At 60.8% G+C, this 57,671-nt stretch carries 46 protein-coding genes (1 of these 46 only partly in view); 24 read left to right on the top strand and 22 right to left on the bottom strand.

The features are described 5' to 3' along the window. Positions 1–129: 129 nt before the first annotated feature. Complete coding sequence (locus EDC26_RS12865; protein ID WP_132583213.1) at positions 130–471, bottom strand: DUF1840 domain-containing protein; 342 nt, start codon at positions 469–471, stop codon at positions 130–132. A 98-nt stretch (positions 472–569) separates the two neighbouring features. Here EDC26_RS12865 and EDC26_RS12860 point away from each other — a divergent pair, with 98 nt between their 5' ends. The 4 genes from EDC26_RS12860 (at position 570) to EDC26_RS12845 (ending at position 7,568) form a co-directional block, all read left to right on the top strand. Next, positions 570–4,277: a DUF6531 domain-containing protein gene (locus tag EDC26_RS12860; protein WP_132583211.1), complete on the top strand. Its 3,708-nt coding sequence runs from the start codon at positions 570–572 to the stop codon at positions 4,275–4,277. Between the two features lie 76 nt (positions 4,278–4,353). Further along, positions 4,354–6,033, top strand: coding sequence for an arginine--tRNA ligase (gene argS, locus EDC26_RS12855; RefSeq protein WP_132583209.1), 1,680 nt, complete (start codon positions 4,354–4,356; stop codon positions 6,031–6,033). Between the two features lie 9 nt (positions 6,034–6,042). Beyond that, on the top strand, positions 6,043–6,807 hold the full coding sequence (locus tag EDC26_RS12850; RefSeq protein WP_132583207.1) for an SPOR domain-containing protein: 765 nt from the start codon (positions 6,043–6,045) through the stop codon (positions 6,805–6,807). Positions 6,808–6,932: 125 nt separating this feature from the next. After that, positions 6,933–7,568 carry a thiol:disulfide interchange protein DsbA/DsbL gene (locus EDC26_RS12845; protein ID WP_132583205.1) on the top strand — a complete coding sequence of 212 codons (636 nt, stop codon included), beginning with the start codon at positions 6,933–6,935 and terminating at the stop codon, positions 7,566–7,568. A 155-nt stretch (positions 7,569–7,723) separates the two neighbouring features. Here EDC26_RS12845 and metC read toward each other — a convergent pair whose 3' ends face one another. Next, on the bottom strand, positions 7,724–8,923 hold the full coding sequence (gene metC / locus EDC26_RS12840) for a cystathionine beta-lyase (protein ID WP_132583203.1): 1,200 nt from the start codon (positions 8,921–8,923) through the stop codon (positions 7,724–7,726). 90 nt (positions 8,924–9,013) lie between these two features. On the opposite strand from metC, the gene EDC26_RS12835 reads away from it, so the two are divergent. Next, entirely contained in the window at positions 9,014–9,640 is a 627-nt protein-coding gene (locus tag EDC26_RS12835; protein WP_132583201.1) for a LysE family translocator, read from the top strand. Here EDC26_RS12835 and EDC26_RS12830 read toward each other — a convergent pair. Beyond that, a complete protein-coding gene (locus EDC26_RS12830; RefSeq protein ID WP_132583199.1) occupies positions 9,626–10,714 on the bottom strand; it encodes an MBL fold metallo-hydrolase in 1,089 nt (362 codons plus the stop codon). The genes EDC26_RS12835 and EDC26_RS12830 overlap by 15 nt on opposite strands. A gap of 100 nt (positions 10,715–10,814) precedes the next feature. On the opposite strand from EDC26_RS12830, the gene EDC26_RS12825 reads away from it, so the two are divergent. From EDC26_RS12825 to EDC26_RS12785, 9 genes are all read left to right on the top strand, one after another. Then, complete coding sequence (locus tag EDC26_RS12825; protein ID WP_132583197.1) at positions 10,815–11,219, top strand: MerR family transcriptional regulator; 405 nt, start codon at positions 10,815–10,817, stop codon at positions 11,217–11,219. A gap of 147 nt (positions 11,220–11,366) precedes the next feature. Next, positions 11,367–12,545, top strand: coding sequence for an isovaleryl-CoA dehydrogenase (locus EDC26_RS12820; RefSeq protein WP_132583195.1), 1,179 nt, complete (start codon positions 11,367–11,369; stop codon positions 12,543–12,545). A 2-nt stretch (positions 12,546–12,547) separates the two neighbouring features. Further along, positions 12,548–14,458 carry a bifunctional isocitrate dehydrogenase kinase/phosphatase gene (aceK, locus tag EDC26_RS12815; RefSeq protein WP_132583193.1) on the top strand — a complete coding sequence of 637 codons (1,911 nt, stop codon included), beginning with the start codon at positions 12,548–12,550 and terminating at the stop codon, positions 14,456–14,458. 18 nt (positions 14,459–14,476) lie between these two features. Further along, positions 14,477–15,658 (top strand): acetyl-CoA C-acetyltransferase, encoded by a 1,182-nt coding sequence (locus tag EDC26_RS12810; protein WP_132583191.1) that lies wholly within the window; start codon positions 14,477–14,479, stop codon positions 15,656–15,658. Between the two features lie 62 nt (positions 15,659–15,720). Further along, positions 15,721–17,328, top strand: coding sequence for a carboxyl transferase domain-containing protein (locus EDC26_RS12805; protein ID WP_132583189.1), 1,608 nt, complete (start codon positions 15,721–15,723; stop codon positions 17,326–17,328). Positions 17,329–17,343: 15 nt separating this feature from the next. Continuing rightward, positions 17,344–19,371: an acetyl/propionyl/methylcrotonyl-CoA carboxylase subunit alpha gene (locus EDC26_RS12800; protein WP_132583187.1), complete on the top strand. Its 2,028-nt coding sequence runs from the start codon at positions 17,344–17,346 to the stop codon at positions 19,369–19,371. A gap of 277 nt (positions 19,372–19,648) precedes the next feature. After that, a complete protein-coding gene (locus EDC26_RS12795) occupies positions 19,649–20,032 on the top strand; it encodes a DUF2946 domain-containing protein (RefSeq protein ID WP_132583185.1) in 384 nt (127 codons plus the stop codon). Positions 20,033–20,179: 147 nt separating this feature from the next. After that, entirely contained in the window at positions 20,180–22,465 is a 2,286-nt protein-coding gene (locus tag EDC26_RS12790) for a TonB-dependent receptor (RefSeq protein WP_132583183.1), read from the top strand. Between the two features lie 45 nt (positions 22,466–22,510). Next, the gene (locus EDC26_RS12785; protein ID WP_132583181.1) at positions 22,511–23,929 is read left to right on the top strand and encodes a PepSY-associated TM helix domain-containing protein; all 1,419 of its coding nucleotides are present in this window, start codon (positions 22,511–22,513) and stop codon (positions 23,927–23,929) included. On the opposite strand, the gene EDC26_RS12780 is transcribed toward EDC26_RS12785, so the two are convergent. After that, positions 23,926–25,071: a DSD1 family PLP-dependent enzyme gene (locus EDC26_RS12780; RefSeq protein WP_132583179.1), complete on the bottom strand. Its 1,146-nt coding sequence runs from the start codon at positions 25,069–25,071 to the stop codon at positions 23,926–23,928. The two genes, EDC26_RS12785 and EDC26_RS12780, sit on opposite strands and share 4 nt — an antisense overlap. Positions 25,072–25,306: 235 nt before the next feature. On the opposite strand from EDC26_RS12780, the gene EDC26_RS12775 reads away from it, so the two are divergent. Both EDC26_RS12775 and gluQRS read left to right on the top strand, forming a co-directional pair. Then, positions 25,307–25,768: a Smg family protein gene (locus tag EDC26_RS12775; RefSeq protein ID WP_132583177.1), complete on the top strand. Its 462-nt coding sequence runs from the start codon at positions 25,307–25,309 to the stop codon at positions 25,766–25,768. A 36-nt stretch (positions 25,769–25,804) separates the two neighbouring features. Further along, complete coding sequence (gluQRS, locus tag EDC26_RS12770; RefSeq protein ID WP_132583175.1) at positions 25,805–26,818, top strand: tRNA glutamyl-Q(34) synthetase GluQRS; 1,014 nt, start codon at positions 25,805–25,807, stop codon at positions 26,816–26,818. A 67-nt stretch (positions 26,819–26,885) separates the two neighbouring features. Here the strand turns inward: gluQRS and EDC26_RS12765 are convergent, their stop codons facing one another. Next, positions 26,886–29,192: a GDYXXLXY domain-containing protein gene (locus tag EDC26_RS12765; protein ID WP_165931026.1), complete on the bottom strand. Its 2,307-nt coding sequence runs from the start codon at positions 29,190–29,192 to the stop codon at positions 26,886–26,888. Between the two features lie 62 nt (positions 29,193–29,254). Between EDC26_RS12765 and EDC26_RS12760 the strand changes: the two genes are divergently transcribed. After that, positions 29,255–32,038, top strand: a complete 2,784-nt coding sequence (locus tag EDC26_RS12760; protein WP_132583171.1) for a DNA topoisomerase III — start codon at positions 29,255–29,257, stop codon at positions 32,036–32,038. 134 nt (positions 32,039–32,172) lie between these two features. Here EDC26_RS12760 and ilvB read toward each other — a convergent pair whose 3' ends face one another. Beyond that, positions 32,173–33,921: a biosynthetic-type acetolactate synthase large subunit gene (ilvB, locus tag EDC26_RS12755; RefSeq protein ID WP_132583169.1), complete on the bottom strand. Its 1,749-nt coding sequence runs from the start codon at positions 33,919–33,921 to the stop codon at positions 32,173–32,175. A 209-nt stretch (positions 33,922–34,130) separates the two neighbouring features. Here ilvB and EDC26_RS12750 point away from each other — a divergent pair, with 209 nt between their 5' ends. Continuing rightward, on the top strand, positions 34,131–34,706 hold the full coding sequence (locus tag EDC26_RS12750) for an SET domain-containing protein (RefSeq protein ID WP_132583167.1): 576 nt from the start codon (positions 34,131–34,133) through the stop codon (positions 34,704–34,706). A gap of 107 nt (positions 34,707–34,813) precedes the next feature. Here the strand turns inward: EDC26_RS12750 and EDC26_RS12745 are convergent, their stop codons facing one another. From EDC26_RS12745 to EDC26_RS12720, 6 genes are all read right to left on the bottom strand, one after another. Then, positions 34,814–35,590, bottom strand: a complete 777-nt coding sequence (locus EDC26_RS12745; RefSeq protein WP_132583165.1) for an SDR family NAD(P)-dependent oxidoreductase — start codon at positions 35,588–35,590, stop codon at positions 34,814–34,816. 42 nt (positions 35,591–35,632) lie between these two features. Further along, positions 35,633–36,028: a PCC domain-containing protein gene (locus EDC26_RS12740; RefSeq protein WP_132583163.1), complete on the bottom strand. Its 396-nt coding sequence runs from the start codon at positions 36,026–36,028 to the stop codon at positions 35,633–35,635. Next, complete coding sequence (locus EDC26_RS12735; RefSeq protein WP_132583161.1) at positions 36,015–36,566, bottom strand: PPC domain-containing DNA-binding protein; 552 nt, start codon at positions 36,564–36,566, stop codon at positions 36,015–36,017. Before EDC26_RS12735 ends, EDC26_RS12740 begins: the two co-directional genes overlap by 14 nt. Positions 36,567–36,716: 150 nt before the next feature. Beyond that, positions 36,717–38,345 carry an acyl-CoA synthetase gene (locus EDC26_RS12730; protein ID WP_132583159.1) on the bottom strand — a complete coding sequence of 543 codons (1,629 nt, stop codon included), beginning with the start codon at positions 38,343–38,345 and terminating at the stop codon, positions 36,717–36,719. Further along, a complete protein-coding gene (locus EDC26_RS12725; protein WP_132583157.1) occupies positions 38,342–39,514 on the bottom strand; it encodes an acetyl-CoA acetyltransferase in 1,173 nt (390 codons plus the stop codon). Before EDC26_RS12725 ends, EDC26_RS12730 begins: the two co-directional genes overlap by 4 nt. Positions 39,515–39,570: 56 nt before the next feature. Continuing rightward, positions 39,571–40,371, bottom strand: coding sequence for an IclR family transcriptional regulator (locus EDC26_RS12720; protein WP_132583155.1), 801 nt, complete (start codon positions 40,369–40,371; stop codon positions 39,571–39,573). Between the two features lie 238 nt (positions 40,372–40,609). Between EDC26_RS12720 and EDC26_RS12715 the strand changes: the two genes are divergently transcribed. Genes EDC26_RS12715 through EDC26_RS12705 form a run of 3 tightly spaced genes read left to right on the top strand, consistent with a single transcriptional unit; the run spans position 40,610 to position 44,319 of the window. Next, on the top strand, positions 40,610–41,626 hold the full coding sequence (locus tag EDC26_RS12715) for a TRAP transporter substrate-binding protein (RefSeq protein WP_132583153.1): 1,017 nt from the start codon (positions 40,610–40,612) through the stop codon (positions 41,624–41,626). A 9-nt stretch (positions 41,627–41,635) separates the two neighbouring features. Next, positions 41,636–43,519, top strand: coding sequence for a TRAP transporter large permease (locus tag EDC26_RS12710; RefSeq protein WP_132583151.1), 1,884 nt, complete (start codon positions 41,636–41,638; stop codon positions 43,517–43,519). Beyond that, positions 43,516–44,319 carry an SDR family NAD(P)-dependent oxidoreductase gene (locus EDC26_RS12705; protein ID WP_132583149.1) on the top strand — a complete coding sequence of 268 codons (804 nt, stop codon included), beginning with the start codon at positions 43,516–43,518 and terminating at the stop codon, positions 44,317–44,319. Before EDC26_RS12710 ends, EDC26_RS12705 begins: the two co-directional genes overlap by 4 nt. Here the strand turns inward: EDC26_RS12705 and EDC26_RS12700 are convergent. From EDC26_RS12700 to uraH, 7 genes are all read right to left on the bottom strand, one after another. Continuing rightward, on the bottom strand, positions 44,312–45,811 hold the full coding sequence (locus EDC26_RS12700) for an AMP nucleosidase (protein ID WP_132583147.1): 1,500 nt from the start codon (positions 45,809–45,811) through the stop codon (positions 44,312–44,314). The two genes, EDC26_RS12705 and EDC26_RS12700, sit on opposite strands and share 8 nt — an antisense overlap. 236 nt (positions 45,812–46,047) lie before the next feature. Then, complete coding sequence (locus EDC26_RS12695; protein ID WP_132583145.1) at positions 46,048–46,815, bottom strand: anti-sigma factor; 768 nt, start codon at positions 46,813–46,815, stop codon at positions 46,048–46,050. Next, positions 46,812–47,366, bottom strand: coding sequence for a sigma-70 family RNA polymerase sigma factor (locus EDC26_RS12690; RefSeq protein WP_132583143.1), 555 nt, complete (start codon positions 47,364–47,366; stop codon positions 46,812–46,814). The genes EDC26_RS12695 and EDC26_RS12690 overlap by 4 nt, the downstream gene beginning before the upstream one ends. A 70-nt stretch (positions 47,367–47,436) precedes the next feature. Then, on the bottom strand, positions 47,437–47,985 hold the full coding sequence (locus tag EDC26_RS12685; RefSeq protein ID WP_132583277.1) for a fasciclin domain-containing protein: 549 nt from the start codon (positions 47,983–47,985) through the stop codon (positions 47,437–47,439). Positions 47,986–48,079: 94 nt separating this feature from the next. Further along, positions 48,080–48,367 carry a 4a-hydroxytetrahydrobiopterin dehydratase gene (locus tag EDC26_RS12680; protein ID WP_132583141.1) on the bottom strand — a complete coding sequence of 96 codons (288 nt, stop codon included), beginning with the start codon at positions 48,365–48,367 and terminating at the stop codon, positions 48,080–48,082. Between the two features lie 165 nt (positions 48,368–48,532). Beyond that, positions 48,533–49,732, bottom strand: coding sequence for a urate hydroxylase PuuD (locus tag EDC26_RS12675; RefSeq protein WP_132583139.1), 1,200 nt, complete (start codon positions 49,730–49,732; stop codon positions 48,533–48,535). Positions 49,733–49,821: 89 nt separating this feature from the next. After that, positions 49,822–50,175, bottom strand: a complete 354-nt coding sequence (gene uraH / locus EDC26_RS12670) for a hydroxyisourate hydrolase (protein ID WP_132583137.1) — start codon at positions 50,173–50,175, stop codon at positions 49,822–49,824. Positions 50,176–50,292: 117 nt separating this feature from the next. Here uraH and EDC26_RS12665 point away from each other — a divergent pair, with 117 nt between their 5' ends. Genes EDC26_RS12665 through alc form a run of 3 tightly spaced genes read left to right on the top strand, consistent with a single transcriptional unit; the run spans position 50,293 to position 53,042 of the window. Then, a complete protein-coding gene (locus EDC26_RS12665; protein WP_132583135.1) occupies positions 50,293–51,051 on the top strand; it encodes a GntR family transcriptional regulator in 759 nt (252 codons plus the stop codon). A 15-nt stretch (positions 51,052–51,066) separates the two neighbouring features. Next, positions 51,067–51,999: an allantoinase PuuE gene (gene puuE, locus EDC26_RS12660; RefSeq protein WP_207915141.1), complete on the top strand. Its 933-nt coding sequence runs from the start codon at positions 51,067–51,069 to the stop codon at positions 51,997–51,999. After that, the gene (gene alc / locus EDC26_RS12655; RefSeq protein ID WP_132583133.1) at positions 51,996–53,042 is read left to right on the top strand and encodes an allantoicase; all 1,047 of its coding nucleotides are present in this window, start codon (positions 51,996–51,998) and stop codon (positions 53,040–53,042) included. The genes puuE and alc overlap by 4 nt, the downstream gene beginning before the upstream one ends. Here alc and guaD read toward each other — a convergent pair. The 3 genes in view from guaD to xdhB are tightly spaced (at most 17 nt apart) and all read right to left on the bottom strand, a layout consistent with a single transcriptional unit that may run on beyond the window. After that, positions 53,032–54,387, bottom strand: a complete 1,356-nt coding sequence (guaD, locus tag EDC26_RS12650; protein ID WP_425012637.1) for a guanine deaminase — start codon at positions 54,385–54,387, stop codon at positions 53,032–53,034. The genes alc and guaD overlap by 11 nt on opposite strands. Positions 54,388–54,404: 17 nt before the next feature. Continuing rightward, positions 54,405–55,445: a xanthine dehydrogenase accessory protein XdhC gene (xdhC, locus tag EDC26_RS12645; RefSeq protein WP_132583131.1), complete on the bottom strand. Its 1,041-nt coding sequence runs from the start codon at positions 55,443–55,445 to the stop codon at positions 54,405–54,407. Beyond that, positions 55,429–57,671, bottom strand: partial view of a xanthine dehydrogenase molybdopterin binding subunit gene (xdhB, locus tag EDC26_RS12640; protein WP_132583129.1) — the 3' portion only. The gene runs 124 nt beyond the window's last position; the window shows 2,243 of its 2,367 coding nt (coding positions 125–2,367); the start codon falls outside the window, past its right edge; its stop codon occupies positions 55,429–55,431. Before xdhB ends, xdhC begins: the two co-directional genes overlap by 17 nt.

Raw genomic sequence — 57,671 nt, 5'->3', positions numbered from 1 at the left:
TCCGCCTTAACCGCCCACGATGCGGGGCTAGAAGGTTTTAAGCAAGATAGGGTGACACACAAAAAAAGAATGCCACGTGCAGCGAATGCCACCCACAAGGGGTGGCGCTACAGAGCGCCATTGTTTTACTCACCAGTTGGTAGGCGCAGGCTCCCACAACACATCGACGTGCTGGTCACGCGACAACCTCAGCATGGCCAGCAACGGCCATGCACGCCGGCGAAAACTGACGGCTTGCGAAATCGGGTGCGCCTTCGAATCATCGTTATCGTCTGAAAATGCCGAATCCGTATCGCTCGAAATCGCACCCTCAATCCCCGCTATCGCAGCGTCAAGCTGATCACGGGTAATAACGCCACGCGTAGGCAAGGTATCGGTATACGGCTTGCCCGCCGCAATCAGAATGGGAAGCGCATGTTTTTCGAACATCAGAACTTCGGCCGCGGCTTTGGAATGAAAGACAACTAGCATGCTTCGGTTTCCCTCAATAGACACATAGATACACTACCTTATCTTGCACGCCCTGCCAAGCGGCAAAATAAGTGCTTTCCCATTTCGCGAAGCGCATTATGACACGGCACTTGAGGGCGCTGGCATGGCTACTGGCCTTACACGCTGGCACGGCAGTCGCGGCGGACCTAAGCTGCAATCCCTCGCTCCTGGGCCAGCCCTGCGCCCAGGGCGGCCTGGCTACGCTTGCCGTCAACCCCGAACCCAACCTGAATCTTGGCGCAGGCAACCCCATTCATCTGGTCACCGGCAACAAATACCAGCAAGAACTCGACCTGCCCGCCGCCCCGCACGCCCCCGAACTGGAACTGCGTCGGCATTACAACTCGCTCGACCGCCGCCACTCGGTGCTGGGCCCCGGCTGGGCCTTGTCTTACGACACCCGCCTATTTCACGCCGGCGGGCGCCTGCAAATCGTGCAGGCGGACGGCAGCCGCATCAGCTTTGCGCGCACGGGCGAACATGCCGGGCACGCCGGCCGTATCGACGCACACGAACAGCAGTGGATATGGACATGGCCCAACGGCCAGAAAAACCGCTACGACCGGCACGGCCGGCTCATTCGCATCGACTTTGCAGGGGGGCAGGCCCTGGCCATCCAGCGCCAAAGCACCCCCGGCCCCGAGTTTGGCGCCATTTCGCGGCTATCGTCCCACTCGGGCCCCACGATCGACTTCTCCTACCAGATCATCGGCGGGCGGGCCTACCTAAGCCGCGTCGATACCCCGCTTGGGGCATTCCGCTATACCTACCAACCTGTAACCACGCCATCCGGCGAAGCGACCGGCCCCTGGCGCCTGAACCAGGTGATACGGCCCGACGGCATGCGGCGCCGTTACCTGTACGAGCCCTTAATGCAAGCGGGCAACCCCTATCATTTAACCGGCATCGAAACCGTATCGGCCAACGGCGAACACCAAAAACGCAGCAATACCTGGGCGTACGACATAAGCGGCCGCGCCACGCTGTCGATCCTGGGCGGCCCGCAAGAACAGGCCGGCCGGCTCACGCTACGCTACCTGAAAACCCCCAGCCTGCGATCTGAAGGCTCCACGGTAGTAACCAACGCGGCGGGCGAGAAAACAACTTTTCATACGGCACTCAAGGGCGGGCGCCACGTCCTGACCCGGGTCAGCGGCGCTCCATGCCCGGGCTGCGCGGCGCCGGGCAGCCTGGCCCGCTACGACGACCAAGGGCGTCTGACGCATATCAATGGCATCGGCCTCTCCCGAAGCGCAGCGGGCGCTATCGAAAGCATCAGCGACCCATCAGGGGGATGGCCCGGCCTGATATTGCATTATCAGGCGCAGGCTACCCGAAGCTCATGGAGCAGCACCCTGACCGGCACCGAACGCACACAGTTCGACGCACGGCTACGCCCCGCGGAACGCAGCTTCGCCAATGGCGACCGCTGGCGCTATCGCTACGACGCGGCCGGGCGACCCGTGCAACTCATTGAACAAAACGCCCGCGAAAAGCGGGAAACCGTGCTTGGCTGGCGCGGGCCGCTGCTCGCGCGCATCCGTCATCCGCACGAAAACGAAACCCGCCGCTACGATGCCAAAAATCGCCTGATCCAGCGCCGCATCGAGCGCCCCCGCGCCTCCCTGGGCAACGACGCCCTACGCTACACCGAGCAGTTCCGCTACGATAACGACAACCGCCTGATCAGGCATCGGTTGCCCGAAGGCGGCGCCCTGCACTACCAATGGGACAAGCACGGGCGATTGCGGGCAATCACCTGGCACGACGCGCAAGGCCGCGCCCACGCTGTCATCCAAAGCACAGCGTCTCAGGCGGGTTACCAGTACGGCAACGGCCTGCAGTTGCAAACGCGGCTCTCCAACCGGCAGGCAAGCGACCTGATCCTGCACCACGAAGGCAAGCTGGTATGGGCCCAGCATCAGGACTATGGCCCGCACGGCCTGGTACAGCAAGAACGGCATCGTGTGCCCTCGCAAAACCATGTCGAGACCTGGAATTACGCCTACGACCGCCAGTCGCGCCTCATAGGCGCGCAACAACCGCAGGCCGGATCCACCCAATGGTACGCGTGGCACAACGACGGCGCACTGGCAGCGCGCCGGCTGGCAGCGCACACCGTCAAGCCTATCGTCGAACGCGACGCAAGCGGGCTGCCCACACGCTATCAGGAATACGCACTGGAATACGGCCCCAACCGCCGCCTCACAAACGCGAGCCGCCCAGGCCACGCGCCGGACGCCTATCGCCACAATGCCTTCGGCCAGCGCATTGCCAAAATATCGGCCGGAGTACGCACCGACTATTTCTATCTGAACAACCAGTTGGTGGCTGAATCGCAAGCCCCGCAGGCGGAGGCGCCAGGCCCGCAGCCTACGGCCCAACCGAACATTACCCGCCGCTATATTTATGCCGGGCTTACGCCGGTGGGCTTTATCGATTACCCGGCGGCAAACACGGGGCAGGCAACATCGCCGGGGACACTGTATTCAGTGCACTCCGACCTGCTGGGTGCGCCGCGAATAGTCACCGATGCACAACGCAAAATACGCTGGCTCGCCACCTACAGCCCAATGGGGGCGGCGACGCAAATCGCCGGCGACCTGACGCTCGACTTGCGGCTGCCTGGCCAGATCGCGGATCGCAGCACCGGATGGCACGACAATCATTTGCGCACTTACCTGCCCGACCTGGGCCAATACCTGGAACCCGATCCGCTGGGCCCCATCCCCGCAAACCAGGCGCTGGGCTATGCCAATCAACAAGCCAAACGTTACATCGATCCGCTGGGCCTGCTGTTATTTGCCTTCGACGGCACCCGCAACAGTCCCGTGTCACAAACCAATATCTGGAAAATGAGCCAATGGTATCAGGACGGCCCGGTTTTCTACCAGAATGGTCCGGGCAACTCCTCCCATCTCGACTGGGACGCCGTCACCGCGTACTCCGCACCGGCGATCATCGACGCACAATGGCAGTCGCTGCTTGACGCCCTGGATGGCGCCGGCCGCGACGTCATTCCCATCGACATCCTCGGGTACTCGCGCGGCGCGGCCCTGGCGCGGCATTTCGGAAACCTGCTCAATCAGCATATTGATCAAGGTTTTTTCTCGTACACAGATGGCACTCGCGGCTTGGTGACCGCCTGCGTCGACCTCAGGTTCATGGGTTTATTCGATACGGTCGCCCAGTTTGGCCTAGCCGGCATCGACAATACCCAATACGACCTGAGCATCGCCTCAGCCTGGGGCTGGGTGGCTCATGCCGTGGCCCTCCAGGAGCGGCGCTGGCTGTATCCGCTGGTCTCAGCCGCGGGCGGCCCCGGAGGCAATACCGTCGAGGCGCCGTTTATCGGGGCCCACGCCGACATAGGCGGCGGCGTGGACGTCGACGACGCGGGCCAGCCCAATTCGCGCGGCGACCTGTCCGACGTGGCGCTTAACTGGATGCTGTGGCAGGCGCGAGCCGCCTCCCTGCGTTTCGACACCGCACCCTTGTCCGATCGGGAAGTCACCGCGCCGATCCTGCACGACCAGCGCTCGGCGCTGGCCCGATCAGTGCAGGACGGCGACCGGCGCGTCGACGGCCAGGACGGCTCGGCCCGCTGGCCCAACCAGGACGATCATCCTCAATTGGGCAGTTTGCAACGCAACACAACGGAAGAGCTCATACAACGCATTGCCAACTGGCGCATCACACTAACGGCTGAGGTTGGCACCGTGGACATGCGGGGCTATGCGCAATGGCTGCGAAACGAACTGGGCTGGCAGCCCCTTCCCGTTTAGGCACGCCATACAAGGCAGTGCAAGGCAAATCACGCTATCATTTACGTCTTTCCAGCTTTGCCAAAAACGACGCCTTATGCTCCCAGAGCAACAAAAACAACTTATTTCATTGATTCAGGCCGCCGTAGCCCGGCTGGTCCCCGGGGCATCGCCCAAGATTCTGCTCGAGCGCCCCAAAGTGGCCGCCCATGGCGACATCGCCAGCAATGTGGCCATGCAAATCGCCAAACCTGCCAAGCGCAATCCGCGCGAACTCGCGCAACAAATCGTCGATGCACTGGCCGGCAATGCACAGGCCCTCGTCGCTTCGGCCGAAGTTGCCGGCCCGGGCTTTATCAATTTCCGCCTGAGCCACGCCGCGCGCCAGGCCGTTATTGGCCAGATTTCCGCGCAAGGCGACCAGTACGGAACGCTTGCGCCTTCAGGCGAAAAGGTTCTTGTCGAATTCGTCTCGGCCAACCCCACCGGCCCCTTGCACGTCGGGCACGCCCGCCAGGCGGCCCTGGGCGATTCGCTTTGCCGGCTGTTTGCCGCGCGGGGCTTTGACGTCACCCGCGAGTTCTATTACAACGACGCCGGCAATCAAATCGAAAACCTGGCCATCAGCGTCCAGGCGCGGGCGCGGGGCATAAGCCCGGAATCGGACCAATTCCCGGCCGAAGGCTATAAGGGCGACTACATCGTCGACATCGCCCACGACTTCCTGGCCCGCGCCACAGTGCAGGCGGCCGACGGCAAATCGGTGACGGCCAGCGGCAACATCGACAGTCTCGACGACATACGCCACTTTGCCGTGGCATACCTGCGCCGCGAACAGGATCTGGACCTGCAGGCGTTCAGCCTGCAATTCGACAACTACTATCTCGAGAGTTCGCTCTATACCAGCGGCAGGGTCGAAGGCACGGTGCGGGCGCTCATCGCTGCCGGCCACACTTATGAACACGAAGGCGCGCTGTGGCTGCGCACCACCGATCTGGGCACGGGCGACGACAAGGACCGCGTGATGCGCAAGTCCGAAGGCGGCTATACCTATTTTGTGCCAGACGTGGCCTACCACGTCGCCAAATGGGAGCGCGGCTTTCACCATGCGATCAATATTCAGGGCAGCGACCATCATGGCACGGTCGCGCGCGTACGGGCCGGCCTGCAGGGCCTGAATCTGGGCATCCCCAAAGATTATCCCGCCTATATATTGCATAAGATGGTCAGGGTCGTGCGCAACGGCGCCGAAGTAAAAATCTCCAAACGGGCCGGCAGCTACGTCACCATGCGCGACCTGATCGACTGGGTCGGGCAGGACGCTGTCCGGTTCTTCCTCATACAGCGCCGCGCCGACTCCGAATTCATTTTCGATATCGACCTGGCATTGTCCAAGAACGAAGAAAATCCGGTTTACTATATTCAGTATGCACACGCGCGCATCTGCTCGATCCTGAAGTCCTCCGCCAACCTGCTGACGCAAGCGGCCGGCGCCGACCCCAGCGTGCTTACGGCTCCCAGCGAATTCGCCTTGATGCAGCGCCTGGCCGAATACCCCGACACGGTGGCCCTGGCCACTCAGGAACTGGCGCCGCATCACATTGCTTTTTGGTTGCGTGATTGTGCCGCCGATTTCCACGCCTGGTACAACGCCGAACGGGTACTGGTCGACGACGACGCGCTCAAACTGGCGCGCTTGCGCCTGGCCCAGGCAACTCGCCAAGTGATCGCAAGCGGCCTGGCGCTACTTGGGGTGTCCGCCCCCGAAAGGATGTAATCCGGTCTTATGGCACGAAATAATCGCAACTCATCGGGCTCCAAATCGGGCGGCAGCACCCTGTTCGCGGTGCTTACCGGCCTTATCATCGGCCTTGCCCTGGCCGCGGTCGTCGCGGTTTTCGTGGCCCGCGCACCAATGCCCTTTGTCGATCATGCAAGCCGCGATCCGGCAAAAACCTTGCTGCCCGAGGTCAAGGATGCTCCCGACCCCAATCTGGGCCTGTATGGCAAGGACGGGGCCGCAGGCGTTGCCCCAACCGGACCGGTCAACACCGCGCCCGCGCCGGCATCCGGGCAGGCATCGGCCACAAACGCTCAAACGCCGCCCGCAGCCGGCAAAGCCGCCGAGTCTCCAAAGGGCGACAATCTCAGCAAGCTGATCGCGACCCTGACCGACGACAGCAAGGCGCCCGCCAAGCCCGCCGCCGCACCGGCGGCAACGGGCAGCCACGCAACGCCGCACGATACCAAGCCGGCGCCCGAAGCAAAGCCGGCGCCCAAAGCCGCCGCGGCAACAAAAACACCTGCCCCAGCCAATACGCAGACCATTTATTTCTTACAGGCCGGTGCCTTCCGCTCCAATAAAGACGCCGAGGCGATCAAGGCGCAAATCCTGCTTATGGGCCTGCCGGCTGAAGTACAAAAAGCCCAGGTTAATGGTTCGACCATCAATCGCGTTCGGGTGGGCCCTTTTAAAGGCATCGATGAGATGAACCGATCGCGCGCGCGGCTGGGTGAAGAAAAAATCGCTTCGTCCGTCATGCGCCAGTAAACGGGGACCGGCGAAATTTACGCGAACTTGTTGCCGCTTCACGCTTGGTCTATCGTTGCACCTACGCTGAACTTGTCGGCGCATTGACTGTCTTATTTTCTTGATTTGTTCTGGACTACGAAACCATGTCGCTAAAAAACCTTTTTCTACGTGCAATAGCCGTCATCACAATAGGCTCGGGCGTGCTCTTCGCCCCCATCAGCCAAGCCGCCGACGCTCAAGGCCAATACGCCACCCTCGACCAGGCGCAGCCCTCGGATACCCCGGGGAAAATCGAAGTGCTGGAATTTTTTGCCTATACCTGCCCGCACTGCGCCGCCATCGAGCCCATGGTCGAGAAATGGGTCAAGACGCTTCCGCCCAACGTCGTTTTCCGTTCGGTTCCGGTGGCGTTCAACGCCAGCATGGCCGATCTGCAAAAGCTGTACTACACGCTCGAAGCCATGGACAGGCTGGATCTGCACCCCGCCGTGTTCAAAGCCATACACGAAGAACATAAGCCCATTTACGATCAAAAGGCTATTACCGACTGGGCCGTCAGCCAAGGCCTGGACCGCGCCAAATTCACAGCGGTCTTTACATCCTTCGGCGTCCAGTCCAAGGTCACGCGAGCCAACGAGCAGGCCAAGAGCTACCAGATCGAAGGCACCCCCAGCATTTCGGTGGATGGCAAATACGTGACCTCGCCGTCCATGACGCAAAGCTACGAGGGCACGATAAAAGAAGCGCAGAAGCTGGTTGAGCTAGTCAACAAGAAATAAGCGACGATACGTCTTTGTAGCGGCAGCCCTTGTGGCTGCCAAAATCGTTGGCAACAGAGACCGTATCTTGCGTCGATGACAGGCACAAGGCCTGTCGCTACAGGCCTGTCGCGACAAATTCATGCAGGCCTTCCGCTACAAATTCACGCAACCATTCAGGCACGCGCAGCGGCCAGCGCTTGCGCCAGATCGACCATGAGGTCGTCGGGCGACTCCAGGCCGATATGCAGGCGCACCAGCGCGTGATCGCTGTGCCGCCAATAGCCGTGCGAAGCCAGTACCTCGGTATTGACCGATTGCACCAGGCTTTCGAAGCCGCCCCAGGAAAATCCGATGCTGAATAACTTCAGCGCATCGACAAAGCGCCGGGCGGCGGGTTTGTCCAGCTTTAACTCCACGGCCATCATGCCGTTTGAACCGGTGCAATCGCGCGCCCAGATCGCGTGGCCCGGATCGGACGCCAGGGCGGGATGGTAAATTCGCCCGACTTCGGCGCGGCCCTGCAGAAATTCGCAGATCCGCAAGGCATGCGCCGCATGCTCGCGCATGCGTATCGGCAAGGTCCGCACTCCCCGCAAGGCCAGCCAGGCGTCATCGGCGCTGATGGAATACCCCATGGCATAGTGAGTATCGTTGATGCGCCGCACGAGGGCCGGATCGCGGGCCATGACCGCCCCCAGCATCAAGTCGGAATGACCACCCACGTATTTGGTGCCGGCCACCACCGACACGTGAGCGCCCAGATCCAGAGGGCGATAAATATAGCCCGAACCCCAGGTATTGTCGGTCACCAGAATCAAGCCATGCGCCTTGGCGAAATCGGCCAGCGCAGGGATGTCAAGCATTTCAAACAGGAGCGAGCCGGGTGATTCGACATAGAGCACACGAGTAGTGGGCTTGAGTTGCTCGGCCAAGGCTTGGGGCGTGGCGCGACAGTAGGTCGTTTCTATGCCCATGCGCTGCAAAACCGTGTTGTCCAGATGACGCACCGGCCCATAGACACAATCGGCCACCAGCATATGGTCGCCGCTATTGACCAGCGCCAGCAATGTCAGCGTTATGGCCGCCAGGCCGGAAGGCGCCAGAAAAGCGCGATCCGCTCCTTCCAGATCGCAAAACACCTGCTCCAGCGCGGCATGCGTATCCATGCCGACCCGGCCATAGGTCACAACGCGCTCACCGCGGGCCTTGCCGGCTTGCGCCTCATCGAGCGCCGCGAGCGAGGCAAAGCGCACGGTGCTGGTGCGCACCGACGGTACGGCAACCGGAGCCGCACCGGTTTTGGGATTAAACTCGGCGATGCCCGTATGCTGCAACAAGGTATCCAAATGCGTGGGGGTAGGAGTATGGGTCATGGTTTGTAGTCTGGTGAATAATGCGAACTGCTAAAGCTAACATACATTTTATAACCCTCCTGCCTGCCCGGCCTTGCGGCTTGCACAATCATGCTGACCATTGATATCGCGCTTTCGTTTTTTGGCATTGCACTGCTTCTGGCCCTGGCGCCGGGCCCCGACAATCTGTTCGTGCTGATGCAGTCGGCCATGTGGGGGCGCACCTCGGGCATGCTGGTGGTGTTGGGCTTGTGCACCGGACTGATCGGCCACACCGTCGCCGTCGCCGTCGGCCTGGCCGCGCTTTTTGCGGCGTCCGAAGCCGCATTCACCGTGCTCAAACTGCTGGGCGCCGCCTACCTGGTGTATCTTGCCTGGGGCGCGTTGCGCACCCGCGGCCACCTGGCCTCGCACCGGAAAATTCCGCGATTATCGAACGGCACGCTATACCGCCGCGGCATCATCATGAACCTGACCAACCCGAAAGTATCGTTGTTCTTTCTGGCCTTCTTACCGCAGTTCACCTCGCCCGCGCGCGGCTCGGTCGCGCTGCAGACCTTGCAGTTGGGCGCACTATTCATCCTGGCGGCCCTGATCGTATTCGGCTGCATTGCCTTCTTCTCAGGCGCTTTCGGCGACCACATACAAAACTCGGCCAGGGCCCAGCGCGTGCTCAATCGATTTGCCGCCGTCGTATTTATAGGCCTGGCGCTAAAGCTCGTGCTAAGCAGCCGCTAGCGAGGGCTTCACGCTGAAGCGAATCACGCCATCGGCGCCGGTCTCACGCGCAAGCTTGCCTTCGAAATACAAGGCATGCAGATGCGCCAAGGCCTCGCCCATTGCAAAAGTCAGCTGATGCGAATCCAGCACGCGCTTGAACATGAACGGCAACACATCGGCGGCGCTTAGGGGCGTGCGGCAGGCGGCAAGCACCTCGGCCAGCCGTTCGGCATGGTGCGCCAGCTGTTGCGCCACCCGTTCATGCAAGCCCTTGAAGGGGCGTCCGTGCGACGGCAGCACCAGCGTATCCTCGGGCAAGCTATCGTAGCGGCGCAACGAGTCGAGATACAAAGGCAGGGGGTTGGCGTCGGGTTCGTAATCGAACACGCTAATGTTGGTGGAGATGCGCGGCAACACCATATCGCCCGAAATCAGCACATTGAGCGTATCGCAGTACAAAGAGGCATGTTCCGGCGCGTGCCCATACCCCACGATCACACGCCAGTCCCGGCCGCCTATCGCGATACGATCACCATCCATGATCCGGTGAAAGCGCGCGGGCACGTCGGGCACCAGGCCGGGGTAATAATTGGCCCGCTCGCGGATTTTTTTCTGGATCTCCGGGTCGGCCAAACCATGGCGCGTGAAATGCTCGACCGCCCCCTGGCCACCCGCGCCGGCGCCATGAGAGTCGCTAAGGGCCGGACGCGACCACAAACGCGCCACGGAATAATCGGTCATCGTCATCCATAAAGGCGCTTGCCAGCGATTGCACAACCAGTAAGCCAGGCCCACATGATCGGGGTGCATATGCGTGACCAGCACGCGCAAAACAGGCAGGCCGCCCAGCGCATTTTCAAACACCTGCTCCCACAGGTCCTTGACCTCGTCGCGCGATACGCCGCAATCCACGATCGTCCACCCCTGGCGGCCGTCGATTTCGTCGCGCAGCAGCCAAAGGTTGATATGGTCGAGCGCGAACGGCAGAGGCATGCGTATCCAGCGCACTCCGTCGGCCACCATGCGGGCCGCACCCGGCGCGGGCAGCTCGTCGCCCCACGGGTAATCAAGCTTCTGTTCGTTTGGGTTCATCAACGTCTCCGTGCGTTACTCATACGTGTTTTAACCATGTGGGCTTATGGTTCAGATTATGGCATCATAGTTTACGTTAACGTAAACGGCCAGTACCATCATGCCCTCTCCTACCTGGACCATCTCCGAACTCGCGCACGAATTTTCAATTACGCCGCGCACCATCCGATTCTACGAAGACCAGGGCATCGTCAGTCCGGGCCGCGAGGGACGCAACCGGGTCTACCAACCACGCGACCGGACACGCCTGAAACTGGCGCTGCGCGGCAAACGCCTGGGCCTACCACTGGCCGAAATCCGCAGCCTGATCGATATGTACGACAGCCCGGGCGATACCACCGCCCAATTACGCCACTATCATGGCCTGCTGACGCGTCACCGACAGGTGCTGGAGCGGCAACGCGCCGATCTGGAAGAAACTCTGGCCGAAATCCGGCAGCAACAAGAAAGCTGCGAAGCACTACTGGCCCAACGCCAGTCCGAGCCGTCTTCGGCACAAAGGTAAACCCTGGGTACTTTACGTTTACGTAAACGTAATATATAGTATTTGTGGTGGCGCCGAGCAAGCCGGCAGCCGAAGCGTGCATAATTTGATTAACGATCCAAAGGTGGCACCCACAAGGGGTGCCGCTACACGATACCGGAGACGAGCATGAATCTTCCTGGCCTGAATTTCGACCTGGGACAAGACCTGGACATGTTGCGCGATGCGGTGCGCACGTTTGCACAAGCCGAGATCGCACCGCGCGCCGAGCACGCTGACCGCAGCGACCAGTTCCCCATGGATCTGTGGCGCAAGTTCGGCGATCTGGGCCTGCTGGGCATGACGGTAGCCGAAGCGTACGGCGGGGCCAACATGGGTTATCTGGCGCACATGATCGTCATGGAAGAAATTTCGCGCGCCAGCGCCTCGATTGCCTTGTCCTACGGCGCCCACTCCAATCTGTGCGTCAACCAGCTGCACCGCAATGGCACCGAAGCGCAAAAGCAAAAGTACCTGCCCAAACTGCTCTCGGGCGAGCACGTCGGCGCGCTGGCCATGAGCGAGCCCGGGGCCGGGTCCGACGTCATCAGCATGAAGCTGCGCGCCGACAAAAAGGGCGACCGCTATGTGCTCAACGGCAGCAAAATGTGGATTACCAACGGCCCGGACGCCGATACGCTGGTGGTCTATGCCAAAACCGACCCGGCGGCCCACCAACGCGGCATTACGGCATTTATCGTGGAAAAGCAGTTCAAGGGTTTTTCGGTGGCGCAAAAGCTCGACAAGCTGGGCATGCGCGGCAGCCATACCGGCGAGCTGGTGTTTGAAGACTGCGAAGTCCCTCAGGAAAACATACTGGGCCAGCTAAATGGCGGGGCGAAGGTATTGATGAGCGGCCTGGACTACGAGCGCGCCGTGCTGGCGGGCGGGCCACTGGGCATCATGCAAGCCGTCATGGATGTGGTCGTGCCCTACATTCACGACCGCAAGCAATTCGGTCAGGCAATCGGCGAATTCCAGCTGATTCAGGGCAAAGTGGCCGATTTATACACCACCCTGCAGGCCAGCCGCGCCTTTTGTTATGCCGTGGGCAAACATCTGGATCGCCTGGGCGGCGGGCATAGCCGGGAAGTGCGCAAGGACTGCGCCGCGGTCATTCTGTACTGTGCCGAAAAGGCCACCTGGATGGCCGGCGAAGGCATCCAGATTCTGGGCGGCAACGGCTATATCAACGACTACCCCACCGGGCGCTTCTGGCGCGACGCCAAGCTGTACGAAATCGGCGCGGGAACCAGCGAAATCCGCCGCATGCTGATCGGCCGGGAACTATTCAACGAAACGATCTGACCATGAAATTCGGGGGCGACCATCAACACATCGAACCGGTGTCGCGCCGTGGGCTGTCCCCGCAAATGGTGGCCAGCACACTGCTGGCAGGGTTCGATCGTCACTACTCGCTGTTTCGCTACAGCGCGCAGCGCGCCAAAGCCTTGTTCGAATCGGGCAACTGGCGCGGCATCCAGCAGCTTTCCCGGGAACGCATCGAGTACTACGACACGCGAGTGCACGAATGCGCCACGACACTCTACGCCACCCTCAAAGGCAGCGATGCAAGCCCGGCGGGCGCCTCGGCGCAGCAAAGCCTGACCAAGGCACAGCTGGATTTCTGGCAATCGGTCAAAACGGAATTCATCGGCCTGCTGCTCGGGCACAAACAACCCGAATGCGCCGAGACCTTTTTCAACTCCGTGTCGTGCCGTATCCTGCATCGCGATTATTTCCACAACGATTTCCTGTTCGTGCGCCCCGCCATCGCGACCGAATACATAGACAGCAAAATCCCCTCTTACCGGGTTTATTACCCCAATACCGACAGCCTGGAGCAAACCATAGTCAGCATGGTGGCCGACTTCGGGCTGGCGGCACCGTTTGCCGACCTGCCCGCCGATGCGCGCAAGCTGGCGCGCATGGCCGTGCACCAGTTGCGGCACGTGCTGGCCAGAGATGGCGGGCGGCGCATCGCACCCGACTGCCAGATCCACGTGCTCAACTCGCTGTTCTTTCGCAACAAGGGCGCCTACATCGTGGGCCGGCTCATCAACCAGAGCGCGATCTTTCCGTTTGCCATCGCCTTGCTGCACTCGCCATCGGGCCAGATCCGGATCGACGCGCTGCTGCATTCCAGCGACGACCTGAGCACACTGTTCAGCTTCACGCGCGCCTATTTCATGGTTGACATGGAAACGCCGGCGGCCTATGTGCACTTTCTGAACACGCTGCTGCCACGCAAATCCAAGGCCGAAATCTACACCACCATCGGCCTGCAGAAGCAAGGCAAGACCCTCTTTTACCGCGATTTCCTGCATCACCTGGCGCATTCGCATGACGCATTCGATGTTGCGCCCGGAATCAAGGGCATGGTGATGACAGTGTTCACCTTGCCGTCTTACCCTTACGTTTTCAAACTGATCCGCGACCGTATCAACAAGGAAGGCATGGATCATGCCACGGTGCGCCGCAAATACCAGATGGTCAAGATCCACGACCGCGTCGGACGCATGGCCGACACTTGGGAATACTCGCAGGTGGCATTGCCGCGCGCACGCTGCTCAGACGCGCTTCTGACCGAACTGCGCAGCCAGGTCGCCAGCCTTTGCGAAGAAACGGCCGACGCGATTATCCTGCGCCACGTCTACATCGAGCGGCGGATGACGCCGCTTAACCTGTACCTGGCGCGCGCTTCGGACGCCGCACTCGATGCCGCAGTCAAGCAATATGGCGACGCCATTCGCGAACTGTCGGCCGCCAATATTTTCCCCGGCGACATGCTCTACAAGAACTTCGGCGTAACGCGCCTGGGCCGCGTCGTGTTCTACGACTACGACGAGATCCAGCGCATGACGGAGATGAATTTCCGCAGCATCCCGCCCGCCCCCAACGAAGAGGCCGAGCTGTCGAGCGAGCCCTGGTACCCGGTGAACGCCAACGACGTATTCCCCGAAGAATTCCGCCACTTTTTGCTGGGCGATCCGCGCGTGCGTCAGGCGTTCCTGAAATATCATGCCGACCTGCTGCAGGCGAGCTGGTGGCAAGCCTGCCGCGATCGTGCTACACAGGGGCGAATAGAAGACATTTTCCCCTACGAATCCAGCCGCAGGCTGGAAACGGAAACCTCTAAATGGCACCCACAAGGGGTGCCGCTACATTCACACACACCCGCTACATTCGCAACACCCTCACATTTGCAACACACCCTCTGACGCTTGAAGGAGCCAATCATGTCTGATCCTATCGTTTTAGTCTCGGTTTCACGCACGCCCATGGGCAGTATGATGGGTAGCCTTTCCGGCCTGGCCGGACACCAATTGGGCTCGATCGCCATCAAGGCGGCAGTCGAACGCGCCGGCATTTCGGGCGACGCCATCGATGAAGTCATCATGGGCAATGTATTGCAGGCCGGGCAAGGCCAGGCGCCGGCGCGGCAGGCCGCATTGGGCGCCGGCCTGCCCCTGGGCGTAGGCTGCACGACCGTGCACAAGGTCTGCGGCTCGGGCATGAAAGCCGCCATGTTCGGCCACGACCTGCTGGTGGCGGGCAGCGTCGACGTCGTGGTGACCGGGGGCATGGAAAGCATGAGCAACGCACCCTACCTGCTGCTGCGCGGACGCCAGGGCTATCGCTATGGCCACTCCACCGTTTACGATCATATGGCCCTGGATGGACTGGAAGATGCCTACAAGCGCGGCACCGCCATGGGCGTATTCGCCGAAGACTGCGCCGCCAAATACACCTTCACGCGCGAACAGCAGGACGCGTTCTCGCTTGAATCGCTGCGCCGCGCACGCAAGGCCACCGAAGACGGCAGCTTCAAATGGGAAATAGCGCCCGTTACCGTTGCCGGACGCAAGGGCGATACCGTCATCGATACCGACGAGGGCCCCACCAAGGCCTTGCCCGAAAAAGTCCCTACCCTCAAACCGGCCTTCAAAAAAGACGGCACCGTCACGGCAGCCAACTCATCTTCCATCTCCGACGGCGCCGCTGCCATGGTGCTGATGCGCGCATCCACCGCCAAAAAGCTTGGCGTAACTCCCCTGGCGCGCATCGTGGCCCATAGCCAGCATTCGCAAGAACCGGGCTGGTTTACCACTGCGCCGGTGGGCGCCATGCAAAAACTCTTTGCCAAAACCGGCTGGAAAGCGGAAGAAATCGATCTGTACGAAATCAACGAGGCGTTTGCCGTGGTCACCATGGCCGCCATGGTCGAGCTCAAACTGTCGCACGACAAAGTCAATATCCATGGCGGCGCGACCGCCCTGGGCCACCCCATCGGCGCCTCGGGCGCGCGCTTGATTACCACCCTGGTGGGTGCTCTGCGCAAAACCGGCGGCAAGCGCGGCGTGGCATCGCTGTGCATAGGCGGAGGCGAAGCCGTCGCCATGGCGATAGAAATGCTGTAAGCCCCGCCCCAAGCGCCTGGCCCGACGCGAGCCAGGCGTTACCTGCTTTTTTAGGAATAGCAATGCCCGTTATCGAATCCCGGATCAACCCCCGATCCCAAGCGTTCGTCGACAATGCCCGCGCCATGCAGGCGACCATCGACGATCTGCTCAAACAACTGGCGCACACCGCCCAAGGCGGCAGCAACGCGGCTCGCGCCAAACATCTGGCGCGCGGCAAGCTCCTGCCTCGCGAGCGGGTCGAACGGCTGCTCGATCCGGGCACGCCCTTTCTGGAGCTCTCGCCGATGGCGGCGCACAACGTCTACGACAATGCCTCGCCAGGCGCGGGGCTCATCACCGGCATCGGCCGCGTTTCGGGCGTGGAATGCGTGATCGTCTGCAACGATGCGACGGTCAAGGGCGGCACCTACTATCCGCTGACAGTCAAAAAACACCTGCGGGCTCAGGAAATCGCCCAGCAAAACAGATTGCCCTGCATCTATCTGGTCGACTCCGGCGGAGCCAATCTGCCCAATCAGGACGAGGTGTTCCCCGACCGCGACCACTTCGGCCGGATCTTCTACAACCAGGCCACCATGTCGGCGCTGGGCATCGCGCAAATCGCCGTGGTCATGGGGTCATGCACCGCGGGCGGCGCGTACGTACCGGCCATGAGCGACGAATCCATCATCGTCAAGAACCAGGGCACGATCTTTCTGGCCGGGCCGCCCCTGGTCAAGGCCGCAACGGGCGAAATCGTCTCGGCCGAAGATCTGGGCGGCGGCGATGTACACACTCGTCTGTCGGGCGTGGCCGACCATCTGGCCGAGGACGACCCGCACGCTTTGCAGCTGGCGCGCAACGCCATCAGCCGGCTCAATCACCACAAGCCGGTGCAACTGCGGCGCAAGGCCTTTGCCGAGCCCCTGTACGACCCGCAGGAACTCAACGGCATCATCCCGTCGGACACGCGCAAACCCTACGATATCCGCGAAGTCATCGCGCGCATCGTCGATGGCTCGGAGCTCGACGAATTCAAGGCCCGCTACGGCACCACACTGATCACCGGTTTTGCGCACATCCACGGCATGCCGGTAGGCATTATTGCCAATAACGGCATCCTGTTTTCCGAGGCTGCACAAAAAGGCACGCACTTCATCGAACTATGCTGCCAGCGCAAGATTCCGCTGGTGTTCCTGCAAAATATTACGGGCTTCATGGTGGGCCGAAAATATGAGAACGAAGGAATCGCCCGCCACGGCGCCAAAATGGTCACGGCTGTCTCCACCGCCGCGGTGCCCAAGTTCACCGTCCTGATCGGCGGCTCGTTTGGCGCCGGCAATTACGGCATGTGCGGCCGGGCCTTTGGCCCCAGACTGCTGTTCATATGGCCCAACGCGCGCATTTCGGTGATGGGCGGCGAGCAGGCCGCCAGTGTGCTGGCCACGGTTCGCCGCGACGGCATCGAAGCCAAAGGCGGCGCCTGGAGTGCGCAGGACGAAGAAGATTTCAAGGCGCCCATCCGCGATCAATACGAAAAGGAAGGGCACCCGTATTACTCCACGGCCCGCTTGTGGGACGACGGCATCATCCAGCCCGCCGATACGCGCCGTGTGCTGGCGCTGGGCCTGTCGGCGGCGCTTAACGCCCCCATCGAAGAGACGCGTTTCGGCCTGTTCAGAATGTAGTTCCAAGGAGTCCATGTGTTTACGACCTTATTGATTGCCAATCGCGGCGAGATCGCCCGCCGTGTCGCCGCGACAGCCCACCGTATGGGAGTGCGCACGGTGGCGGTGTATTCCGATGCCGACGCTCAGGCGCGCCATGTTGCCGCCTGCGACACGGCGGTGCATATTGGCGGCTCCGAACCGCGCGCGAGCTATCTGCGCGTGGACGCAATCCTGGACGCGGCCCGCCAGACCGGCGCGCAAGCCATTCATCCGGGCTATGGCTTCTTGTCCGAAAACGAGGGCTTCGCGCGCGCCTGCGCCGATGCCGGCCTCATTTTCGTGGGACCGCCGGCGGCGGCGATTGCCGCGATGGGCAGCAAATCGGCCGCCAAGACACTGATGGCAAAGGCCGGCGTGCCGCTCGTGCCGGGCTACCACGGCGACAACCAGGATCCGGACTTCCTGCAGTCCGAAGCGGACGCCATGGGCTACCCCGTCCTGATCAAGGCAAGTCTGGGGGGCGGAGGCAAAGGCATGCGCATCGTCGAAGACAGCGCTGCCTTTGCCGAAGCGCTGTCTTCGTGCAAACGCGAAGCAGCGAGCAGCTTCGGCGACGATAAGGTTCTGATCGAACGTTATCTGCAAAAGCCGCGGCACATTGAAATACAGGTGTTTGCCGACAGCCACGGCCATTGCGTGTATTTGTTCGAACGCGATTGCTCGGTGCAGCGCCGCCACCAGAAAGTCATTGAAGAAGCGCCCGCCCCCGGCATGAGCGAGGAACGCCGAAGCGCCATGGGCCAAGCCGCGGTTGCCGCCGCGCGCGCCGTCAATTATGTGGGCGCGGGCACGGTTGAATTCATCGTCGAACCCAGCGGCCACTTCTACTTCATGGAAATGAATACGCGCCTGCAGGTTGAACATCCCGTCACCGAAATGATCACCGGGCTCGATCTGGTCGAGTGGCAGTTGCGTGTGGCCGCAGGCGAACCCCTGCCCATGACGCAAGAAGAACTCCGCCTTACGGGGCACGCCATCGAAGCGCGCATCTATGCCGAAAGCCCCGAGAAGGGCTTCCTGCCTTCGATCGGCACGCTTAGCGCCCTGAACTTTCCGCCCCATGTCACCTTCGAAAACGGCGATGTGCGGATCGACGGCGGCGTGCGCGCCGGCGACACCATCAGCCCTTTTTACGATCCCATGATCGCCAAGCTGATCGTGCGCGGCGCCGACCGCGACCAGGCTCGCGCACGCATGATCCAGACCCTGGGCGAGATTCAATGCGTGGGCGTGGGCACCAATATCGCCTTCCTGCGCCGCCTGATGAGCGACCCGGCGTTTGCCGCGGCCGACCTGGATACCGGCCTGATCGAACGACAGCACGACTCGCTCTTTCCCACGGCGGAAAACGCGCCCGACAGCACTCTGGCGCTCGCTGCCGCTGCCTTGCTGGCCGACCAGGGCATGAACACATCGATTTCACGCGCCGGCGTGGCGCAGGCCGACCCCTTCGCGCAAACCGATGGCTGGCGCATCGCGGGGCTCTACAAGCGGCCGCTCACCCTCATCGACAATGGCCAATCGCGCGAAATACAGATCAGCCGCGACGGCCAGCACTGGTTCTGCCGCTGCGATGGCGACAGCCGCGCACAGGCATTCCAATGGCAGGCCGACTCCCTCGCGCCCAGGCAGTACCGCCTGCGCATCGGGCTCGACGGCCGCGACACCACCGGGGTCGTGATTTTGCGCGGCGACCTGGCTCATGTGTTTGTCAATGGCGGCGTACGCGTGCTGCAAACCTACGACATGGTGACCCATGCGCGGGTGCAAAGCAGCGCCCATCAGGGTGGCCTGACGGCGCCCATGCCCGGAAAAATCATCGCCATCCACGTCAAGGCGGGCGACACAGTCAAAAGCGGCGACGCATTGCTGGTGATGGAAGCCATGAAAATGGAGCACACCATTCACGCGCCCGGCGACGGCACTGTTGATGAGCTGTTCTTCGCCGTGGGCGATCAAGTCACCGACGGTGTGGAATTGATCGCCATCACGCAGGCGTAAACGGGCGCCAATCGCGGGCCTTGTGATTCACGGCACGGGACGTTTGGGTATTTGAAAACGCCGTCTATTGAGGCTGGGGCGGGGCCGGCACGGTATGCCCGGAACTTACTTGCCCCCAGACTTCACTCGACCCCTCGCCCTGCGGCGTCTTAAGAAGAAAATACCCCACCCAAAACGGTTCAAAAAAATAGCAACCGAAACGCGTTCAGTTCCGTAAACACGTCAGCCGAAAATGTCCTAGAATGACGCACCACTAAAATAGAAACAATTCTCGTTCATGCCGTTTTGTTCGCACCGCAAGCTGACTGCCTGGCTCGGGCTGATAGCCATCTGGCTAGGTCTGCTCATGCCCATCGCGTCGCAAAGCATGCAAAGGCAGGAACAGGCCCTGAAGCTTTCATTCTGCTTTCCCGAAGGCAAGCAGAATATCCACCTGATCACGCCCGACCAAAGCCAAAGCGCTCACCACGCCCATGACTGGAAGGCCTGCGGCTATTGCGGCCTGCTGGCCCTGCATCTGCCGCTGGCCCACGCCGCGGCTCCGATCCTCGACACCCCCGACCGGCACATCGCCTCCTCGCCGCCGGCAAGCCTGGTAGTCGATCTGCCGCTGGCGCATACACCGGCGTTTCCACGCGCCCCACCCCCACTGTTTTCCTGATAGCAAGCCTTTGCTCCATACCCTGGCCTCGCGGCTCATGGGTATGGTTTGTCGTCATGCGCACGACACCGGCCGCATAGCTCCATTTTCAAATCGATCCTGCGCGATCCGATGAAAGCGGGGTAAGGCCGATTATGGAAAACAATCATGAATCGCACCACTCGCCGTCTGGCGCCCTGGGCCTTGCTGGGCCTATTGCAGCCGCCATGCAGTTTCGCCGCCGCACCCGCGGGCGAAACGACGCTCGCCCCCATAACCATTACCGGCCAGGCCACGGCCCCTTCAGGACTGGACGCTCAATTACCCGCGAGCGTCCAGTCGGTGACCGCCGCCGATCTGCGGCAAATCAACGTGGTCAATACCGAAGACGCCATCAAATACCTGCCCAACTTCGCCGTACGCAAACGCTATATCGGCGATGCAAACTCCCTGATCTCGGTACGCGGCACCAATAATTCGCAAAGCGCCCGCGGCCTGGTCTATGCCGACGATATGCTGCTGAGCAATTTCCTGGGCAATTCCTACAACTTTGCCCCCAAATGGTCCATGGTATTCCCGGACAACATCGAACGGATCGATACCTTTTATGGCCCGTTCTCGGCCCTGTACCCCGGCAACTCCATGGGCGCGACGGTCGCCATCACCACCAAAATGCCAAAAAAGCTCGAGGCCACCGCCACGACGCAGGTCTTCTCGCAGCATTTCAACCAACTTGGCGTGAACGACAATTTCAATGGCTCGCAATCGAGCGCCACGCTGGGCGACAAGATCGGCAAGGCTTCGTTTCTGATCGGCGCCGACCATATGGAAAACACCAGCCAGCCACTGCAATTTGCGACGCCGGCGGCGGCCAAAGGCGGCATACAAAGCGGCGATATTCCGGTTACGGGGGCCCAACGCTACATAGATCAATACGGCAATCCCGGCGTGATCCTGGGCACCAGCGGCGAAGGCATCGTCCATGTGGTGCAGGATCAGTTCAAGTTCAAGCTCGCTTACGACATTACCCCCACCCTGCAGGCAGGCGCGTCCCTGAGCTATTGGAACCGCCGCTATGCCAATGACAATCAAAGCTTTCTGCGCAATGCCCAGGGGCAAACCGTCTACTCGGGCCGGGTCACTATCGACGGCACTCCCTACGCCATAAGCCCCGCCACTTTCGCCAACAGCAGCGGCCACACCGAAAGCGCCTTGTACGGGCTGTCGCTCAAGTCGCACCAGCAGCACGGCTGGAACTTTGCCGTCAATGCGTCGACCTTCGACATCCTGAGCGATGTGCAAAGGACGGCCGCCGCGGGCGGCGTCTATACCGGCCCCGGCACCATCGAATCGACCCGCGGCAGCGGGTGGAGCGCCCTGGATGCCAAGCTGACCTATACCCCCGCAAGCAACGCGCCCGGGGCGCACTGGATCACGGCGGGCTATCACTTCGACCGCTACCAGCTCGACGATCGGGTCTTCAATACCGACGATTGGCGGGCCGGCGGCATGCAGACGCCCAACAACGCCTTTCTGGGCAGCACGGCCACCCAGGCCATCTACCTGCAGGACGCCTGGAAATTTGCGTCGAAATGGACACTGACCACAGGCCTGCGGGCCGAGTCGTGGAAAGCCTACGGCGGCGCGCGCAGCACGGCGGACGCGAGCGTGGGATACGGCAACCGCAGCGAAACGCATTATTCACCCAAAGCCTCGCTGGCGTATGCCGCCACCGACGACCTGACGCTGCACGCTTCGGCGGGCCGGGCCTATCGCTTTCCCACCGTCAGTGAGTTGTTTCAGGGCAGCCTCTCGGGGTTGTCGATCGTCAACAACGATCCCAATCTGAAGCCCGAAAGCACTTTCAGCAAAGAGCTGGCCGCCGACTGGTATACAAATACCGGCCTGTTTCATGTGGCCGTGTTCCAGGACGATGTCAAAGACACGCTGTATTCCCAAACCGATACGACCGTCATCCCCAATATCACCAATATCCAGAACATCGACCGCATACGCAATCGAGGCATCGAGGTCAGCTATCAGGGTGAAAACGTAGCCATCGCCGGTCTGGACCTGGGCGCAAGCGTAGGCTACACCCGCTCCAAAATACTTGAGAATCCGCGCAGTCCGCAAACCGAAGGCAATAATTTTCCGCGTGTCCCCTTGTGGCGCATCAATATGGTCGCCACCTATCACGTCAACAAACAGGCGTCCGTCACGCTGGCCGCACGCTATTCCGGCCGTCAGTACAACACCTTGACCAATGCCGACATCAATCCGGATACCTATGGCGGGAGCAGCAGCTTCATGGTGATCGACGCGAAGCTGCGCTATCAGATCTCGGATCGGATCGAGGCCAGTCTGGGAGTCAACAATCTATTCGACAAGCGCGCCTATATCTACCACCCCTATCCAGGCCGAACCCTCTTCGCCGAGCTCAAGTTCAAGCTCTGAACCCCACGTCCTCAGAGCCCTTGCCCGCACAGGAAACCAAACGACATGAATACCCCCACTTTCACGACCCACGCCACGACGGCCCAACGCCACGCACAGCAACGCTACCAGATGCTCTGGCGCTGGCATTTTTATGCCGGCCTGTTTGTCATGCCGCTATTGCTGCTGCTGTCCATTACGGGCACGCTTTACGTGTTCCAGCCTCAAATCGAAGCCCTGCTGTATCCCAACCGGCTGTTTGTCGCCGTACCCGCCCAAGATGCCGCGCGGCTGTCCTACAGCGATTTGGCCCAGGCCGCGCAGGCGGCTCTGCCGGCCCAGTCCAGCCTGTTGCGCGTCAATGTCGACAACACGGCCGATCGCAGCGCCGAACTGGTTTACAAGTTGCCATCGGGGCGCAAGACCAGTATCTACCTGAACCCTTATAACGGCCAGGTGCTGGGCCGCCTGGATGTCGACCGGCGCTTCATGAAAGTGGTCCGCAACCTGCACCGCGACCTCATGCTGGGCCGATGGGGCGGCATCCTGATGGAGCTGGCGGCAACCTGGACACTGGTCATGCTGGCCACGGGGATCGCACTTTGGTGGCCCGATAAATCCAGCCAGGCCGTCAGATCCAAAGGCAGGCTGCGGCCCCGCGCAGAGCTCCAGGGGCGCCTCTGGTGGCGCGACCTGCACACCGTCATCGGTATCTGGTTTGCCGCCGGGGCCTTCTTTTTTGTGTTGAGCGGCATGCCCTGGTCGGGTGTCTGGGGCGCAAACGTCAAGGCGCTGGCCACTTCGATGAGCTTTGGCTATCCCGCGAGCGGAGTTCGCACCGGACACGTACATAGCGCGCGGCCCGGGCAAACCAAACTGGCCGACGAGCCTTTCACGCAAACCCCCTGGGCCACGGGCGACACGGCTGTGCCGCAATCCTCCCACGCCGGACACGGCCGCGCATCCCTGGATCAGATCATCGCCGCGATCCGGCAGGCCGGGCTGGCGGGTGGCTACGAACTGGCGGTGCCGCAAACCATGGACGGCGTATTCACGGCTTCGTACTACCCCGCCGACCCGCAGGGCCAGCGTACGCTTCATCTTGATCCATACACCGGCGAAGTGGTTGCACAAACCCGCTATGCGCAATACGGCTTCCTGGCCAAGGCCATTTCGCTGGGTACGGCGTTGCACATGGGTCAACTGGCGGGGCGCATCAACCAGATTGTGTGCGCCGTCATCGCACTGGCGCTGGGCGCGCTATCGTTGACCGGGCTGATCATGTGGTGGAGCCGGCGCCCGCGCGGCACACTGGCCGCACCCGCCCGTACCGCTTCGGCCGGCAGAACCCTGGGCTGGAAACTGGGACTCGGGGCATTGGGGCTAGTATTCCCGCTCATGGGCCTGACCCTGATACTGGTCGCGCTGCTGGACTGGTGGGTTTTCGCCCCCAAGCGCGGGCGCCGCGTGGCCTCGGCCGCTTAACGGCTCAGCCCCCGGGCGCTAATGGGCCACACCGCCTCAACCTGCTGGCCGCGCACCACCACGATCGAGTCATGCAAATTGAAGGTGGGATCGCAATGCCCCGGAATCAGGCGCACCTGAGCGCCCAAGGCGGGGCGGCTCTTCGCATTTGCGGCCTGCAAAATGGTGTGTTCGTCGTTGATGGCCAGGCAACTCCAGCCGCTTGACGCATCGGCCGGCTGGGGCAACCCGCTTTCGGCGCTGGTTGACTTCAAGCCCATGTCGACGATCGCCCGTTCGGCCGTGGGGGTACTCATCACTGTGCCCAGCAAAAACAGGCTGTGCTTGAACGACAGCGCATGACCCCAATCATTGCTGGCGTAATCACCGTCCATGAAGGGGTATGAGCCGGCCTGGATTTCGGTAAAGACCTTGCTCCCCACATCGAAAGCCGCGGAGCCGGTGCCTCCGCCCGTGACGATCGGACACGGAATCGCGGCTTGTTCAAACGCACTCAGGAACGCGCGGATCACCTGCAGCGTCTTGTCGCAGGATTTTTTGCGCTGGTCCAGCGAGCGCTTGTGCTGCAAGCCGCCGTGATAGGCTTGCAGACCAACGAATTCGACATTGGGCAGTTGCTGGGCAAGCCGTGCCAGCGCGAGCGCCTCATCGGGGGTTTGCACCCCGCAACGCTTCTGTCCGACATCGATTTCCACCAGAACCGCTATCGAAGCAGACTGTACCCCCATGGCGCCCGACAACGCGTGAAGGGCCTGTGCATGATCGACGCAGACACTGACCCTGGCCTGCCGGGCCAGGCGCGCCAACAGCGCCAGCTTGGCCGCACCCACCACCTCATTGCTGATGTGAATATCGCGCACACCGGCGGCCACGAACGGCACGGCTTCGCTAACCTTCTGGCAGCATATGCCCTGCGCGCCCAGAGCGATCTGGCGCAAAGCGATTTCGGGGCATTTGTGAGCCTTGGCATGCGGACGCAAGGCCACGCCGTTGCGCTCAGCCAGAACCTGCATGGTGCGCAAATTTTCTTCGAACGCGTCCAGATCCAGTATCAGGCTGGGCGTATCGATGTCGGCCACTACGCCGCCCACGCGCGCCGCCGGCGGCAAGGGCACGCCCTCTGCCCGCTTCTGCTCTTCCATAAATCGCACTCCCGTGTGTTATAGAGTAGCGGCCTGTGGCGCCCGCCCCGATATTTTCTTGTGAAATGCAAGATTTAACATCTTTTGAGGCAAATGGATAGCGCACCGGTGTATTTTTCAGGCCGGGTGTCGGGGCGGGTTGCTCAGGATGCCAAATCAGCGTACAGTCGATTCTGACTTTACCGGTTAACCCTTAATTTATTTGCTGACTCTGTATAGGGCAACCTGAATCGCCATGTTCGATATATTGGTTTATTTATTCGAAAATTACTACACTCCCCAGGCGTGTCCGGAAGCCGACATTCTGGCGCACAAACTGGCGGCGGTAGGCTTTGAACACGACGACATCGATGAAGCGCTCGGCTGGCTGTACGGCCTGGCTCAAACCACCGAGCAGTGCGTCGAGCTTGCGCGCAGCCCGCAAAACGACAGCCTGCGCGTCTATACCGAATACGAGTACCAAACCCTGGGAACCGAAGCCATCGGCTTCATCAGCTTCCTGGACAACTCCGACGTATTGCCCGCCGTGCTGCGCGAAATCGTTATCGACCGCGCCCAGGCAGCGAACGAATCGCCCATCTCGCTCGAAAAGATAAAGATCATTGCCCTCATGGTGCTCTGGAGCCAAGAGGCCGAGATCGACCATCTGGTTCTCGAAGAGCTGCTCACCGACGACCAGTCGCGGCTATCCCACTAAAGCCCGCGCAGGGCGCCCGACCCGGGCTCCAAGACCATGCACAGTTATACCGGCCGCTTCGCTCCCAGCCCCAGCGGCCCGCTGCATGCGGGGTCGCTGGTGGCCGCCATGGCCAGCTATCTGGATGCACGCGCTCACCAGGGCCGGTGGCTGCTGCGCATCGAAGATATCGACACGCCCCGCGTTGTGCCGGGGGCCGACCGTCTCATCATGGGACAACTTCAAGCCTTGGGGATGCAGTGGGATGAGGCCGTCGTCTGGCAGTCGCACCGCCATGCGGCCTATCAGGCGGCCTTTGACGCTTTGGCCACGCAGGGCCTCGTTTACGGCTGTGCCTGCACGCGCAAGGAGTTGTTTGCGGGGATTTATCGGGGGGGTGGCGGCGAGGAGATGGAGCCAATGGCATCGATGGCACCCACAAGGGGTGCCGCTACGGGTGCCGCCACGGGTACCGCGACAAAAGACATGCCCGTGAATCATGTAGCGGCACCCCTTGTGGGTGCCAATGCAGGCGTCGATACGGATGCTGCATTGGCACCATATCCAGGCACTTGCCGCAACGGCCTGCCTCCCGGCCGCACAGCGCGCGCCTGGCGTTTTCGCGTATCCACCGGAATCGAACGGTTCGACGATCGGTGGCTGGGCGCCCAGCAACAGGACGTGGAGCGCGAGGTGGGCGATTTCATTCTGAAACGCGCCGACGGATTGTGGGCCTACCAATTGGCCGTGGTCGTCGATGATACCGAGCAGGGCGTCAGCGATATCGTTCGAGGCACCGACCTGTTAAGTTCTACCCCGCGCCAACAGATGCTGGCCCGCCATCTGGGCCGGGCCTTCCCGCGGGTCATGCATGTGCCGCTCGTGATCGACACGCAAGGCCGCAAGCTATCCAAACAGAACCATGCCCCCGCCCTGGACTGTACACGCCCGCTGGCCATGCTGAATGCCGCCTGGCAACAACTGGGCTTTGAGGCCGTGGCTGTGCCCGATAAGCAGGCGTTCTGGGCGGCGGCGCAAGGGCGGTGGGCGGCGCGCTTTTCTATTGCGTGATTCCATTTTTATTGTGGTGATGGCACCCACAAGGGGTGCCGCTACGGGGTGCCACGAAGGCAACAATCTACAAAGGTTTGAGGTCAGCGTCCAGTAAATGGGTCAACAGTCCAACACCGTTGGCGGCCACACGGAACTCTCCGTATTTGGCATGCTCGTATCGCCGCCTCTGGCCTTCCGGAAAAAAGTACGCGTTGGTGACAATGCGCACACCGGCATCGCGCAAGCGGAATTCAAGCAATATCCCTTTGCCGCGGCCAGCCGCAAGCTGTACGGCCTGCAACTGATCGACTCCTTGTGCATCGGGCTGCAAAACCAAATAGCCGCCACCCGCGCGGCGAATCTGCCGCCCCTCGTCAGAGGCGTCAATCAAACGCAGCAGTGGGCGAGCCACGGCGAAGTCAAGCGCCATATAGTCGCCCTGAATCAGGGAACGGGGATCGGCGGGCGTCAGTGCCAGCACCACGCGCTGCCCCGAGCGCAGTATTTGCTCACGCAGGTAAATGCCGCCATTGACCGCCAGAAGAACGACCAGAAGGCCACCCAGTACACCCACCTGGCGCCATGTCGGCGGCCTCGCCAGGGATGGAGCGGTGCGCGCCGGCGGGCGGCGCGAGCGCAACAACACCCATAGCCCTATCGACAAGGCGCCGCTGGCGGCCAGCCACATCGCCTTGTCCGCCAGGCCGATATCCAGGAAATAATAAAATCGCCACAAACTCGCCAACAGGCCAAGCACGCCAAACCCCAGCAGGCTGCGCCGCCCCAGCGCAAACCCTACGATCATCCACACCAGAGCCACCCCGATGCCCGCAAAAGGGGTCACACAAGCCAGGCCTTGCGCGGTCAGGGCCAACGCCCACGCCAAAGGCGACCAGATATCGCGCCTCCTGTCCTGCGCGGCGGCATAAAAAGCCCCCAGGGCGGCTGCGAACAGCAGGAAAAGACGCCAATACACAGGGATATAGGCAGCCTGGGTTGACCACTGGGTTGACAATGGGCCGACCATATCCAGATCGAGCACCCGATACCAGTGGGGCCAGGTCAGGATCAGGTCGGCCCATAACACCAGAATTGCCGCAAAAAATCGAAGGATAGAGTTGGCACCCAGGCTATACACCACGATTCCCATCGCCAGTACCACCAGCGCGAGCATTCCCGATGACAACGATCCGTACCAGCCCAGGCTGCCCAGCAACAGCCCTGCCGCGGCCAGGGCCGCCGCAGCCTCGTGTACGGCTCCCGCCGGGCGGGCCCGCAATATCAGCAGGCCCGCGCCGCACAACACGACTCCGGCCAGCGCAAACTGGCCCATATCCAGATCCAGGCCGATGGCCAGCAGGGCAATGATCAAACCCGCAATCACCCACATGACGACTATCCGGAATGCGCCAATAAACCAGGGTTCGCGCACAACATCACCCTCCGAGGGCGGCTGATCTCCCGGGCTTTTGACCGCAAGCTGGGCGCGCAATCGACGTAACAGGAGGGTGCCCAATACCATCAACACGACGACCATCGCTGACAATCCCGGCACGCTATAGGGCAAAACCGTTAGTACATCGATGGCCACCATCATGAATGCGGCCAGACCGGCCAGACTGACCATGGCCGGGTCGCGGCGCCTACAGGTATAGATCCTGTAAAGCACGCCGGCGGCTCCCAGGCCAAGCAAGATCAGCCACTGCAAGCGATACTTGCCGGCCGAACCGGGGAAATCGAAATACATCAGTTGCGCAACGATCAGCCAACCCAGCAACGTTGCGCACAGCACTCGCGGGCCAATACGCCAGCGGTCATCAAATTGCTCGATCCACCATTCCCAGCACCACAGTAGTACACCATTCAACACCGCCAGGCTCAGGCAGGTTTGCAAATAAATATCGATGCCCGCAAACCACGCGACCCCCGTCAAACCGGCATGCAAAACCACGCCCGCATTCAGGATCAAAGCCCAGAGCAGGCCCAAAAATACCGTTCGCACTACAATCAGCCATGGAAGCACAAGAACAGACCACCACGCGAACAGCTCCCAGGCATCGGCGCCTGTCTGATATATTTGACCTACAAGCGCCAATAAAGCGCCCACTAGCACACCGCCCAAGCCCATTAAATGGGCCGGAACGGAAAAATTCTGGTCTTTATGCTTGAGGGACCGCCGCTCGATCAGCCACGCTATCAGCACGATCACCGCCAAACATGCTTGCGCGCCGGCTAACTTCTGAAAAGCCGTCGCGTGCGGCCAATTGGCCGCAACCCAGCAAATTGCGGCGCTCGCGAGCCATAATGAGCCGAGCGAAAACGCCGTTTTTCGGAAGAATTCCGCCCAATTTGGGGCAAAGGATTGGATTTTTTGATGACCCTGGACTTGCATAGTGCGATTCTCCGCTCGTATCATCCGCGCTACGACCGCCGAAATGAAGTCACTGGAAATTCATGAACAAAACGCTGATTATTGCCGAAAAGCCGTCGGTTGCCCTAGATATATCCCGCGCCCTGGGAGGATTTACCCGGGACGGCGACTATTTTGAAAGCGAGCAATTCGTACTCTCCTCCAGTGTGGGCCATCTGCTGAGCCTGGTCGCGCCCAATGATCCGGTGCGCGGCAAATGGAGTTTTGCCCATCTGCCGGTGATTCCGCCCCAGTTCGAGCTTGGGCCGACCGATAAAAGATCGGCCGAACGGCTCAAGCTGCTGGTCAGGCTGCTCAAGCGCAAAGACGTGCACGCCGTCATCAACGCCTGCGACGCAGGGCGTGAGGGTGAGCTGATTTTCCGCTACATTGTGCAATATTCGGGCGTCAAGAAGCCCATACAGCGTCTGTGGCTGCGTTCCATGACGCAGTCGGCCATTCGTGAAGCCTTCGCCAACTTGCGCGACGACGAGGATTTAAAGCCTCTGGAAGCGGCGGCCCGATCACGCGCCGAGGCCGACTGGCTGGTCGGCATCAATGGTACGCGGGCCATGACCGCCTTCAATAGCAAAGACGGCGGGTTCTTCAAAACCCCTGTGGGTCGCGTCCAAACGCCCACCTTGGCCATTGTCGCCGAGCGCGAAGATCGTATCCGCGCATTCGTGCCGCGCGCCTATTGGGAAGTTCATGCCACTTTTGTTGCGGCGGCGGGGTTTTATACCGGACGCTGGTTCGACCCCAAATTCGCCAAAGACGAAACCGACCCCGAGCAGCGCGATGCGCGGCTATGGTCGCAGACGGCGGCCCGCACTATCGTCGCGGCTTGCCGCGACCAGCCGGGGCGGGTCAGCGAAGAATCCAAACCGTCGACGCAGTTGTCGCCCGCACTGTTTGACCTGACCTCATTGCAGCGAGAAGCCAATTCGCGTTTTGGCTTCTCGGCCAAAACCACGTTGTCGCTCGCTCAAACGCTATACGAACGCCATAAGGCGCTGACCTATCCCCGTACCGATTCGCGCTACCTGCCCGACGATTATCTGCAAACCGTCAGGCAAACCATGCAGGCACTGTCCGAAGGTGGCTCCGCCGCGGCGGCCAGTGTGCGGCCCTTTGCCTCCACCGTATGCAAGAATGAATGGGTCAAACTCAATCGGCGGATCTTCGACAGCAAAAAGGTGTCGGATCACTTCGCCATTATTCCTACACTGCAGATCCCGCGCGACCTGAGCGACGCCGAGGGCAAAATCTACGAACTCATTACCCGGCGCTTTCTGGCGGTGTTTTTCCCGGCGGCCGAGTTTCACCTTACAACACGCATCACCCAAGTCTCGGGGCACCATTTCAAAACCGAGGGCAAGGTGCTCGTCAAGCCGGGCTGGCTGGCCATTTACGGCCGCGAAGCACAAGGCGACGAAGCCAATCTGATCGCTGTCGCTCAAGGCGAAACCGTCAAGACCGACGAAATCGAAGCCAAAGAACTGGTCACCAAACCGCCTGCGCACTATAACGAAGCTACTTTGCTGTCGGCCATGGAAGGGGCGGGCAAGCTGGTCGACGACGAAGCGCTGCGCGAAGCCATGTCCGAGCGCGGACTGGGCACCCCGGCCACGCGGGCCGCCATCATCGAGGGCTTGTTGAACGAAGGCTATTTGCGCCGCGAAGGACGCGACCTGATCGCCAGCGCCAAAACGCGCCAGCTCATGACCCTGCTATCGGGCCTGGGTGTCAACGAACTGACCTCTCCCGAACTGACAGGTGAATGGGAGCACCGCCTTAAGCAAATCGAACACCGCGAGCTCGACCGCGAAGCCTTCATGCGCGAAATCGCGCAAATGACACAGGTTATTGTCAAACGCGCCAAAGAATACGAGCGCGATACCGTGCCCGGCGATTACGCCACGCTTTCCACACCCTGCCCCAAATGCGGCGCCGTCGTTAAAGAAAATTACCGCCGCTACGCCTGCACCAGTTGCGACTTCTCTATCGGCAAGCACCCGGGCGGACGCACCTTCGAAATCGCCGAAGTCGAAGAACTGCTTAGCAAACGCACATTGGGCCCCCTGCCCGGATTCATCAGCAAAATGGGCCGGCCATTCGCCGCTCTTTTGCGGATTACCGACGAATATAAACTCGAGTTCGATTTCGGCCAAAACGACGAAAAGGACAGCGAACCCGTCGACTTTTCGGCTCAAAGCTCATTAGGGGCGTGCCCCAAATGCGGCAACCATGTCTACGAGCATGGAATGAACTACGTGTGCGAGAAGTCGGTGGGACCAGAGAAAAGCTGCGACTTCCGGTCCGGAAAAATGATTCTGCAACAGGAAATTTCCCCAGAGCAGATCCGGAAGTTGCTCACCGAAGGCAAAACAGATTTGCTCGCCGGCTTTGTTTCCAGCCGCACCAACCGTAAATTCAAGGCCTTCCTGGTCAAACAGGACAGCGGCAAAATCGGTTTCGAATTCGAGCCCCGAGCCGAAAAGCCGGGCCGCAAAACAGCGGCCAAGACGGCAACCAAGCCAGCCGCAAAAACGGCCGGCAAGGCCGGGACGAAACGGGCGACGAAAGCGGCTGGCGATACTGTCAGCGACACCGATCAGGCCAAGGCCGGCACAGCAAACGGAAAAAAGGCCGCCACCAAAACAGCGGTGAAGAAAACGGCCGGGAAAGCCACCAAAACAACCCGGAAAACGGCGGCGAAAACGGCTAAGACAGGTGCCCGGAAAACCGCCGGCAAAACCACCGCGAAAAAGACCGTTGCGCAAACGGAGGGCTCCAGCGCCGCGGCGGAGGATGATCCGCCGTTTTGAGTGTAGCGACAGGCCTTGTGCCTGTCATCCATGCAAGATACCGCCTCTTCAATGGCGCACATGCCACCCACAAGGGGTGGCGCTACAGGGCTGGCGCTACATCACGCGCGCCTCAATCCCCAATCACGCACCCCTCAATCTTCCACATACCAGGTGTCTTCCGACAGCATGACCTGCTGATGGCCGCAACCGGCGGGCATCATGGGGAAGCAGTTTTCCTGCGCCAGCACCACCACATCCAGAAAGAAGGGGCCCGGGTAGGCCAGGCATTGCGCCAGGGCGGCGTCCAGCTGCGCCGGGTCCTCGACACGCGCCGCCCCCCAGCCAAAGGCTTTGGCCAGGGCCACGAAATCGGGCAGCGAGGCGTTGTAGCTATGGCTATAGCGGCCTTCATGTATCAATTCCTGCCACTGACGCACCATCCCCATGTGTCCGTTATTGCATAGCACGACCTTGATCGGCGTTTGATGCTGGATGGCGCTGGCCAACTCCTGGATATTCATCAGCACCGAGGCATCGCCGCTTACGCAGACAACCAGTTTGTCGGGATGCGCGATCTGGGCGCCGAAGGCAGCCGGCACGCCATACCCCATGGTTCCCGCGCCGCCCGAGGTCAGCCAGCGATTGGGACGATTGAACTTGATATATTGCGCGGCCCACATCTGATGCTGGCCCACGTCGGTAGAGATGATGGCATCGGTGCCGGTCAAGGCATGGTCGATCCGCTGCATCAGGTGCTGCGGCAAAATATGCTCGGTCGACGGCACGACCTTCAGGCAATCCCGCGCACGCCACACGCCTATGCGCTGCCACCAGGCATCAAGGCGGCCAGCGGGCAGATCGGCCTGCCCCAGCTCTTTGCGCAAGGCGCGCAGCAGCGGATAGCAATCGCCCACCATCGCCACGTCGGCGCGCACCACCTTGTTGATCGAAGCGGGATCAATATCGATGTGGATTTTGCTGGCGTGCGGACAGAAATCCGACAGGCGGCCGGTAATCCGGTCGTCGAAGCGCGCACCCACGCAAACAATCAAATCGGCATGATGCATGGCCAGGTTGGCCTCCAGCGTGCCATGCATGCCCAGCATGCCGACAAAGAGGGGATCGTCGGCCGGGAAGGCGCCCAGTCCCATCAGCGTCAGGGTGCACGGCGCACCCACTTCCTGTACCAGGCTTGCAAAGACCTGGCATGCGTCTATGCCCGAATTCACCAAGCCGCCGCCGCCATAGAATACCGGCCGCCGGGCATTGGCAATCAAGGCCGCCGCCCGTTTGACGGCGGCTTCAGCCACCGGGCTCGCCGCCTCGAGGCCAACAGACGGATTAGCGCTTTCGCTTTGAGTAAAGTCGGCAGGCACTGGGCCAATCTGGATGTCTTTGGGGAAATCGAGCAATACTGGGCCGGGCCGGCCCTGCGTCGTCAAGCGATAGGCCTTGGCGACAATGGCGGCCACGTCTTCGCTGCGCCGGATCTGCGCATTCCATTTCGTGACGGGGCGCGAAATGCCCACGGCGTCGCACTCCTGGAATGCGTCGGTGCCGATTGCGCCGGTGGCTACCTGACCGCTAATGCACAAGACCGGAATGGAATCGCACAAGGCATCGAGCAACCCTGACGTGGTGTTGGCCATGCCGGGCCCGGAGGTGACCAGGACCACGCCGGGACGGCCGGTAGAGCGCGCATAACCCTCGGCCGCATGCATGGCCGCCTGCTCGTGGCGCACCAGCACGTGATGAATGCGGGGCTCGGAATAGAGCGCATCATACAGGGGCAGCACAGCCCCCCCCGGATAACCAAAAATGGTATCGACGCCGTGGTCGATCAGGGTCTGCAACAGAACTTGCGCGCCGGTGCGGCTGAGTGCTTCAGTAGAAATATTCACGAGATGGCCGAATAATCACAAATAAGATACGCTATTGTCGCGTATTATTCACTACCCTGTTATTCCACTTTTAATCAGCCGTGCACGGTGCCCGCTTTACTTGTCCGCTTGGCCGTATCGATGGCAACCACAAGGGCTGCCGCTACACCTGCGCTTCGCTTTCGCGTTCGCGATTGACTGGAAATGGAACAATCCTGTAAAGCCATCTTATGACCGATTCCCCCGTGCCCTGGCACACCGTCAGACAATCCACCCTGCATGGCACCGGCGTCTTCGCCGCGCGAAACATCAAGGCCGGAACCCGCATTATTGAATACGCCGGCAAACGCATCAGCCCTGAACGGGCCGACGCCTTGCATCCGGTCAATCCCGACGATCCCTTCCACACGTTCTTCTTTGCCATCAGCTCGGGCAAAGTCATCGACGGCGGCGACCACGGCAACGACGCGCGCTGGATCAATCACTCCTGCGCCCCCAACTGCGAAGCCCAGGAAAGCGCCAAAGGCAAGCATGTATATATCGTTGCCTTGCGCGATATCGCATCAGGCGACGAGTTGTTCTATGACTACGGCTTGGTCATGGACGAAAAAATCACCCGGAAGCTGCGCCGGGAATATCGCTGCCTGTGCGGTGCCAAAACCTGCCGCGGCACCATGCTGGCGCTGCCGAAAAAAGCCAAATCGAAAGGAGCCGAGGGGAAAAAGCCGGGGTCGAAAAAACCCGACGGGAAAAAGTCTGAAAAGAAGAAGTCTGATGAGAAAAAATCCGGCAAGAAAATGAAATAGGGTGATGCGTGTGGCAGCCACAAGGGCTGCCGCTACAAAAATCGCCCATCGCTTGTAGCGGCAGCCCTTGTGGCTGCCATTCTTTACCTCGTAAAAAAACCCGCCGCCTAAGCCGCGTGATGGCTTATCAGGCCTGAACTATCGTAGCCGCCGTCTACGGCAATGATCTGGCCGGTTACGTAGCTGGATTTCGTACTGTCGAGCAGCCAGTTGGCGGTGCCGCATAGCTCTTCGGGCGCGCCGTAGCGATGCATGGGAACCGCCGCGTTCCACTGCCCGCGCGCCTCCTGGGTGTGCATCGCTTTGACCATCGGCGTATCGATAGGGCCGGGCGCGATCGCATTGACGCGTATGCCGAACTCGGCCAGTTCATTGGCCATGACCCGGGTCATGGTAATGATTGCGCCCTTGGAGGCCCCATAAGCCGTGCGGCCGTAGCTGCCACGCCCTCCCGACACGGAAGAGATGTTCACGATCGCGCCTGTGCCGCGCTGCTTCATTTTGAGCGATACGGCTTTGGCGACGATAAATGAACCGATCACATTGACGTCGAGAATTTTTCGAAAGGCCGTCGCTTCGGTTTGCAAAAAAGGGACCACCGCGGCAATCCCGGCCGAATTGACCAGGCCGGCAACCGGGCCGAACTCGGCTTCGCACCGGTCGATCGCCGCCGCCACCGCCGCTTCGTCGGTCACATTCACCGCCACACCGCGAATCCGCGACGGGTCCGGCGACTGGAATTCCTTTTCAACCGCCGCCACACGCTCCGGCAGCAGATCCATGACCAGCACCTTCCAGCCGTCTGCCAGCAGCCCACCGACCAGAGCCAGGCCAATCCCGGACGCACCGCCCGTCACCACCACCACACCAGATACTTTACTCATCGTTTTTCGCCTATTCATTAACTGAGATTGCGGGTCGCCCGCTTAATATTCAAAAGACTGTTCCACCACCCACTCTTCCATGACCACTTCGATCGTCATGCAGGCAGGGTTGCGGCCCGTGACGAATTCCCCCGCGTGGATGGCTCCAAACGTATCCAGCACCGCCCCCGTGAGGCGGGCCCGCGGATTCCGGCCGGCCTCAGAGGAAATCTCGCCGCTCAGATGAAGGATTTCAACTGCCGGGCCTGGCATATCCTCTTGCTTGCCCGGCCCCACGGCCACGCAGCCATGCGCCAGACTGCCCAGCCCGCCGCGCACCAGCGCGCGTGTCAGGCCCGCATCCATGAACGCCTTTTCCAGACTCTGCACCAGATCTTCGTTCGGATGAATGCGCAGATAGAAAATCCGACCGGTATGTCCTTGTTCAATCAGGTGCATGATGTGCCTCGCGATAAGTGGGCTGGAATACCGTCGTTTTGACTTCCGGGTCGACGCCGATCACAAGATTCAGGAAATCGAGCGCATGCAGGTAGGCCACGCCGTCTTCGCCGATAAGACAGTCCTCGGTCAGAAAATGGCCTCCGATCATGTCGCCGGCCGGCGTCACCACAAAACCGTGGCAATGTATGAAATAGCCGCCTTGCTGGTCGGCTCCGACAGTGGCCCCTGATCCAATCAGCAACGACGGCTCCGACAGCGTGCGGGGCGGCGAATAGGCCGCGAGCGGCTCATCCCCGGTTCCCTCCCGCGTCATGCAATAACGCAAGCTGTCCAGCCTGAGCGTCTTGATGCTTAACGCGGCGGTCTTGATCTTCAGCGCCTTCAATGAATGCACCACCGACGCGTACAGCGTTTCACCGCGGCACAAGGGGATCCGATACGTCTTTTGATCGCGGCCAGCCAGCACATCGCGGCGGACCGGCGAAACCGGCCCTGCATGCTTCAGCAACTGGACGCGTTCTGCTTCGATCGTCATGTCTGTCCTTTCATTCTCCATCGATGGCACCCACAAGGGGTGCCGCTACATGATTCACCGGTTTATAACCACACCTTCCGTATCTGTAGCGCCACCCCTTGTGGGTGGCAAAACCGTTTGCAATCAGACGGCACCGCCCACACGAATCCATCACGGCGCGGACAGCGCGCCGCGGTTCAGCAGCTCCTGATAAACCAGCTTCTTGGTGATCTTGCCATACCCGGATTTGGGCAGCTCGGGCCAGATCACTATCTGCCGGGGCTGCTTGTAGCGCGCGATATTCGCCTGCACCCAGGCCTGGAATGCCGCCGCGTCCCATTGCGCATTTTCCTTCAGCACGCAGACCATCACGCCCACCTCGCCCCACTTCGGATCGGGCACCCCCAACACGCACACTTCCTTGATGGCCTCGTGCGTAAGCACCTTTTCTTCTATCTCGCGCGGATAGATATTGGATCCGCCCGAAATATACATATCGGACTCGCGCCCGGTAATGTAAACATAGCCTTGCTCGTCCATATGCCCCAGGTCGCCGGTGCGAAACCACCCGTCGCGAAAGGCCTTGCGATTGGCCTCGGGGTTGTTGTAATAGCCGGCGAATACGGCCGGGCCGCACACACATATCTCGCCGGATTGATGGGCGTCCAGCAAACGGCCGTCGGCATCCTGAATCGACACCTGCATACCCGTGCGCGCAAATCCGCAAGATCCCGACCGGATCATTTGTTCATCATCGGCGAAGTGCTCGCCCGCCGGCAGTACGGTGATATTGCCCGTCACTTCGCCCAGGCCGTAATACTGAACCAGGACCTGGCCCAGGCAGGCGAGCGCACGCTTCTGATCGGCCCGATACATGGGGGCACCCGCATAAATAATGTGCCGGAGCGTAGAGTGATCGTAACGGTTGACGCTTTCGTGGGCGACCAGCATGTTCAGAATGGTGGGCACCGTAAAAAAATTGCTGATCCGATATTTCTCCACCCAGCGCCACGCGGTTTCGGGCGAGAATTTCGGTTGAACAGAAAGTACGGTCGCAGCCCCGCGCGCCACCTGAGCCAGAAAATGCACCCCGGCGCCATGCGACAAAGGCGCCACCACCAGGCTGGCATCGTCGGCACCCAGGCCAGGCATCAGGTCGCAAATATGATTGGTGATCACAAAGGCCATTTGCCCGTGGGTGAGGACCGCCGCTTTCGGCTTGCCAGTCGTGCCCGAGGTGAAAAAGAACCAGCAGGGATCGTCGTAATCGACCCGCTCGGCGGGCTGCCGCCGCAATGGTTTTTCGGCCAGTTTCGCCGCGACCAGATCATCGATCGATTCCGGCGCAAACGATGCCGTGCCGATCCGCGCAAACAACTTCAAACCCACTATGTCGCGGGCAATGTCGGCATGCTGCGGAAAATCGGCGTGACAGATAAACGCCGAAACGCCCGCGCTTTGCGCCAGATACGAAACATCGCCGGGTGTAATGCGGAAATTGGTCGGCACCCATACCGCACCGATGCGAAAGGTGGCCAGCATGGCTTCGAGCAATTCGCGGCAGTTGGACGAATGGATCAAAATGCGATCGCCCTTTTGCAAACCCTTGTCCTGAAACACCTGCGCCAATGCCTGAACGCGCTGTTCCAGTTCGCCCCAGGTGGTGACGGCTTCGTCGCACACCAGCGCGGGCCGATCCGCCAGCCGGCTCGCCGTCTGGCTGGCAAAGGTGGCCAGATTCATGACCCGTCGCGACATGGGGCGCACACCGCCCACCGGATCGTGTACGTCTTGCGTCATTTAACGCGCTCCAGGATGCTGACATAGTTGGCCACGGCCGCACCGCCCATATTGAACACACCGGCCAGCCGGGCATCGGGAATCTGCATGTCGCCCGCCGTATTGGTCAGTTGCATGCAGGCCATGACATGCATGGACACGCCGGTGGCTCCGACCGGATGCCCTTTCGATTTGAGTCCGCCCGACGGGTTGACCGGCAAGCGCCCGTCTTTGCGAGTGATCCCTTCCTGCACAACCTTGTAGCCCTCGCCCCTGGCCGCCAGGCCCATCGCTTCGTATTCGATGAGCTCCGCAATCGTAAAGCAGTCGTGCGTTTCGACCAGGTCCAGGTCGTCGAGCGAAAGATGAGAGGCCGCAAGCGCCTGGCGCCAGGCACGCGCGGCGCCTTCGAACGCAATCGGGTCACGCCGGCTAAGCGGCAAAATATCATTGACTTGCTGACGCGCCTTGAACCGGATGGCGCGCTGCAAATGGGCGGCGAACTCTTCATCGGCTACGACAATGGCCGCCGCGCCATCGGAAATCAGCGAACAATCGGTGCGCCGCAAGGGCTGCGCCACGTAGGGATTTTTTTCGGAAACATCGTTGCAAAAATCAAAACCCAGATCCTTGCGGATTTGCGCATAAGGGTTGCTTACACCGTTATGATGGTTTTTGGCTGCAATCATGGCAAGCTCGCGGCTTTTGTCGCCATAGCGATCAAAATAGTTTTGCGCAATCTGGCCGAACAAACCCGCAAAGCCCCCCTGGATGCCGGCCTCTTCCTTGCGATAGCTGGCATTCAACAAGATATCGCCAATCTCCGGGTTTGGCCGGCTGGTCATTTTTTCGGCGCCTATCACCAGCGCCACATGTCCGCGCCCTGCCTCGATGAAGTCCATCGCGGCATACAAGGCGGCAGAGCCCGTCGCACAGGCATTTTCAAGCCGGGTCGCCGGTACGTGCGCCAGATCCGGATCGGCCAACGCGACCAGGGCGCCCTGGAAGTCTTGCTTTTGAAAACCGTTGTTCATTACCCCAACATAAATGCCATCGACCTCTTTGGCCGTGATGCCGGCGTGATCCAGCGCTGCGCCCGACACCCGGGCCATCAGAGCCTCGGTGTCGGGTTCAATAAGCTTGCCAAACGGGATGTGCGACCACCCGACGATGACGGCCTTGTTTGTCATGAAAATCTCCTTGTTGCCTACGGCATGAATGATTGATGAAGCGGCACGCCTGAAAACTAGCGGTTTACCGCCAGCGATTGTTCAAGCTTATCGGCTTCTCGTCTAAGCAATTTGTACAGTTCGGCTTCCCGATCGGGCCCCAGCCGGCCCTCGACCGTCGCAATACTCAAAGCGCCAATAACCTCGCCCTGGCCGTTGCGCAACGCCACGCCGATGCCCAGAGAGCCCGCCAGGATCAACCCGGGATTGACCGCATAGCCTTTGGCGCGCGCCTCCTCGACCAGCCGCACCATGAGGGCGCGGCTGAATTTGGGGTAGGTGGCCATAATGTATTCAATATTGTGCTGTATGCAGTAATCCACCTCGGCATCGGAGAGCGCGGCCAGCATGGCCTGGCTGCCCGCCCCCACGCCCAGCGGGTGGCGATCTCCGGCCAGCAGCGCATGCGACTTCAAGGGGTAGTCGCCCTCTTCCCGAAGCACGCAAACGGCATTGGTATCTTGCCGAATCGAGAAAAACGCCGTGTCGCCGGTTTCCTGCGCCAGCCGGGAAACATGCTTGGCGGCCACCTTATGCAAACCGAACCGGGCGGACGCGATCAAACCCAGAGCGTGGCACCCCGCCCCCAGGTAATAGCGCCGGGTTTTGTTGTCTTGTTCGACCAACCCTTCCGCAATCAGTGCGGTCGTAAGCCGGTGCGTGGTGGATTTGATCAACCCGGCCTGTTTGGTCAGCGCAGACAAACCGACCCCTTCGTTGCTGCTGCGGGCAATACAGCGCAACACCTTGATGGCGCGGTGAATGGCCTGGGCGCCCGAAGCCTGCCGCGGCGGGGACGGGCTTTTTGTTTGTTCCATATAGTGGACCTATAAACCGGAGGACTGACTTCTACTTCGATAATTCTACGTAACAGCCAATGATTGTCAACGATTTTTAAAGAAATTTAATTATATGGGTTCCATAACGTAGAATTGAGTTATACAATAACTTGGTTGTTAGTGCTTGCCCGAGTGGCCTGTCACGCCGAAATACCGGAAGATACCGATAACCCCCCATCTATCAACGGACCAGACCAGGGTCCAAGGAGACAAACAAATGAAATTGAATCGCCGTTCGTTCATGCTGACCACCGCCGGCGCAGGCGCCGCCATGATTGCCGCGCCACTTCAAAGCGTACTGGCTGCGACAACCTTCCGCTACAAATACGCCAACAATCTGCCTGTTACACACCCCATGAACGTACGGGCCAAGGAAATGGCCAAGAAAATCGAAGAAGAAACCAAAGGCCGCTTCAAACTGCAAATTTTCCCCAGCAGCCAGCTAGGCTCCGATACCGAAACCCTGAACCAGTTGCGCTCGGGCGCGGTGGAATTCTTTACGCTTTCGGGGCTGATCCTGTCGACCCTGGTGCCGGCGGCCGCCATCAGCGGAATCGGCTTTGCCTTCCCCAATTACGACACGGTCTGGAAAGCAATGGATGGCGATCTGGGCGCCTACATACGCGGAGAAATCGAAAAGAGCGGCCTCGTGGTCATGCAGAACATCTGGGATAACGGCTTTCGCGAAGTCACGACCAGCAACAGGCCCATCAACTCGGCGGCCGATTTCCGCGACCTGAAAATCCGCGTGCCGGTCAGTCCGTTATGGACATCCATGTTCAAGGCCCTGAAATCCGCGCCTACCAGCATTAACTTCAATGAGGTGTATTCAGCGCTGCAAACCAAGGTGGTCGACGCCCAGGAAAATCCCCTGGCCATCATCCAAACCGCCAAACTCTACGAAGTACAAAAATACTGCTCCCTCACCAACCATATGTGGGATGGCTTCTGGTTCCTGGGCAACCACGACGCCTGGAATCGTCTGCCCAAAGACATCCAGGCCATCGTTGCCAAACACATCAACGAAGCCGGCCTTAAAGAGCGCGCCGATGTCGCCGGTTTGAACGACGAGCTGCAGAAAAAGCTTACCGGCGAACACATGGTATTCAATACCCCCAACACGGCCCCCATCCGCGACGAATTGCGCCAGGCCGGCTTCTACGCCGAATGGAAGAAAAAATTCGGTGATTCCGCGTGGGCCATATTAGAGAAATCGGTCGGCACCTTAGCCTAAGGGCCGGCCATGCTGCTGCCCGCATCCGACCCTCAAGTCCCAGGCGTCCATCAGCTTCGAGAAAGTCCAGCCTGGCTCACCAGGCTGGACAACGTTCTCGGATACCTGGTGGAGATCCCCGTTGCCCTACTGGTGGTCGCCGAAGTCGCCATCCTGTTCTCGGGGATTTTCGCGCGGTACATATTAAATACCCCTCTGATCTGGTCCGACGAACTGGCTTCGATACTGTTCTTGTGGTTGGCGATGCTAGGGGCAGCGGTCGCTTTCCGCCACGGCGAACACATGCGCATGACCGCCCTGGTCAACAAGGCGTCGCCTAAAACGCGCGCTTTCCTGGACGTGTTTGCCGTATTGGCCTCGCTCGTATTCGTGCTGCTCGTCTTGCTTCCCAGCGTTCTGGCGACCCGCGACCAAGCCGTCATCACCACCCCGGCCATGAATCTAAGCCTGGCATGGCGCACCGCGGCGCTTCCCGTCGGCTTGCTGTTCATGGGGTGCTTCGCCCTCATCCGGCTCTACAAAGTATCCGACTACCGCATGGCTCTCAAGGCCATGGCGTTGATTTTGATCATCGGCTTGGGCTTGTACCTGCTTAGCCCGATGTTCGAAGAACTAGGCAACTACAACCTGCTCATCTTTTTCGTAGGCCTGGTGGCTCTCGGCGTATTCACCGGCGTACCTATTGCGTTCGCTTTCGGTTTGGCCACTTTCGCCTATCTGGTGCTCGGCACCACCGTTCCGGTGTCGGTTCTGGTCAGCCGCATGAACGAAGGCATGTCCCACCTCATTTTGCTGGCCGTACCGCTATTCGTATTCCTGGGCCTGCTCATCGAAATGACCAGCATGGCGCAGAAAATGGTGTCGTTCCTGGCCAGCCTGCTGGGGCATGTGCGCGGCGGCCTGTCCTACGTGCTGGTGGGGGCCATGTACCTGGTGTCGGGCATTTCCGGCGCCAAGGCAGCCGATATGGCGGCTATCGCGCCGGTGCTGTTCCCCGAAATGAAGAAAAGGGGCGCCGACGAAGGCGAGCTGGTCGCGCTGCTATCGGCGGCAGGCGCACAGACAGAAACCATTCCGCCCAGCCTGGTGCTCATCACCATTGGTTCAGTCACCAGTGTCTCGATTACCGCGCTCTTTACCGGCGGCTTGCTGCCCAGTGCAGTGCTGGGCATCATGCTGTGCCTGGTCGTGTGGTACCGCAATCGCCACGAAGACCTCAGCGGCGTCGTGCGTTCAAACGCCGGGGAAATCTTCAAAGGCTTCATTATTGCGCTTCCGGCCCTGGCCTTGCCTTTCGTCATCCGCGCCGCGGTGGTCGAAGGCGTGGCCACCGCTACCGAAGTTTCAACCATAGGCATTGTTTATTCCTGCCTTATCGGCTTGCTGGTATACCGGCGTTTCGATTTTCGGCGCCTCTACCCGATGCTGATCGACACGGCTTCCCTGTCGGGCGCCATTTTGCTGATTATCGGCGCCGCCACGGGCATGGCCTGGGCGCTGACCCAATCAGGGTTTTCAAGCGACCTGGCCGACTTCATGGCGACCCTCCCGGGCGGCGGCGTGACCTTCCTCTGCGTTTCCATCGTTACCTTCATTTTGCTGGGCAGCGTTCTCGAAGGCATCCCGGCCATCGTGCTGCTGGGACCTTTGCTGTTTCCCATTGCCGAAGAGCTGCACATCAACGACGTGCACTACGCCATGGTAGCCGTGCTGTCGATGGGCATAGGGCTGTTTGCGCCGCCATTCGGCGTGGGTTACTACGCCGCCTGCGCCATCGGCCGCGTAGCCCCAGACAAGGGCATCAAACCCATCATCGGCTATCTGTGTTCGATTGCCGTCGGCCTGATCATTGTGGCGGCCTTCCCTTGGCTATCTACGGGTTTTCTGAAATGAGCGATCAACGACTGGCAAACCGCATTGCGCTGGTATTCGGGGCAGGCTCGATCGGCGAGGGCTGGGGCAACGGCAAGGCCGCCGCGGTCGCCTACTCCCGCGCCGGCGCAAAAGTGGTGGCGGTCGACCTGAACAAAAAAGCGGCCGACGAAACACGCGACATCATTCTGGCCGAAGGCGGCCAATGCGAGGCCTATGCCGCCAACGCGACAAATTCGGAACAGGTGCGCCTCATCGTGGCCGAAACGCTGGCCCTGCACGGCCATCTGGACATACTGCACAACAACGTGGGCATGGCCAAAATGGGCAGCGTCACCGATCTGAGCGAGTCCGACTGGGATCTGGCGCTGGCGGTCAACCTGAAAAGCGCCTTCCTCACCTGCAAGCACGTCCTGCCCATCATGCAGGCGCAGAAAAGCGGTTGCATCGTCAATATTTCCAGCCTGGCCGCCATCCGCTATACCGGCTATCCCTATCCCGCCTACTACGCGGCCAAAGGCGGCCTGAATCAGCTAACGGTTGGCCTGGCGCTGGAATATGCCGCGGCGGGCATACGCGTCAACGCCATCATGCCCGGGTATATCGATACGCCGCTTATCTACAAAGATATTTCGGGGCAATACGCCAGCCGCGAAGAAATGATTGCCGCGCGCAACGCGCTGTGCCCCATGGGGAAAATGGGCAGCGCCTGGGACATCGCCAACGCCGCGGTATTCCTGGCCTCTGACGAGGCCCGCTATATTACCGGCGTCTGCCTGCCGGTCGATGGCGGCGTGCACATGGCCACCGGCCCTACTTGAAAGCCGTTTCAATAAAGCTGCGCAGCTTGCGCGAGTGCAGGCGTTCGCGCGGCATGTCGCGCAGCATTTCAAGTGCGCGAATCCCGATATGCAGATGCTGGGCGACCTGGGTCCGGTAAAAGTCGCTGGCCATGCCGGGCAGCTTGAGCTCGCCATGCAAAGGCTTGTCGGACACGCACAGCAAGGTGCCATAGGGCACGCGAAAGCGAAAGCCGTTGGCGGCGATGGTCGCCGACTCCATGTCCAGCGCAATGGCCCTGGACATGGAAAAGCGCTGCGCCAGCTCACGATGATCGCGTAATTCCCAATTGCGGTTGTCGATGGTCGCCACCGTACCGGTGCGCATGATTTTCTTCAGCTCCCATCCCGACAGGCCGGCCACCTCGGCGACAGCCTGCTCCAGCGCTATCTGGATTTCGGCCAGAGGCGGGACCGGCACCCATAGGGGCAGATCGTCGTCCAGCACATGATCCTGACGCACGTAACCGTGGGCGAGCACATAGTCGCCCAGCCGCTGCGTGGTGCGCAGCCCCGCGCAATGCCCCAGCATCAGCCAGGCCGAAGGGCGCAAGACTGCAATATGATCGGTAATCGTCTTGGCGTTCGATGGCCCCACGCCGATATTGATCAGCGTAATGCCGGTGTGATTCTCGCGCACCAGATGGTAGGAGGGCATTTGCGGCATGCGGGCGGGCGGGCGCCCGCTGCGCTCCGCGTCCGGGCCGCGCGGCGTCGCCATATTGCCCGGCTCGACCAGGGCGGTATAGCCGCCTTCGCCCTGTATCAGCGTCTCGCGCGCCCATTGGCAAAACTCATCGACATAGAACTGATAATTCGTGAACAGGACAAAGTTCTGGAAGTGCTGCGGGTCGGTGGCCGTATAGTGCTTGAGGCGATGCAGGGAGTAATCCACCCTGGGCGCCGTAAACGGGGCCAGCGGCGTGGGTTCGCCGCTGCGGCCCTGCCAGGTGCCGTTAACGATGGCATCGTCGGTGACCTCGAGATCGGGCACATCGAAATGATCACGCAAGGAATCGCCCGGCGTGTCGGCGTAAGCGCCTTCTATATATTGCCCGTCGGCAAAGGCGAAATGCAGCGGAATCGGCATGTTGGATTCGCCGATTTCAACCGGAACGCCATGATTTTTCAACAATAAACCGATTTGCTCCTTCAGATAGTCGAAATACAGCGCAGGCTGGGTCACCGTGGTCATGTAGGCGCCCGGCTCGCCCACGTGCCCGTAGGACAGGCGGCTGTCAACGCCCTGATAGGTACGAACCTGGATGCGTATGGCCGGATAATAGGCCCGCACACGCTGCGATTTGGTGAACCGGCCCGCCGCATATTCGCCAAAGGCGTCCCGCAAGAATGCGGTATTGCGGGCGTAGATCTCGACCAGTCGCTCGACAGCCGCCTGGGCATCGGAAAATCCGGCAAACGGAATCAACCCGGGCAGTATCGGAGGGCTTTCAAAGCCAGGAGCATCAAGCATGCGAAATCATCCAGAAAATCGGAGGCCGGGAACGGCCGGTGCCCCAAATATCGAGCAGGTCTCGTCACTTTACCCCAAGTTTATGACGGCGGATTTGGCAGCCACAAGGGCTGCCGCTACGTGAACGACGGGTAGGTTCTGTAGCGGCACCCCTTGTGGGTGCCAGGTCGGCAATCCAGGCGATATCTACAAAACCGTATCCGCAAATTTCGTAGCGGCACCCCTTGTGGGTGCCATCAAATACGGCCCACCTTGCCGGCATAGAGCACCGCGCCCGTGGGCTGGCCGGTAGGCGAACCTCCGGCCGGCTCCAGGCTGACCGCCAGGGTCACGTCGGATCCCAGACGGCCTTTGTCCAACGCTATCACCGTACTCGCCTGGGCCTTGATCAACCCCAACGATGCGGGCTTCTGTCCTTTGGCAATCAGCCACAATTGCAGGCTGTGTCCGGTCTCAGGGATTTCCATATTCAGCGGCGTAAGCACCAGCTGCCGATGACGGGCATCGAAACTGGCCACCATCTGCCGAGCGGATCCGGCCTGCGTGCTGGCCAGCACGGCAACCGGACGGGGCGCGATATCTTCCCCATTCCATACCAGCAGACGCGGCCAGAAGAGCGTCACAACAAGACTGGCCGCCAGTGCAAAACTGAAAAATTGCCAGCCACGTTGCACTCTCTTGGTGCCGCCGCTCGCGCCGGCGCCCCTAACAGGCGCCGAATCCGGCGCAGACGCTGGCGCGACAACCTGCTCCCGAAAATCAGCCATCGGAGCCGGAGACTGCGCGGGCAAACGCAATTGAATCGTGCGCCATACGCGGCCGGGAGGCTCAAGCGGCACGTCGGCCGCATCCAGCGCGCTTAACGCTTCCTGCCACCGGGATACTTCGGCCGCCAAGGCCGCATCTCTTGCCATCAATACTTCAAAACGGCGTCGCGCCGGGCCACGCAAAGTTCCCAGAACGTATTCGGCTGCCGTCATCTCGTAACGCGTGCGCTCGTTCATAGCCCCAGGCATCCTTTCAACTGGCTCAGGCCGCGGCGTATCCAGCTTTTGGTCGTCCCCAAAGGGCTGCCGATCTGCGTGGATATTTCATCGTGCGACAAGCCATGGTAATACGCCAACACGATGCTTTGACGCTGCTGGGCCGAAAGCCGATCCAGGCAATCGCCCAGACGACGAGCGCTATCGACCTGCAACAGTTGCTCGAGCGGATTGCGATCCAGGCTTGGAAGCTCATTGAGCGTCAGGTCGTCGAGTTCATCGCACCGATTGTCGGCACCGCGCAACCAGTCTATGGCTCGGTTGCGCACAATGTTGGTCAGCCACGTTAATGGTGCGCTGCTTTCCGGGTTATAGCTGGCGGCCTTGTTCCATACCGTTATAAAACTGTCCTGCAATACCTCCTCGGCCCAGACCGGGCGCTTGAGCAAGCGCAGGGCCACCGCGTACAGACGCGGCGACAGGCTTTTATAGAGCGTTTCAAAGGCATTGCGATCGCCCTGCGAAACCGCGTTTAGCAACTGCCGATGGTCCGCATCGGAATGTACAACCATTTAGCACTTGCCCTCGAATTGGCTGATCTTGCCGCAATGATCTGGCAAGATCAGCGTCCTTGCATGTCTGTTATTTAGGTAGCAACACCTTGTCCACCACATCGATCACACCATTTTTTTGCATGACATCGTAGGTGCTGATATTGGCTACACCACCCGATGCGTCCTTGACCTGGACATTGCGTGGTCCATTCATCATAAAGGTCAATGTACCACCGGACGCCGTTTTCAGTTGGGCATGGCCGCCGCCCTTCTTGATCAGCATTTCCAGGTCACCCTTGGTGTATTTTCCTGGAACCACATGGTAGGTCAGTACCTTAACCAGTTGCGCCTTGTTCTCGGGCTTGAGCAGCGTTTCCACCGTTCCGGCAGGCAGGCCGCCAAATGCGGCATTGGTTGGCGCAAACACGGTAAACGGCCCTTTGCTCTCCAACGTATCCACCAGGCCGGCGGCTTTCACGGCCGCAACCAACGTCGTGTGATCTTTCGAATTTACGGCGTTTTGAACTATATTTTTTTGCGGGTACATGGCTGCGCCACCCACATCCACCGTTGCCGCGGTGGCAACACCCGTCATCATTAGCGACGACACCAATATCGAGCGAATTGCTGTTTTCATCATTATTCCTTTCAGATAGGTAAAGGTAAGCAGGCCCTACCTGTACATATACGAAAGGAAAACGGATTCGGATGCAGCCCCAGGCAAAAATAACCTAAATCAGCTGGTCGATGAATACGGCCAAGGACACATCGCGTTGCGTGATGCCGTGGGCGTCGTGGGTGGTGAGCGTAATGCTGACCCGGTTATAGACATTGGACCATTCGGGGTGATGATCCATTTTTTCAGCCTGCAAGGCGACGCGGCACATGAAGCCGAACGCTTCGTTGAAATCCTTGAAGACAAATGTTTTTTGTATCGCATCGCGCGACTCGACGGCCGACCAGCCCTCCAGCAAAAGCAACGCCGACGGGGCGCCGATTAATTTAAGTTCTGCTTTCATGACAAGCCTCCCGTGTTCAGTGAAATGCTCTGACATGTGACTATAGTAGCCCAGACGCGACACGGGATTCGACATGTACCGGATTTTCCGGCGCGTTGGCAGCCACAAGGGCTGCCGCTACAGATCAACAGGGCGATCACAACGGCCGCCCACGCACACCATTACCTATTGCTGCGTCCAACTGGCAATGGCGGCACGCTCGGCATCGGTCATTTTCGTCATATTGGCGAGCGGCATGTACCGGCTGGCCACGACCTGCTTGATCTGAGCCGCGCGCGCCACGATCTGATCGGCGGCGTCAAACATAATGCCGGCTGGCGCCGAGGCGAAACCGGCCTGTGTCGGTTTCGCCGAATGGCACTCCACGCAGCGCGCCGCTACGATGGTTCGCACCTGATCCAGGCTGACAACCCCTTTTGCGTCGGCGGCGGGCGTGGCGGCCGGCGCCGCCAGCCAGCCTATGGCCAGCAGCATGACAACGCCCACAATCGGATACGCAAGCTGGTTCTTGCCGCTATGGCGCAATACAAAATACTGACGGATCACCGCGCCGGCGAAAATGAACAGGCTCATGATGATCCAGGCATACGGGCCGGAATAGGTAAAGGAGTAATGATTGCTCAGCATCAGGAACACGACAGGCAACGTGAAATAGGTGTTGTGCACGGAACGTTGTTTGCCGCGCTGGCCGTCCAGCGGGTTGGGGGCCTGGCCCGCCTTCAAGGCATCAACCATGCGTCGCTGGCCGGGAATGATCCAGAAAAACACATTGGCCGACATGCACGTTGCCATCACCGCGCCGGTAATCAGGAAAGCGGCGCGCCCGGGGAATATCTGCGTGCTCAGGTAGGCCACCGCAACCATCATCACGCCAACGGCCGCGCTAAGCAGCCCGTCGTCCTCCATGTTGGGGCTGATGCGACGGCACATCTGCGAATAAAGGACATAGCCAAGCACCAGAAAAGCAACTGCCAGTACGCTGGCCTGCGTGCCGCTCATCGCCGCCGCCCAGGCCCACGGGCTGCCGGGGTTGACCAGATAGAAGGCCGGATTGAACAGATACAGCACCGTGAACAGACCGAACCCCGACAGCCAGGTAACATAGGCTTTCCAGAACGACCAGTGCAAATCGTTGGGCAATTCAGCCGGATTGGTCAGGTATTTCTGGTTGTGATAGAAGCCGCCCCCGTGCACCGACCACATTTCGCCGAATACACCCAGCTTTTTGCTCTGCTCGCCGCGCGGCGGATGCAGGCTATTGTCGAGCATGACGAAATAAATCGACTCGCCTATCCACGCAATGGCGGCTATGACATGCAGCCAGCGCAGCAGCAGATTGCCGAATTCAAGTGCAAAAGCTTCCATGAAAAGTCTCTAGGTACGGTGGGGGCCGAAGTGGCGGATGGCAGCCACGAGGGCTGCCGCTACATCTACGTCAAGCCGGGGAGGCGGCTTTAGTTGCCTCGATACGTGGACCAGGACCAGGGCGTGAACATCAGTGGCACATGGTAGGTTTGGGCCGGCTTGGCCACCCCGAAGCGCAGGGCGATCTGGTCGACGAACCGGGGCTCGGGAACCGGCACGCCCTTGGCCGCGAAATAGTCGCCGGCATGAAAGATCAGTTCATAAACGCCTTGCAGCATCGCGTCTCCCTGCAGCAGCGGTTCGTCGCAACGACCATTGCTGCCGCTGACGGCTTGCTTCAGCAATTTACGATCTGCGCCGTTGATGCGGTAAAGGTCGATACGGACGCCTTGCGCCGGGACGCCGTGCATGGTGTCCAGTACATGGGTGGAAATCTTTCCCATGATTATCTCCGGTTAAACGTGAAAGCGACTGATCGCCAATAATTGTCAACAATTTATGTTGACGATTCTGTTCCCATCCCCAATAATTGTCAATACTTTGATCCGGTAATTTTTCCTATGCTCCATCTGAATTCTCATCACGACGTTTCGGCGGACCTGGACGCGCCCAAGGCCTCTTCCCTGCGCAGCGCCCAGGGGTCCGCGTCAAGGACAGAGATCGAGCGCGTCTATGACGATATTTTCGACGCCGTCATGGATCGCCGTCTATTGCCGGGCACCAAGCTGACAGAAACGGCCTTGTGCGCCGTGTTCACCTGCTCGCGCACCACCGTGCGCGCGGCCCTGTCTCAACTGGCGCACGACAAGATCGTCGTCATCCAGGCCAATCGCGGGGCCTTTGTGTGGCAGCCCAGCAGCAAGGAAACCGAAGACGTGTTCGCAATGCGCCGCGCCCTCGAGGGCATGACCCTCGATATGCTCCTGGCGCTGCCCGACCTGCCGGCGCGCCTGGCGCCTTTGTACGATATGGTGGATCGCGAGCGCCGCGCGTTCGAATGCGGCGACCGCATCAGCTGGATCCGCCTGTCCAACGCATTCCACGTCGAAATGGCGCGCCTTCTGGGCAATCAGGTCTTGACCGAAATGCTCCACAGCCTGTGCGCGCGCACCTCGCTGGTCATCGCCTATTACGACACCCCGGACGACAGCGCATGCTCGTACTTCGAACACCAGGACATCCTCGACAAGCTTTCCCGTCATGATGCCCACGCCGCAAAGGCGGCGATGCACCATCACCTTGAAGACTGCGAGCATCGCATGAACGAGCCTGAAAAAGGACCCGTTGATCCCTGGCTCGCCTTCGCCGTCAAACGTTGATTTATGAGAGTGCCGATGCCACCAGAAAATTACCCGCGCGACCTGATCGGCTATGGCCGCAACCCGCCCCACCCTCATTGGCCGGATCGCGCGCGCGTCGCCGTGCAGTTCGTGCTCAATTACGAAGAAGGGGCCGAGAATTGCGTGCTGCACGGCGACCCGGCCTCGGAACAGTTCCTGTCCGAAATCATCGGTGCCGCCGCCTACCCCGACCGCCACCTTTCCATGGAATCCATCTACGAATACGGATCGCGCGCCGGCGTTTGGCGGGTACTGCGCGAGTTCGAGCGGCGCGGCCTGCCGCTCACCATTTTTGCGGCCGGCATGGCGCTCGAGCGCAACCCCGACGTGGCTCGGGCCTTTGTGGAACTCGGCCACGAAATCGCCTGCCACGGCTACCGCTGGATCCACTACCAATCGGTACCCGAAGCGCTCGAACGCGAGCACATCCAGCGATGCACCGAGGTCGTCTCGAAGGTGCTGGGCCGCCATCCGGAAGGCTGGTACACCGGCCGCGACAGCCCCAACACGCGCCGCCTGGTCATGGAAGAAGGCGGCTATTTGTACGACTCGGATTACTACGGCGACGATCTGCCGTTCTGGACGCAGGTCGAGTTGAAGGACGGCGTGAAAAAACCCCAGCTTATCGTGCCCTATACGCTCGACACCAACGACATGCGCTTTGCCTCGCCCCAGGGCTTCAATTGCGGCGAACAGTTCTTCACCTATCTGAAGGACGCCTTCGACGTGCTGTATGCCGAAGGCGACACGGCGCCCAAGATGATGTCGGTCGGCCTGCACTGCCGGCTGAGCGGGCGGCCCGGACGCTTCGCCGCCCTGCAACGCTTTCTCGACTATGTGCAAAAGCATGATCGCGTCTGGATCCCCACTCGCGCCGCGATTGCGCGCCACTGGATAACGCAACATCCCTGGAGCCATTCACAATGACAACGCCCGAACTTCCCACTGCAACGTCCGCCCCCCGGCAGATTGATGTCCCCTCGTTTGCAACCCGCCACGCCAACTTGGCCAACGCCGATTTCGGCGCCCAGGTGTTGTCGTGTTCCGACGAATTCTTCGCCGCTGCGCAACGCGTCCTGCAATCGTCCGATCCGGTATTCATTGCAGGCAAATTCGACGACCACGGAAAATGGATGGACGGCTGGGAAACGCGCCGCCGCCGCAACGGCGGCCACGACTTCGCCGTGATCCGCCTGGCGTTTCCGGGCATCATCAAAGGCCTGGATATCGACACCCGCCATTTCACCGGCAACTTCCCGCCGGCCGCATCGGTGCAGGCCTGCCACAGCCAGAGCGATCCGGACGATCGCACGCAATGGACCACCATCGTGGCCACTCGCTCGCTCGCGGGCGACTCGCATCATTTCGTCGAAATCGCGGGCGACGAGCGCGTGTGGACCCATCTTCGGCTGAATATTTTCCCCGACGGCGGCGTGGCGCGCCTGCGTGTCTACGGCCAGCCCGCCTGCGACTGGGAGGCCCTGGACCACAACGCCCTGCACGAGGTATCGGCGTTGCGCAACGGCGGGCGCATCGTCGCCTTCAACGACGCACACTACGGCGGCATACCGTTCCGTCTGCTCATGCCCGGGCGCGGCGTCAACATGGGCGATGGCTGGGAAACCCGCCGCCGACGCGAGCCCGGCAACGACTGGTGCCTGATCGAACTGGGCCACGCCGCCGTGGTGAAGAAAATTGAAGTCGATACGGCGCACTTCAAAGGCAATTATCCCGATCGCGTTTCCCTCCAGGCCGCGCTCGTCGCCGAATCGACTGACGAATCCCTGGTCACGCAGGCCATGTTCTGGCCGCAGCTGCTAGGCGAACAAGCCATGCAAATGGATCATCAACATTTTTTCGAAGGCCCGCAACTCAGCGATCTGGGCGCCGTCAGCCACGTACGCGTCAACATGTTTCCCGATGGCGGTATCAGCCGCGTGCGCATCTGGGGCCACCTGGTCAAGGGTTGACGCGTTCCTCGCGCCGATGGACGCCGCGCCCCGCCGCGTAGGTGGCGGCGACGGCGCGATCATCGCCCAGCATCGCGAAAGCGAACAATAGCTCTTCCAGCGAATCGGCGTGAGCCGTCCGGCGCGCAAGAATAGGCGTTGCCTGCGGGTCGAGCACCACAAAATCGGCCTCCGCGCCGGCCGCCAGAGTGCCGATGCGCCCGCCCAGATCAAGCGCTTGCGCCGCGCCTTCCGTGGCCAGATAAAACATCGTCTCTGCGCTCAGGTGGTAGCCCGACAGCCGGGCCACCTTATGCGCTTCATTCATGGTTTGCAGCATCGAAAACGACGAGCCGCCGCCGACGTCCGTCGCCAGGGTAACCTGGGCGCGGCTGGCCTTGGCCGCGGCAAAGTCGAACAGGCCGCTGCCCAGGAACTGATTCGACGTCGGGCAGTGCGCCGCGACCGCGCCGCTGTCGTGCAGGCGGCGCAGATCCACCTCATCGAGCCAGATGCAGTGTCCATACACGGCGCGCCGGCGCAGCAGCCCATAGTGGTCGTAAATATCCAGATAACTGCGATGGCCCGGAAAGAGCTCGGCCGCCCACTTCACTTCGTCTTTGTTTTCCGCCACATGGCTCTGGATGAACACATCCCGATAGCGCTGGGCCAGCTCGCCGCATACCCCCAGCTGCGCGTCGCTCGACGTGGGCGCAAAACGCGGCGTCAAGGCATACATCTGGCGGCCCTTGCCATGCCAGCGCGCAATCAGCGCTTCGCTGTCGCGCGCACCGGATTGCGCCGTATCGCGCAGGAATTCAGGACAGTTCCGATCCATCAGGACCTTGCCGGCCACCATGCGCAGATTGCGCGCATGGCTCTCGGCAAAAAAGGCCTCGACCGAACCCGGATGAACCGTGCAATACACCAGCGCGCTGGTGGTGCCGCAGCGCAACAGTTCGTCAAGGAAAAACCGCGCCACGTCGGCGGCATAATCCGGATTATCGAAGCGCCGCTCCGTCGGAAATACGTAAGACTCCAGCCAGGGCAGCAGGCCGGGCGAAGGCGAGGCGATCATATCGGTCTGCGGATAGTGGATATGCGTATCGATGAAGCCCGGAATAATCAGCTTGCCGCGCCAGTCCACTATCGGAACATCGGCGCCCAACGCGGGCGCAAGCACGCCATAATCGCCCACCTGCGCGATGCGGCCGTCTTCAACCAGCAATAAGCCATCGGAGTGTTGCACGGTCAAACGATGTTCCGGATCGTTGCCCGCCCGCGCCTTGAAATACAGCAGTTGGGCCCGATAGGCGGTTCGTTTTCCAGAGGCGGCGATGGCGCCAGAGGGATGCATCGGGCTCATGAATTCTTCCTGTAATGTTATCTGACGAGTAGATCGGCCGCAGCCATGGCGTGAGCAGGGGAATCGCCACGCGCGGATTCCAATTGATCTTCGAGTTCCCGAACGCGCAGCAACTGGGCGGCGACCGCCACCGCGATGACCTCCGGCGCTTTTCCGGTGATGCCCTCGATGCCTATCGGACAGGCCATGCGCGCGAGGCGTTCCGGCCCGATCCCCCGATCCCGCAAACGATGTTCGAATTTCCGGCGTTTGGTGCGCGAGCCGATAAGGCCGAAATAGGCGAAATCGTCGCGCTGGAAAATTTGCTGGCACAAGCGCTGATCGAGCGTGTGGCTATAGGTCATAACCAGGAAATAGCTGTGCGGCGGCGCCTGATCGATGAACGCCTCGGGCGCATCGGTCGCTTCGACAATGACATTGGATGGCCATGCCGCCGGAAATTGTGCGTCGCGTTCGTCGACCCACGTCACCGTACAGGGCAGCGTGCCGAGAATCTTCACCAGGGCCTGCCCAACGTGGCCGGCGCCAAACAGTACGATATTAAAGCCCTGGGGAGCAACGATGTCCGTCAATTCGCTCTCGTCGCCCTTTTGCCACAGGCTGCAGGCATCGCGCCTGTGGCCGCCATTTCCCGACGTATCCAGCATGACCGGCGCGGCCGCGCCGGACGGCGAAAGCACCACGCGGCGCACGCAGGCGCGCCCCTGATGCAGGCATGTCGCGAGCGACCCTATCCAGCCCAGGTCGGCAGGGCTCAGCACCTCAAAGGCCAGGGTGGCGACACCGCCGCAGCATTGACCCAGGCTGGGTCCCAATGACAACCGCTCAATATGGCGAGCGCCGTACGCGCAATCCGCCTCAAGCATCTGCCGCGCAATTTCGGCGGCGCGCCACTCCAGATGGCCTCCCCCTATGGTTTGCCATTGCTGTTCGCGCGCCACCAGCATCTTGGCGCCCGCCTCGCGCGGCGTTGATCCTTCGGCTCGGGCAACGGTGACCAGCACGACGGATTCGCCCGCGGCCAGCAAGCGTCCGGCTTCGTTAACCCAGGTGATCATCGGCGTGCGTCCCGCGCAGCCCGGCCAGCGCATTCAGAATGGCTTCCGGCGTGGCCGGGGCGTTGAGCGCCGGCTCAAGGCGATAATCGGCCGTGCTGGCCACCGCGTCGCGTATCGCGTTGAACACGCTAAACGGCAACAGCAGGGGCGGCTCGCCCACGGCCTTGGAGCGATAGATCGAATCCTTGATATTGCGATTCTTGAACAGCTTCACCCTGAAATCCGCCGGACAGTCGTTAATGGCAGGGATCTTGTAGGTTGACGGCGCATGCGTGAGCAACCTGCCGTCCTTGCTCCAGCACAAGTCTTCTGTCGTCAGCCATCCCATGCCCTGGATGAAAGCACCCTCTACCTGACCCGTATCGATGGCCGGGTTGATGGACTGCCCGACATCGTGCAACAAATCGGCGCGCAACAATTTCCATTCACCGGTCAGGGTGTCGATCAGCACTTCCGAGACTGCCGCGCCGTAAGCGTAGTAATAAAACGGCTTGCCCGTCATGGTCGCCTTGTCCCAGCGTATTCCGGGCGTAGCATAAAAGCCCTCGGACCAAAGCTGGGTCTGCTCCCAATAAGCCCCGTCGACCACCTCGACAAAAGGAATGGCGCGCTCATTGACCATGACCTGGTTATTCGCAAATACGACCGAGTCCGCGGACCCTCCGTAGCGCTTGGCGGCATATTTGGCCAGGCGGCGGCGAATCTTCGAGGCCGCGTCCTGGGCCGCTTTGCCGTTCAAATCCGAGCCGGTCGAAGCCGCCGTGGCCGACGTATTGGCAACCTTACTGGTGTCGGTTGCGGTGATTCGAACATGTTCCATATCCAGGCCCAGCTCATTGGCGACCACCTGGGCGACCTTGGTATTCAGGCCCTGCCCCATTTCGGTACCGCCATGATTGACCAGCACCGAGCCGTCCCGATAGACATGCACGAGGGCGCCCGCCTGATTAAAGGCTGGGACATTGAAGGAGATGCCGAATTTCACCGGGGTCAGCGCCAGGCCTTTCTTCAACACCGGGCTTGTGCCATTGAAGATGCGCGCCGCCGCGCGGCGGGCCCGGTAGTCGCTCGTGGCTTCGAGCTCGGCCACGAGGGGATGCAAGACGTTGTCGAGCACGATTTGCCCGTACGGCGTGGTGTTGCGCTCGCCCACGCCATAAAAATTGATGCGTCGTATATCCAGCGGGTCGCGGCCAAGCCGGCGGCCTATCATGTCCAGAATCACTTCCATCACCAGCGCGCCCTGGGGGCCGCCGAAACCGCGAAAGGCCGTATTGGACTGGGTATTGGTTTTTCCGCACAAGGCGGAAATGGCCACGTCGGGCAGGTAATACGCGTTGTCGACGTGACAGACGGCGCGTGTCGCCACGGCCTCGGACAAATCGGCCGAATAGCCGGCATTCAAGGTCATGTCCAGATCGACTCCCAGGATCCGCCCCTCGTCGTCGAAGCCCACTTCATACTGGTAATAAAAGCCGTGGCGCTTGCCGGTAATCATGAAGTCATCGTCGCGATCGAGGCGCAGCTTGACCGGACGATTCAGGCGCGTGGCGCAGACGGCCGCCACACAGGCAAACAGGGCCGATTGCGACTCCTTGCCGCCAAAACCGCCGCCCATGCGGCGGCATTCAACCAGGACCTGATGCGAATGCCAACCCAGCGCATGAGCCACCAGCGCCTGCATTTCGCTGGGATGCTGCGTCGAGCACCAGACATGCACCCCCCGGCCTTCTTTAGGCACGGCATACGAAACCTGCCCTTCCAGATAAAACTGTTCCTGGCCCTTGCATTCGAAGGTGCCGGCCAGCCTGTGCGGCGCATGGGCGATAGCCTCTGCCGGATCGCCGCGCTTCAAATGCATGGGCGGCAGCACCCCGGCATGCGCGGCCTTGGCCTGCTGCGGCGTATAAATCGCCGGCAATTCCTCATACTGAATCACGGCCAGACGCGCCGCGCGCCGGGCCGCGTCCTGGCTTTGCGCCACAACGGCGAAAACCGGCTGGCCGATATACTGCACCACCGCGTCGGCCAACAAAGGGTCGTCGTGCAGCACCGGACCGCAATTGTTTTCGCCGGGGATATCGGCCGCCGTCAATACCGCCACCACGCCGGGCGCACGACGCACCGGATCCAGGTCGAGCGCAACGATGCGGGCGTGCGCCTTTTGCGAAAGCCCCAGGGCGCAGTGCAGGGTGCCGTGCAATTCCGGGATGTCATCGGTGTACG

The organism is Paralcaligenes ureilyticus (assembly GCF_004346225.1).
Taxonomy (GTDB): Bacteria; Pseudomonadota; Gammaproteobacteria; order Burkholderiales; family Burkholderiaceae_B; genus Paralcaligenes; species Paralcaligenes ureilyticus.
Note: the sequence above shows the minus strand (reverse complement) of the source record. Positions and strands in the feature narration are given on the sequence as shown.

Excerpts from the sequence above, each read along its gene's own strand:
- EDC26_RS12865 (WP_132583213.1), bottom strand. The coding sequence starts at position 471 with ATGCTAGTTGTCTTTCATTCCAAAGCCGCGGCCGAAGTTCTGATGTTC.
- EDC26_RS12860 (WP_132583211.1), top strand. The coding sequence starts at position 570 with ATGACACGGCACTTGAGGGCGCTGGCATGGCTACTGGCCTTACACGCT.
- argS (WP_132583209.1), top strand. The coding sequence starts at position 4,354 with ATGCTCCCAGAGCAACAAAAACAACTTATTTCATTGATTCAGGCCGCC.
- EDC26_RS12850 (WP_132583207.1), top strand. The coding sequence starts at position 6,043 with ATGGCACGAAATAATCGCAACTCATCGGGCTCCAAATCGGGCGGCAGC.
- EDC26_RS12845 (WP_132583205.1), top strand. The coding sequence starts at position 6,933 with ATGTCGCTAAAAAACCTTTTTCTACGTGCAATAGCCGTCATCACAATA.
- metC (WP_132583203.1), bottom strand. The coding sequence starts at position 8,923 with ATGACCCATACTCCTACCCCCACGCATTTGGATACCTTGTTGCAGCAT.
- EDC26_RS12835 (WP_132583201.1), top strand. The coding sequence starts at position 9,014 with ATGCTGACCATTGATATCGCGCTTTCGTTTTTTGGCATTGCACTGCTT.
- EDC26_RS12830 (WP_132583199.1), bottom strand. The coding sequence starts at position 10,714 with ATGAACCCAAACGAACAGAAGCTTGATTACCCGTGGGGCGACGAGCTG.
- EDC26_RS12825 (WP_132583197.1), top strand. The coding sequence starts at position 10,815 with ATGCCCTCTCCTACCTGGACCATCTCCGAACTCGCGCACGAATTTTCA.
- EDC26_RS12820 (WP_132583195.1), top strand. The coding sequence starts at position 11,367 with ATGAATCTTCCTGGCCTGAATTTCGACCTGGGACAAGACCTGGACATG.
- aceK (WP_132583193.1), top strand. The coding sequence starts at position 12,548 with ATGAAATTCGGGGGCGACCATCAACACATCGAACCGGTGTCGCGCCGT.
- EDC26_RS12810 (WP_132583191.1), top strand. The coding sequence starts at position 14,477 with ATGTCTGATCCTATCGTTTTAGTCTCGGTTTCACGCACGCCCATGGGC.
- EDC26_RS12805 (WP_132583189.1), top strand. The coding sequence starts at position 15,721 with ATGCCCGTTATCGAATCCCGGATCAACCCCCGATCCCAAGCGTTCGTC.
- EDC26_RS12795 (WP_132583185.1), top strand. The coding sequence starts at position 19,649 with ATGCCGTTTTGTTCGCACCGCAAGCTGACTGCCTGGCTCGGGCTGATA.
- EDC26_RS12790 (WP_132583183.1), top strand. The coding sequence starts at position 20,180 with ATGAATCGCACCACTCGCCGTCTGGCGCCCTGGGCCTTGCTGGGCCTA.
- EDC26_RS12785 (WP_132583181.1), top strand. The coding sequence starts at position 22,511 with ATGAATACCCCCACTTTCACGACCCACGCCACGACGGCCCAACGCCAC.
- EDC26_RS12780 (WP_132583179.1), bottom strand. The coding sequence starts at position 25,071 with ATGGAAGAGCAGAAGCGGGCAGAGGGCGTGCCCTTGCCGCCGGCGGCG.
- EDC26_RS12775 (WP_132583177.1), top strand. The coding sequence starts at position 25,307 with ATGTTCGATATATTGGTTTATTTATTCGAAAATTACTACACTCCCCAG.
- gluQRS (WP_132583175.1), top strand. The coding sequence starts at position 25,805 with ATGCACAGTTATACCGGCCGCTTCGCTCCCAGCCCCAGCGGCCCGCTG.
- EDC26_RS12765 (WP_165931026.1), bottom strand. The coding sequence starts at position 29,192 with ATGCAAGTCCAGGGTCATCAAAAAATCCAATCCTTTGCCCCAAATTGG.
- EDC26_RS12760 (WP_132583171.1), top strand. The coding sequence starts at position 29,255 with ATGAACAAAACGCTGATTATTGCCGAAAAGCCGTCGGTTGCCCTAGAT.
- EDC26_RS12750 (WP_132583167.1), top strand. The coding sequence starts at position 34,131 with ATGACCGATTCCCCCGTGCCCTGGCACACCGTCAGACAATCCACCCTG.
- EDC26_RS12745 (WP_132583165.1), bottom strand. The coding sequence starts at position 35,590 with ATGAGTAAAGTATCTGGTGTGGTGGTGGTGACGGGCGGTGCGTCCGGG.
- EDC26_RS12740 (WP_132583163.1), bottom strand. The coding sequence starts at position 36,028 with ATGCACCTGATTGAACAAGGACATACCGGTCGGATTTTCTATCTGCGC.
- EDC26_RS12735 (WP_132583161.1), bottom strand. The coding sequence starts at position 36,566 with ATGACGATCGAAGCAGAACGCGTCCAGTTGCTGAAGCATGCAGGGCCG.
- EDC26_RS12730 (WP_132583159.1), bottom strand. The coding sequence starts at position 38,345 with ATGACGCAAGACGTACACGATCCGGTGGGCGGTGTGCGCCCCATGTCG.
- EDC26_RS12725 (WP_132583157.1), bottom strand. The coding sequence starts at position 39,514 with ATGACAAACAAGGCCGTCATCGTCGGGTGGTCGCACATCCCGTTTGGC.
- EDC26_RS12720 (WP_132583155.1), bottom strand. The coding sequence starts at position 40,371 with ATGGAACAAACAAAAAGCCCGTCCCCGCCGCGGCAGGCTTCGGGCGCC.
- EDC26_RS12715 (WP_132583153.1), top strand. The coding sequence starts at position 40,610 with ATGAAATTGAATCGCCGTTCGTTCATGCTGACCACCGCCGGCGCAGGC.
- EDC26_RS12710 (WP_132583151.1), top strand. The coding sequence starts at position 41,636 with ATGCTGCTGCCCGCATCCGACCCTCAAGTCCCAGGCGTCCATCAGCTT.
- EDC26_RS12705 (WP_132583149.1), top strand. The coding sequence starts at position 43,516 with ATGAGCGATCAACGACTGGCAAACCGCATTGCGCTGGTATTCGGGGCA.
- EDC26_RS12700 (WP_132583147.1), bottom strand. The coding sequence starts at position 45,811 with ATGCTTGATGCTCCTGGCTTTGAAAGCCCTCCGATACTGCCCGGGTTG.
- EDC26_RS12695 (WP_132583145.1), bottom strand. The coding sequence starts at position 46,815 with ATGAACGAGCGCACGCGTTACGAGATGACGGCAGCCGAATACGTTCTG.
- EDC26_RS12690 (WP_132583143.1), bottom strand. The coding sequence starts at position 47,366 with ATGGTTGTACATTCCGATGCGGACCATCGGCAGTTGCTAAACGCGGTT.
- EDC26_RS12685 (WP_132583277.1), bottom strand. The coding sequence starts at position 47,985 with ATGAAAACAGCAATTCGCTCGATATTGGTGTCGTCGCTAATGATGACG.
- EDC26_RS12680 (WP_132583141.1), bottom strand. The coding sequence starts at position 48,367 with ATGAAAGCAGAACTTAAATTAATCGGCGCCCCGTCGGCGTTGCTTTTG.
- EDC26_RS12675 (WP_132583139.1), bottom strand. The coding sequence starts at position 49,732 with ATGGAAGCTTTTGCACTTGAATTCGGCAATCTGCTGCTGCGCTGGCTG.
- uraH (WP_132583137.1), bottom strand. The coding sequence starts at position 50,175 with ATGGGAAAGATTTCCACCCATGTACTGGACACCATGCACGGCGTCCCG.
- EDC26_RS12665 (WP_132583135.1), top strand. The coding sequence starts at position 50,293 with ATGCTCCATCTGAATTCTCATCACGACGTTTCGGCGGACCTGGACGCG.
- puuE (WP_207915141.1), top strand. The coding sequence starts at position 51,067 with ATGCCACCAGAAAATTACCCGCGCGACCTGATCGGCTATGGCCGCAAC.
- alc (WP_132583133.1), top strand. The coding sequence starts at position 51,996 with ATGACAACGCCCGAACTTCCCACTGCAACGTCCGCCCCCCGGCAGATT.
- guaD (WP_425012637.1), bottom strand. The coding sequence starts at position 54,387 with ATGAGCCCGATGCATCCCTCTGGCGCCATCGCCGCCTCTGGAAAACGA.
- xdhC (WP_132583131.1), bottom strand. The coding sequence starts at position 55,445 with ATGATCACCTGGGTTAACGAAGCCGGACGCTTGCTGGCCGCGGGCGAA.